The 56,099-nt window shown below is 64.4% G+C and carries 49 protein-coding genes (2 of these 49 only partly in view); 18 read left to right on the top strand and 31 right to left on the bottom strand.

Translation table 11 applies throughout. From position 1 onward, the window contains the following. Both ACFW0H_RS00790 and ACFW0H_RS00785 read right to left on the bottom strand, forming a co-directional pair. Positions 1–420, bottom strand: partial view of an OprD family porin gene (locus tag ACFW0H_RS00790; RefSeq protein ID WP_422912001.1) — the 5' end (the start) only. 846 nt of this gene lie to the left of the window's left edge; only the first 420 of its 1,266 coding nucleotides appear in the window; the start codon lies at positions 418–420; its stop codon lies beyond the left edge, outside the window. 96 nt (positions 421–516) lie between these two features. Beyond that, positions 517–684 carry a hypothetical protein gene (locus ACFW0H_RS00785; RefSeq protein ID WP_422912000.1) on the bottom strand — a complete coding sequence of 56 codons (168 nt, stop codon included), beginning with the start codon at positions 682–684 and terminating at the stop codon, positions 517–519. Between the two features lie 270 nt (positions 685–954). On the opposite strand from ACFW0H_RS00785, the gene ACFW0H_RS00780 reads away from it, so the two are divergent. The 3 genes from ACFW0H_RS00780 to ACFW0H_RS00770 all read left to right on the top strand — a co-directional run bounded on the left by ACFW0H_RS00780 (position 955) and on the right by ACFW0H_RS00770 (position 3,729). Continuing rightward, positions 955–1,731 carry an IclR family transcriptional regulator gene (locus ACFW0H_RS00780; protein WP_422911999.1) on the top strand — a complete coding sequence of 259 codons (777 nt, stop codon included), beginning with the start codon at positions 955–957 and terminating at the stop codon, positions 1,729–1,731. 251 nt (positions 1,732–1,982) lie between these two features. Further along, positions 1,983–2,798: a sugar phosphate isomerase/epimerase family protein gene (locus ACFW0H_RS00775; protein ID WP_422911998.1), complete on the top strand. Its 816-nt coding sequence runs from the start codon at positions 1,983–1,985 to the stop codon at positions 2,796–2,798. Positions 2,799–2,850: 52 nt separating this feature from the next. Continuing rightward, positions 2,851–3,729, top strand: coding sequence for a DMT family transporter (locus ACFW0H_RS00770; protein WP_422911997.1), 879 nt, complete (start codon positions 2,851–2,853; stop codon positions 3,727–3,729). A gap of 323 nt (positions 3,730–4,052) precedes the next feature. On the opposite strand, the gene ACFW0H_RS00765 is transcribed toward ACFW0H_RS00770, so the two are convergent. From ACFW0H_RS00765 to ACFW0H_RS00740, 6 genes are all read right to left on the bottom strand, one after another. After that, positions 4,053–5,408: a DUF1329 domain-containing protein gene (locus ACFW0H_RS00765; protein ID WP_422911996.1), complete on the bottom strand. Its 1,356-nt coding sequence runs from the start codon at positions 5,406–5,408 to the stop codon at positions 4,053–4,055. Positions 5,409–5,417: 9 nt separating this feature from the next. Next, positions 5,418–7,112 (bottom strand): DUF1302 domain-containing protein, encoded by a 1,695-nt coding sequence (locus ACFW0H_RS00760; protein ID WP_422911995.1) that lies wholly within the window; start codon positions 7,110–7,112, stop codon positions 5,418–5,420. A 255-nt stretch (positions 7,113–7,367) separates the two neighbouring features. After that, positions 7,368–8,939, bottom strand: coding sequence for a sulfatase-like hydrolase/transferase (locus tag ACFW0H_RS00755; protein ID WP_422911994.1), 1,572 nt, complete (start codon positions 8,937–8,939; stop codon positions 7,368–7,370). A 63-nt stretch (positions 8,940–9,002) separates the two neighbouring features. After that, complete coding sequence (locus tag ACFW0H_RS00750; RefSeq protein WP_422911993.1) at positions 9,003–10,958, bottom strand: sulfatase-like hydrolase/transferase; 1,956 nt, start codon at positions 10,956–10,958, stop codon at positions 9,003–9,005. A 158-nt stretch (positions 10,959–11,116) separates the two neighbouring features. Further along, positions 11,117–12,034: a formylglycine-generating enzyme family protein gene (locus ACFW0H_RS00745; RefSeq protein WP_422911992.1), complete on the bottom strand. Its 918-nt coding sequence runs from the start codon at positions 12,032–12,034 to the stop codon at positions 11,117–11,119. A gap of 509 nt (positions 12,035–12,543) precedes the next feature. Continuing rightward, complete coding sequence (locus ACFW0H_RS00740) at positions 12,544–13,881, bottom strand: MFS transporter (RefSeq protein WP_422911991.1); 1,338 nt, start codon at positions 13,879–13,881, stop codon at positions 12,544–12,546. 727 nt (positions 13,882–14,608) lie between these two features. On the opposite strand from ACFW0H_RS00740, the gene quiC reads away from it, so the two are divergent. Beyond that, the gene (quiC, locus tag ACFW0H_RS00735) at positions 14,609–16,519 is read left to right on the top strand and encodes a 3-dehydroshikimate dehydratase QuiC (protein ID WP_422911990.1); all 1,911 of its coding nucleotides are present in this window, start codon (positions 14,609–14,611) and stop codon (positions 16,517–16,519) included. A gap of 96 nt (positions 16,520–16,615) precedes the next feature. After that, positions 16,616–17,284 (top strand): TetR family transcriptional regulator, encoded by a 669-nt coding sequence (locus ACFW0H_RS00730; RefSeq protein ID WP_422911989.1) that lies wholly within the window; start codon positions 16,616–16,618, stop codon positions 17,282–17,284. On the opposite strand, the gene ACFW0H_RS00725 is transcribed toward ACFW0H_RS00730, so the two are convergent. Genes ACFW0H_RS00725 through ACFW0H_RS00710 form a run of 4 tightly spaced genes read right to left on the bottom strand, consistent with a single transcriptional unit; the run spans position 17,226 to position 21,830 of the window. Beyond that, complete coding sequence (locus ACFW0H_RS00725; RefSeq protein ID WP_422911988.1) at positions 17,226–18,956, bottom strand: FAD-dependent oxidoreductase; 1,731 nt, start codon at positions 18,954–18,956, stop codon at positions 17,226–17,228. The genes ACFW0H_RS00730 and ACFW0H_RS00725 overlap by 59 nt on opposite strands. Before the next feature lie 5 nt (positions 18,957–18,961). Continuing rightward, complete coding sequence (locus ACFW0H_RS00720) at positions 18,962–19,282, bottom strand: NIPSNAP family protein (RefSeq protein WP_422911987.1); 321 nt, start codon at positions 19,280–19,282, stop codon at positions 18,962–18,964. Between the two features lie 9 nt (positions 19,283–19,291). Continuing rightward, a complete protein-coding gene (locus tag ACFW0H_RS00715) occupies positions 19,292–21,010 on the bottom strand; it encodes an FAD-dependent oxidoreductase (RefSeq protein WP_422911986.1) in 1,719 nt (572 codons plus the stop codon). A 10-nt stretch (positions 21,011–21,020) separates the two neighbouring features. Further along, positions 21,021–21,830, bottom strand: a complete 810-nt coding sequence (locus ACFW0H_RS00710) for a shikimate dehydrogenase family protein (RefSeq protein WP_422911985.1) — start codon at positions 21,828–21,830, stop codon at positions 21,021–21,023. 175 nt (positions 21,831–22,005) lie between these two features. Here ACFW0H_RS00710 and ACFW0H_RS00705 point away from each other — a divergent pair, with 175 nt between their 5' ends. Next, positions 22,006–22,776, top strand: a complete 771-nt coding sequence (locus ACFW0H_RS00705) for an IclR family transcriptional regulator domain-containing protein (RefSeq protein WP_422911984.1) — start codon at positions 22,006–22,008, stop codon at positions 22,774–22,776. Between the two features lie 185 nt (positions 22,777–22,961). Here the strand turns inward: ACFW0H_RS00705 and ACFW0H_RS00700 are convergent, their stop codons facing one another. The 8 genes from ACFW0H_RS00700 to ACFW0H_RS00665 form a co-directional block, all read right to left on the bottom strand. Continuing rightward, entirely contained in the window at positions 22,962–23,819 is an 858-nt protein-coding gene (locus tag ACFW0H_RS00700; protein ID WP_422911983.1) for a shikimate dehydrogenase, read from the bottom strand. Positions 23,820–23,824: 5 nt separating this feature from the next. Next, on the bottom strand, positions 23,825–24,268 hold the full coding sequence (aroQ, locus tag ACFW0H_RS00695; protein WP_422911982.1) for a type II 3-dehydroquinate dehydratase: 444 nt from the start codon (positions 24,266–24,268) through the stop codon (positions 23,825–23,827). A 248-nt stretch (positions 24,269–24,516) separates the two neighbouring features. Beyond that, entirely contained in the window at positions 24,517–25,413 is an 897-nt protein-coding gene (locus ACFW0H_RS00690) for a polysaccharide deacetylase family protein (RefSeq protein ID WP_422911981.1), read from the bottom strand. A gap of 98 nt (positions 25,414–25,511) precedes the next feature. Beyond that, complete coding sequence (locus tag ACFW0H_RS00685) at positions 25,512–26,420, bottom strand: NAD-dependent epimerase/dehydratase family protein (RefSeq protein ID WP_422911980.1); 909 nt, start codon at positions 26,418–26,420, stop codon at positions 25,512–25,514. An 89-nt stretch (positions 26,421–26,509) separates the two neighbouring features. Continuing rightward, on the bottom strand, positions 26,510–27,244 hold the full coding sequence (locus ACFW0H_RS00680; protein WP_422911979.1) for an SDR family NAD(P)-dependent oxidoreductase: 735 nt from the start codon (positions 27,242–27,244) through the stop codon (positions 26,510–26,512). Positions 27,245–27,396: 152 nt separating this feature from the next. Beyond that, a complete protein-coding gene (locus tag ACFW0H_RS00675; RefSeq protein WP_422911978.1) occupies positions 27,397–28,827 on the bottom strand; it encodes an APC family permease in 1,431 nt (476 codons plus the stop codon). A gap of 735 nt (positions 28,828–29,562) precedes the next feature. Beyond that, positions 29,563–30,375, bottom strand: coding sequence for a class I SAM-dependent methyltransferase (locus ACFW0H_RS00670; protein WP_422911977.1), 813 nt, complete (start codon positions 30,373–30,375; stop codon positions 29,563–29,565). A gap of 8 nt (positions 30,376–30,383) precedes the next feature. Continuing rightward, positions 30,384–30,656 carry a DUF4242 domain-containing protein gene (locus tag ACFW0H_RS00665; RefSeq protein WP_422911976.1) on the bottom strand — a complete coding sequence of 91 codons (273 nt, stop codon included), beginning with the start codon at positions 30,654–30,656 and terminating at the stop codon, positions 30,384–30,386. On the opposite strand from ACFW0H_RS00665, the gene ACFW0H_RS00660 reads away from it, so the two are divergent. Next, positions 30,655–30,861 carry a hypothetical protein gene (locus ACFW0H_RS00660; RefSeq protein WP_422911975.1) on the top strand — a complete coding sequence of 69 codons (207 nt, stop codon included), beginning with the start codon at positions 30,655–30,657 and terminating at the stop codon, positions 30,859–30,861. The genes ACFW0H_RS00665 and ACFW0H_RS00660 overlap by 2 nt on opposite strands. Before the next feature lie 10 nt (positions 30,862–30,871). Beyond that, the gene (locus ACFW0H_RS00655; RefSeq protein ID WP_422911974.1) at positions 30,872–31,843 is read left to right on the top strand and encodes an AraC family transcriptional regulator; all 972 of its coding nucleotides are present in this window, start codon (positions 30,872–30,874) and stop codon (positions 31,841–31,843) included. Between the two features lie 15 nt (positions 31,844–31,858). Here ACFW0H_RS00655 and ACFW0H_RS00650 read toward each other — a convergent pair whose 3' ends face one another. The 5 genes from ACFW0H_RS00650 to ACFW0H_RS00630 form a co-directional block, all read right to left on the bottom strand. Further along, entirely contained in the window at positions 31,859–33,400 is a 1,542-nt protein-coding gene (locus tag ACFW0H_RS00650) for a DHA2 family efflux MFS transporter permease subunit (RefSeq protein ID WP_422911973.1), read from the bottom strand. A 5-nt stretch (positions 33,401–33,405) separates the two neighbouring features. Then, the gene (locus ACFW0H_RS00645) at positions 33,406–34,479 is read right to left on the bottom strand and encodes an efflux RND transporter periplasmic adaptor subunit (protein ID WP_422911972.1); all 1,074 of its coding nucleotides are present in this window, start codon (positions 34,477–34,479) and stop codon (positions 33,406–33,408) included. A gap of 22 nt (positions 34,480–34,501) precedes the next feature. Beyond that, positions 34,502–34,930 (bottom strand): MarR family winged helix-turn-helix transcriptional regulator, encoded by a 429-nt coding sequence (locus ACFW0H_RS00640; RefSeq protein ID WP_422911971.1) that lies wholly within the window; start codon positions 34,928–34,930, stop codon positions 34,502–34,504. 249 nt (positions 34,931–35,179) lie between these two features. Continuing rightward, the gene (locus tag ACFW0H_RS00635; protein WP_422911970.1) at positions 35,180–35,599 is read right to left on the bottom strand and encodes a group II truncated hemoglobin; all 420 of its coding nucleotides are present in this window, start codon (positions 35,597–35,599) and stop codon (positions 35,180–35,182) included. Positions 35,600–35,630: 31 nt separating this feature from the next. Continuing rightward, the gene (locus tag ACFW0H_RS00630; protein ID WP_422911969.1) at positions 35,631–37,577 is read right to left on the bottom strand and encodes an alkaline phosphatase D family protein; all 1,947 of its coding nucleotides are present in this window, start codon (positions 37,575–37,577) and stop codon (positions 35,631–35,633) included. A gap of 367 nt (positions 37,578–37,944) precedes the next feature. Between ACFW0H_RS00630 and ACFW0H_RS00625 the strand changes: the two genes are divergently transcribed. Beyond that, entirely contained in the window at positions 37,945–38,364 is a 420-nt protein-coding gene (locus ACFW0H_RS00625; protein ID WP_422911968.1) for a cupin domain-containing protein, read from the top strand. 98 nt (positions 38,365–38,462) lie between these two features. Here the strand turns inward: ACFW0H_RS00625 and ACFW0H_RS00620 are convergent, their stop codons facing one another. Continuing rightward, the gene (locus ACFW0H_RS00620) at positions 38,463–39,362 is read right to left on the bottom strand and encodes a LysR family transcriptional regulator (RefSeq protein WP_422911967.1); all 900 of its coding nucleotides are present in this window, start codon (positions 39,360–39,362) and stop codon (positions 38,463–38,465) included. A gap of 126 nt (positions 39,363–39,488) precedes the next feature. Here ACFW0H_RS00620 and ACFW0H_RS00615 point away from each other — a divergent pair, with 126 nt between their 5' ends. The 3 genes from ACFW0H_RS00615 (at position 39,489) to ACFW0H_RS00605 (ending at position 42,447) form a co-directional block, all read left to right on the top strand. Further along, positions 39,489–40,319, top strand: coding sequence for an oxidoreductase (locus ACFW0H_RS00615; protein ID WP_422911966.1), 831 nt, complete (start codon positions 39,489–39,491; stop codon positions 40,317–40,319). Positions 40,320–40,436: 117 nt separating this feature from the next. Further along, positions 40,437–41,237, top strand: a complete 801-nt coding sequence (locus ACFW0H_RS00610; protein WP_422911965.1) for a lipase family protein — start codon at positions 40,437–40,439, stop codon at positions 41,235–41,237. 316 nt (positions 41,238–41,553) lie between these two features. Further along, on the top strand, positions 41,554–42,447 hold the full coding sequence (locus ACFW0H_RS00605; protein WP_422911964.1) for a phytanoyl-CoA dioxygenase family protein: 894 nt from the start codon (positions 41,554–41,556) through the stop codon (positions 42,445–42,447). Positions 42,448–42,466: 19 nt separating this feature from the next. Here ACFW0H_RS00605 and ACFW0H_RS00600 read toward each other — a convergent pair whose 3' ends face one another. From ACFW0H_RS00600 to moaA, 3 genes are all read right to left on the bottom strand, one after another. Further along, entirely contained in the window at positions 42,467–43,372 is a 906-nt protein-coding gene (locus ACFW0H_RS00600; protein WP_422911963.1) for a LysR family transcriptional regulator, read from the bottom strand. Between the two features lie 149 nt (positions 43,373–43,521). Continuing rightward, entirely contained in the window at positions 43,522–44,421 is a 900-nt protein-coding gene (locus tag ACFW0H_RS00595) for a bestrophin family protein (RefSeq protein ID WP_422911962.1), read from the bottom strand. Positions 44,422–44,453: 32 nt separating this feature from the next. Continuing rightward, positions 44,454–45,452 (bottom strand): GTP 3',8-cyclase MoaA, encoded by a 999-nt coding sequence (moaA, locus tag ACFW0H_RS00590; protein WP_422911961.1) that lies wholly within the window; start codon positions 45,450–45,452, stop codon positions 44,454–44,456. A 491-nt stretch (positions 45,453–45,943) separates the two neighbouring features. Between moaA and ACFW0H_RS00585 the strand changes: the two genes are divergently transcribed. From ACFW0H_RS00585 to cydB, 3 genes are all read left to right on the top strand, one after another. After that, complete coding sequence (locus ACFW0H_RS00585; protein WP_422911960.1) at positions 45,944–48,268, top strand: FdhF/YdeP family oxidoreductase; 2,325 nt, start codon at positions 45,944–45,946, stop codon at positions 48,266–48,268. An 84-nt stretch (positions 48,269–48,352) separates the two neighbouring features. Continuing rightward, on the top strand, positions 48,353–49,753 hold the full coding sequence (locus ACFW0H_RS00580) for a cytochrome ubiquinol oxidase subunit I (RefSeq protein ID WP_422911959.1): 1,401 nt from the start codon (positions 48,353–48,355) through the stop codon (positions 49,751–49,753). Between the two features lie 16 nt (positions 49,754–49,769). After that, entirely contained in the window at positions 49,770–50,786 is a 1,017-nt protein-coding gene (cydB, locus tag ACFW0H_RS00575; protein WP_422911958.1) for a cytochrome d ubiquinol oxidase subunit II, read from the top strand. A 451-nt stretch (positions 50,787–51,237) separates the two neighbouring features. On the opposite strand, the gene ACFW0H_RS00570 is transcribed toward cydB, so the two are convergent. Both ACFW0H_RS00570 and ACFW0H_RS00565 read right to left on the bottom strand, forming a co-directional pair. Continuing rightward, positions 51,238–51,717, bottom strand: a complete 480-nt coding sequence (locus tag ACFW0H_RS00570; RefSeq protein WP_422911957.1) for a nuclear transport factor 2 family protein — start codon at positions 51,715–51,717, stop codon at positions 51,238–51,240. A gap of 59 nt (positions 51,718–51,776) precedes the next feature. After that, positions 51,777–52,340 (bottom strand): TetR/AcrR family transcriptional regulator, encoded by a 564-nt coding sequence (locus ACFW0H_RS00565; protein ID WP_422912259.1) that lies wholly within the window; start codon positions 52,338–52,340, stop codon positions 51,777–51,779. Between the two features lie 321 nt (positions 52,341–52,661). Here ACFW0H_RS00565 and ACFW0H_RS00560 point away from each other — a divergent pair, with 321 nt between their 5' ends. The 3 genes in view from ACFW0H_RS00560 to ACFW0H_RS00550 are tightly spaced (at most 38 nt apart) and all read left to right on the top strand, a layout consistent with a single transcriptional unit that may run on beyond the window. Continuing rightward, a complete protein-coding gene (locus tag ACFW0H_RS00560) occupies positions 52,662–54,116 on the top strand; it encodes a c-type cytochrome (protein ID WP_422911956.1) in 1,455 nt (484 codons plus the stop codon). Between the two features lie 38 nt (positions 54,117–54,154). Further along, the gene (gene ctaD, locus ACFW0H_RS00555; protein WP_422911955.1) at positions 54,155–55,930 is read left to right on the top strand and encodes a cytochrome c oxidase subunit I; all 1,776 of its coding nucleotides are present in this window, start codon (positions 54,155–54,157) and stop codon (positions 55,928–55,930) included. Next, a protein-coding gene (locus ACFW0H_RS00550; protein ID WP_422911954.1) for a cytochrome c oxidase subunit 3 crosses the window boundary here: on the top strand, positions 55,927–56,099 show its 5' end (the start). It continues 517 nt past the right edge of the window; only the first 173 of its 690 coding nucleotides appear in the window; the start codon lies at positions 55,927–55,929; its stop codon lies off the right edge, out of view. Before ctaD ends, ACFW0H_RS00550 begins: the two co-directional genes overlap by 4 nt.

The following is a 56,099-nucleotide window of genomic DNA, read 5'->3' as shown; positions in this document are numbered from 1 at the left end:
CTCGCCCACCTTCAGCTCGGTCTTCGACACTCGCATCTTGCCGGCTACCGCGAGGCGGCCGAAGTCGTCGGCGGGGCGGCCATCGTCATGCACCGGCAGCAGCTGGGTGCCCTTGGTGCCCCGGCCGCCGTCGAGCTTGACCGACAGCAGGCCGAGGGTGTCGATACCCAAGCCCACGGTGCCTTCGGTGAAGCCGGATCTGGCGTCGAGGATGAAGCTCTGGGTCCACTCCTCGGCCTTGCCCTGGGTGGCCGAGTCGCCGACGAAGTTGCGGTTCATGTAGAAGTTGCGCAGGTTCAGGGTCGCCGTGGCGTCTTCCACGAAGCCATGCTCCTCGGCGGCCCGGGCGGGCAGGGCGGCCGCGGCGATGGCAGTGGCGAGGATGCAGGGAAGGTAGGGCTGGCGGCTGGAGAGATTCATGCTCGGTCTTGCCTCTGTGATTGTTGTTTTCGGGTGCGCAGACGCCCCTTCGCGGCGGGTGCGCGAATGCGGCTCGGAACTGGGGCTAGGGGTGCGTCAGCGGGCTTTGCGGTGCGAGATCAGGCGCGCGATGCAGCGTTGCAGACGCTCGCCCATGGGCTTGCCGCCGGCCAGCTGGACCAGGGCGACGGAGGCGAAGGAAGACGCACAGTCGAAAACGGACCCGGAAACGGGCCAGGCGGGAGAAGTGCTTGGCTGGAACATCGTCGTGGACCTTTCTTGTATTTATGGAAAGTCGAGGCGCTGCTGAAATCGCAGGCTGGTTGCGACAGCGCCTCGACCATGGAGCCGATAGTGGGATGCAGCAGCCCTCTGATTCAATTCGCGGGAAACGCTTCTGTTCGATTATCGAACTGAAACTAACCGTTTCGTACATTATTCGAGAAAGCGGTTCAACCCAGGGTCGAAGTTCCAGGTTTCTCGCCAGCGGCGTTGTCTTCTAGAATCGGCGCACATTCACCAGGATCAGGTCCTATGGCTGGTAGTCAGATCGAACGCGCCTTCAATCTCTTGGAGCGCCTCACCACCGACCCGCGCGGCCTGCCGATGCAGACCCTGGCGGATGAGCTGGATATCCCCAAGAGCGCTACCCACCGCATGCTAGCGGAACTGATCCGCCTTGGTTATGTGCGGCAGAACCCGGAAAACAGCCGCTACCAGCTGTCCACCCGGCTGGTGGCCATGGCGTTCCGCTACCTCGCCAACAGCGGCGCGGACATCGTCCAGCCGATTCTCGACCGCCTGGCCCAGGAGAGCGGAGAATTGGTGCGCCTGGGGGTGATCGACGGCGACCACCTGACCTGGATCGTCAAATCCCAGGGCGCCCGTTCCGGCCTGCGCTACGACCCGGACATGGGCCGCGACGCGCCGCTGTTCTACACCGCCTCCGGCCATGCCTGGCTGGCCAGTCTGAGCGATGCCGAGGCGCTGCTGCTGGTGGAGCGCCAGGGCGTCGCCGACCCCAAGGACTTCGGCCCCAACGCCCCGCGCTCCAACATCGAGTTGCTGGAGCGCCTGCGCCTGGCCCGCGAGCGCGGTTATGCCTGGGTGGTGGAAAGCTCGTCGGTGGGCATGTCGGCCCTGGCGGCGGCGGTGCGCGATCCGCGTACCGGCAAGGCCATCGGCGTACTCAGCGTCGCCGGCCCCACCGCGCGCCTGCCGGAGGAGCGCATGCACGAACTGGCGCCGCTGCTGCTGGCGGCCACGGCCGAACTGTCGGCGGCGAGCCAGGCTTCCGAGTTCTTCGTCTGAGTCTCCTTCTCCCGGCCCTGTAGGAGCGAATTCATTCGCGAAATGGCGGCATCGCCGCGGCCCGACCTGTGCTTGGCAGGCCTGCGGCCTGCTTCGCGATTGAAATCGCTCCTACATTTGAATCCTCGCATTGCCCTTGGCTGCTGGTGAATCTTCTCGCCATCGGAAGGCCGCATTTTCTTCTTGCGATAATCTGGAACCAAGTTCTAAATATCGCAAATCCAATTGTGGAACTGGATTCCGAGAAGAATATGACCGAACGCATTTTTTCCCTCGCAGCACTCACCGTCCTCGAACTCTCGCCACCGGACATGGTGGAAGCCGCCGCACGGACCGGATACAGCCACGTCGGCCTGCGTCTGGTCCCGGCCACGCCCGAGGAACATCACTTTCCGCTGGTGGCCGATGCCGGGCTGCGCCGCCAGACCCGGGAGCGCCTGCGCGACACCGGAGTGAAGGTCCTGGATATCGAGATCCTGCGCCTGAAGGCGGAAACCCGCATCGCCGACTTCCTGCCGGTGCTGGAAGTCGGCGCCGAGTTCGGCGCCACCGAGGTGCTGGTAGCCGGCAACGATGGTGACGAGGCGCGCCTGACCGACAACTTCGCTGCCTTCTGCGACCTCGCAGCGCCCCATGGGATTCACCCCAGCCTGGAGTTCATGCCCTGGACCGACGCCCGCGACCTGACCCAGGCCGTGCGCATCGTCGAGAACGCCGGCCGCGCCAACGGCGGGGTGCTGGTGGACGCCTTCCACTTCAATCGCTCGGCTTCGCGTCTGGGGGACCTTGCCCGGGTGGCGCCGGCGCGCCTGCGCTATGCGCAGCTCTGCGACGTGGCCGGTCCGCGCCCGGACGACATGGACGAGATACTCCGCCAGGCGCGCAATGAACGGCGTTTTCCCGGCGACGGCGACAGCGATCTGGTCGGTCTGTTGCGCACGTTGCCGGCGAGCATCCCGTTGAGCCTGGAAATCCCCACCCGCCAGCTGATGGAGCAGGGCGTCAGTGGTCTGGAGCGCGCCCGGATCGCGATGGAAAAGGCGCGCACGCTGATCGACCGGATCTGAGATTTCACCCTTCACGCGGCCGGCCGGGCCGCGTTCTTTTTTCGAGAAACCCATGACCGCCAGTACCCCGCTGTCCGGAGCCAACCAACCGCTGCGGGGGATCCTGCTGGTAGTGTTGGCCACTTTCCTTTTCGCCGGGCACGACGCCCTTTCCAAACACCTCGGCAGCCTCTACCCGGTGGTGATGGTGGTCTGGGCTCGCTACCTGGTGCATACGTTGCTGATGGCGGCGATCTTCGTGCCCCAGGCGGGGCTGCGTGTGCTGCGCACCCGCCGGCCATTCCTGCAGACGCTGCGAGCCCTCAGTCTGCTCAGCACCAGCCTCCTGTTCACCGCCGGGCTGCAGTACATCCCGCTGGCGGAGGCCACCGCGGTCAACTTTCTCGCCCCGGTGCTGGTGACCGCGCTCTCGGTGCCGCTGCTGAAAGAACGGGTCAGCCTCGGCCAATGGACGGCGGTGGAGATGGGTTTCGTCGGTGTGCTGGTGATCGTCCACCCCGGCGGCGAACTCTTCACCCCGGCCATCCTGTTGCCGTTCGGCTCGGCCCTGGGCTTCTGCTTCTACCAACTGCTCACCCGCAAGCTGGCCGCCCACGACAGTCCCACCACCAGCAACTTCTTTGCCGGCCTGTGCAATACCCTGATGATGAGCGTCCTGGTGCCCTTTTTCTGGCAACTGCCGAGCCTGGGCAATGGCCTGCTGATGCTGGCCCTGGGCGGCGCGGGCATGACGGCGCATCTGCTGCTGACCCAGGCCTTTCGCCTCGCCGCCCCGGCACTGCTCGCACCCTTTGGCTACTGCCAGATCGTCTTCGCCGGGCTGTTCGGCTTGCTGATCTTCGCCCACACCCCCGACGCCACCACCCTGGTGGGCATCGCCATCATCTGCCTGAGCGGACTGGGTGCGGCCTGGATGCAGCGTCGCGGATAACGAGCGCTGTTCAGGCCCAGCAGCGGCAGATTCCTTTGAATCTGGGAATGAGTAATCGGCTCTGCCTGTTACGACTCAGGTTGTCTGGCTGGAGCGATGGAGGTGACCGGGTAGGCCAAGTGCAGGTGTCACGCCCCAGGTGAACCTGGTGAACCACGTTCTCAGAACGTGGCCATGAGTAGCCGGCCCCGCCTGTTACGGTGCAAGTGGTTTGGATAGAGCGATGCAGGTGCTGTGCGCATGCAACACGAACATCGTCACGTCTCTGTGGCGATCCTCGAATGGCGGTGCCGCTCCAGACTGAGTGGCACCGCCATCCGGTCTCAGCGCACGCCGTCCTGGCGCAGTTTCGCCGGAGTGAAGTCGCTCGGTTGCAGAGCGATATTGAAGTCGTAGGGGACTTCTTCGTTGGTCAGGGTGCCGATGGTGTAGCGGCCGGAGATCAGGTCGTAGAGACCGATACCGGCCGACCAGACCAGTGGCTGGTCGTAGTAGTTGATGCTGAAGGCTTCGCCCACCCGCCAGAGGGTGTCGCGGTTGTCGTAGTGGTCGGAAACCAGGATCTGATAGCTGTCCTCATCCAGGTAGAGATCACGCTGCTTGTAGACATGCCGGACGCCCGCCTTCAGGACCCCGCGGACATGCCAGACGCGATGCAGCTCGTAGCGCGGCAGGTCCGCATTGACGTGCCCGGGCTTGATTATGTCGCTGTATTTGTTGCTCTTGGCGGCGAAGCGATAGTTGTTGTAGGGCACGTACATCTCCTGCTTGCCCACCAGTTGCCAGTCGTAGCGATCCGGTGATCCGGAGAACATATCGCCGTTGTCATTGGTGGCCATCCCGTCCGAGGAAGGGTTGTCATAGGCATAGTTGGGCATGCGCCGCACGCGACGTTGGCCGGTGTTGTAGGACCAGGCCAGGCGTGGGTTCTTGACCTGGTTGATGGGCTCATGCACCAGGGTTTCCTGCCCCGCCTTGCGCGCGGGGGCCAGGATCGACTGGCGGTAGTAGAGCAGCACGTTTCCATTCGCCTTGCCGTAGTCGGAGACGTCCTGGTTGAACATCGCGACCTCCATCACCTTGTTCAACTGATAGTCGCCGTTGAGTTGCGGCTGCGCGCCGGCGTAGTAGCGTTTGACGCCTTCTCCGCGATAGCGCATCAGGTGGTTCCACACCAGTTCCAGGCCCGAAGAGGGAATCGGGAACGGCGTCGCGTTCCTGGTATCGGCGACGCCGTTGCCGTCTTCGATCAGCTTGGCGTTGAGCGCATTCTCCTTGACCATCGCGTATACGGCGTCCGAGTAGGAGGCCGAACGGTGCGTCGGATAGACCTCCATTTTCCGGCTGTTCGGATAGCGCTTGAGCAGTGCCAGCTGGCCCGGGCTGAGTTTGTCGCGGTACTCCTCGGCATTGGCGGCCGTGATGGTGAACAGCGGTTTGTCGGCGGCATAGGGGTCACGGTAGCCGCCCGCCGGATCCAGCGCATCGTTGCGCTGGGCGAGGCCGCCATCCCAGGCCGGAATGGTGCCCGCGGCATTGCCTGCCTTCTGTGCACCGAGCGGGGTGAGGTCCTGGCCGAGGCGCGCCGCCTGGGTGGCGTCCACCTGGGCCTGCAGCAGCGGGGAGGCCAGCATGGCGACGACCAGGAGACTGGTGTTGAAGCACTTTGAACTAAACATGATGCCTCCTCAGAAGCTGTACTTGACGTTGAAGGAAAGGAAATCGCGGTCGCCGTTGTCGCCGCCGGTGTAGTCGACATAGCGCACACCGACGGTGAACTGGTCCTGGTAGATGGCGTCGACACCCAGGGACGTGCTCCAGGCTTCTTCGTTCAGGCCGTTGGTCAAGGTGGGCGCGACGCCATTGAAGGTGCGCCCATGACTCACGCTGGGCACCAGGCTGAAGATGTTGAACACGTTGTTGTAGGTCAGCGAGAGGCCGGCGGTGGCGCCGTAGGCACTGCTGGTGACTTCGCCGTAGTCGACGTCCGACTCCAGCCCCATCACGCGGCTGGCGACTACTTCCGCCTGCAGGTTGGCCGCGTCGGCGCCCAGCACCGCGCCGATGTTGCGGATGGTGCCGAGCGAGAGCTGGTACATCTCCTTCTCGCGGAACCCGTCGAGGTGCGTGCCGGCCGGCCTGCCCGCCGGATTCGACAGGGCCGCGCGCAGCAGCGCCGAGGGCGACAGGGCGATGGCCGCATTGTGCCGATAGGTCAGCTCGCCGAACAGCGACTGTCCGCCGAAGAAACCGTCACCGCCGATCGTGGTGTTGAAGCTGGCACCGTACAATTCACGGTGCTCCAGGTACTCGGCATGGTAGGTGGCGGTGCTGGGGATCGGGACGGTCCCACGCTTCTGCGCCACGGTGGCGCCGACCTGCGGCAGCTGGGAGCTATAGCGCAGGTGATAGAAACCGAATTCGGTATCGTTCAGCGCCGGAGCGTACCAGCGCAGCGCCACGCCGAACTGCGCTGCGTCGTCGGCATCGACGTCCGACGTACGCGGCACGAACTGGAAGGGTGAGGCGCCCGGCACCGACGGATTGTCGAACGCTCCCGCGGCCACGTAGTCGCAGCCCTCGCCGATGAAGTCGTTGCTGGAGAAATAGGTGCCGCAGACGTCGACCTTGGTCGCTTCCCAGGCCCAGCCCGGCTGGTAGTAGGCTTCCACCGTAAGGCTATCGCTCAGCTCATAGGAGCCGTATCCCATGAAGGTCGGCAGAAACGCCTCTTTCAGTTCCGAACCCGGCGCCCTCAGCGCGCCGAGGTCGAGCGGGTTGGTCGCGCCGATGCCGTTCTGGTAGAAGAGGCCTTCGCCCCAGTTGATGACCTGACGTCCCAGGCGCGCGTTGAGATTGCGCTCACTGACGGTCCAGCGGCCATACACGAAGGCATCCAGCAGGTCGATGGAGGAACCGGCCTGATCCAGGCCATCGGCGGGAATCTGCCGATGACGCCGCTCGTCATCCTCCAGCTCGAAGTCGTAGAAGGCGCGGCCACGGACGAACAGGCCATAGGAATCGCGGTATTTCAGGCCCAGCTCCGAGACCATCTTGGCCACCTGGGAGAAGACTTCGCCCTTGCGAAAGTTGAGATCGCCATCGTCCTTGTTGATCTTGTCGCCATTGGCGCCGGTGCCGCCGTTGGCCCGCGCGATCAGCTTGCTGTCCTGCCCTTCCGCGCGGTAGCTCACACCATAGGAAAGCGTGGTATCCAGGGAGCCGGCCCAGTCGTCCGAATGGAACTGGAAGGCCTGCGCCACCCCGAGAGGCAGGGCCAGCATTGCCGCCCCCGCCAGCGAGACTCCCATCAACTTTCCGTTGCACCTGCGCAGGGCGAGCCGGCCGAAGTCGACCGACTTGCCATCAATCAACGCATTCATCGTCACTACCTTTATTTTTATTGTCGATTTGCAGGCCGGTGCCTGCATGGAAGTCGTGTTCAGTCAGGGGCGCCGTGGCGAGGGGAAGGCTTGCAGGCGCGGATTCCTGAAAACTATCCGACTGGATAAATATGTGAATTGCCCGCTACCTTGTCAATGCCCCCGTGGCGAAAGGGGACGTCGAAAGCTGCCGGTGCGCAGAAAGAAAATTCGCGATATGCGCACCGGCAGCGGGAGCAGTCGGCGTTGAGGTCGCTATTGCTTGAGGCTCTGCAAGACAAGGTCAAAACGCGGCGGGGCTTTGCTGATCGATTGCTCGAATGCTTCCGCATTCTTGAGCAGGCGCTGAACGATGGCCGGCTGCTTCGCGGCCTGGTCGTATTTCTCGCCTGGGTCGCTGCCCAGGTTGTACAGGGTAGGGGGATTCAGCTTCCCTTCATGTCCGCCGATACGCGCACTCGATTCATGGATGTTGAGTTTCCACTCACCCTCTCTCCAGGCCATCAGCTTGCCGCCAAGGTAATAGGGCAGGGCGGTGCGCGGGCTCTCGCGTCGGCCCTTGAGCGTTTCGGAAAGATCGACGCCATCCAGCTCGATCGCCGGAACCCTGGCCCCGGCCAGCGCCGAGAAGGTCGGCAGCAAGTCGTACGCAGCCCCTATGCCGTGTACCACTGCAGGCTTGATCACTCCGGGCTGCCAGAAGATCGCGGGAACCCTGACGCCACCCTCGTAGGTAGACTTCTTGCCCTCCCGCAAGACTCCCGCCGAGCCCACCAGCTCTTCAAACCGCAGCCAGGGTCCGTTGTCACTCACGAACACCACCAGCGTGTTCTTGTCGTTGCCACTCCGTCGCAATGAGTCGAGCACCCGTCCGACACTGTGATCGAGCTCGGCTATCGCATCGCCCAGTCGCCCACCTTTGCTGGTTCCTTCGAATTCAGGGCCGGCGAAGTGAGGGAGGTGCGGCTTCTCGTAGCCCACCCAGACGAAGAAGGGTTGCTCATGTGGTTGGCTGACGTAGTTGACTACTTGATCGGTCAGTCGCCTGTTGTAGGTCTTCTGGTCAATGGGGCGTTCGAGCACCTGGTCCTCGAATCGAACCTGGCCGTCGACCTCCACCCGGTCGCTCTTGACCAGGGGAATGTTCCACATCCCGCTCTTGGGCTCGGTAAAGCTCGCCGTCGCCTGGGCCAGGTATTCGGCATACAGCTTCTGCGGCGACTCGCCGGCCAGGGCGCGCTTGCGCAGCTCCTCGGGCGTCACGCCGCCAACGAAGTAGCCGTCGTTGGACATGGGAGTGCCCCACCAGGTGTCGAAACCTGACCGGGTCGGATAGGCCGCAGTGGAGTCGCCCAGGTGCCATTTGCCGAACAACGCCGTGCGGTAGCCGCTGTCCTTGAGGAGCTGCGCGAGCGTCACCTCCTTGTCGAGGAAAGTGTTCGGATCGTTTTCGATGACGACGTTGTTATGGACACCGTACATACCCGTTCGCGTTTCGACACGGCCGGTCAACATCGCCCCCCGACTCGGCGAACAGACCGGCGAGCTCACGTAGAAATCGGTCCAGCGCTGTCCTTCCTGGGCCATCTGGTCGAGGTTCGGGGTTTCGAGCACGGGGTTGCCATAGCTGGCCAAGTCCCCCCAGCCCATGTCGTCGGCGACCAGCAGGATCATGTTGGGGCTGCTGGTGGCGGGAGTCGCTTGCGCCTGCATCGAGCTCAGCGCACAGACACTCAACGCCGCCAGCGCGGTGATGAGTTTGCGTTTTACGTGCAGAGGTGGCAGTTGCCCCGCGAGTGGCCGGGCGAAAGAGGCAGAGTGCTTCATCCTTTGGATTCCTGTTGTTTCGACATCACTTGACGGTGGGTTCTGGCTGTATCCCCTCAAGGTTCAGCCCACCCATTTCTTCCAGAGCAATCGCCAGAACTGGTAGACGGGATAGGAGGGTTCGTAGCGCCCCTCCAGGACCGCTTCCAGATAACGACCGGCGCTGCGCAGGTACTCCTGATCGCTACCCGCCATGCGCTTGATCGTCGGCAATGCGGCCTTGGCCTGTTCGCCGATGAAGGTCAATGCATTGAGTGCCTGGAGTTGCACCTGCCAGGGCGACGATTCGCTGTCGATGATCCCCGCCAACACCTCGACCGCTTCGGGCGTCGGCATCGACAGGGCCACGGCCTCGGCGGCGACTACACGGTTCTGAACCAGTGCGTCCCCGCGCATCTGCAGCAACAGCCGCTCACGGGCCGGGAGCGATGTCTTCCCCAGCATCAGCAGCCCTTGCAGAGCCCAGTGGCGTATCAGCGGATTGGCGTCATCCAGGTGGCTCAGCAACACCTGAAGGTTGGTGTCCTCGCGCTGGGCGGCGAGCTGACCCAGCTGCATCAGGCGTGGCAGGGGATAGGCCGCGGGATCACGGCTGGGCAGATAGCCTTCGATCGTCATCCATTCGGGAATGAAGCCGTTGTCGTTGATCGCCAGCATGTGCTCGTCCAGCGCGCCACGCATTTCAAGCAGGCGCGCAGCTTGCTCGGGCAGGGCTGCCAGGTTGTGCAGTTGATCCGGGTCCTGCTGCAGGTCATAGAGCTCCTCGTACGCCCTCGGCCCCGCGAAGAATCGAGCCTGGGCCTCATTCAGGCGCCCCGCCAGGTACTCGCGCTCCAGGCTCTGATAGCCGCCGGTCAACCATTCGAATGCCCCATGCTGCCCCATCGGCCGGTGTGGGCTGTAGTTGCGCACGTAATGAAAGCGGCCGTCGGAGACCGCCCGAACGAAGTCGTAACGCTCGGCGATGCGGTTGCGTCCACCGAAGACATAGCGCCGCGCCGGCGCCAGGTGCCCGCCAAGGAAGGCGCGGCCCTGCATCTGGGGAGGCGTGGCGATTCCGGCAATCGAGAGGACGGTAGGGGAGAGGTCGACGAAACTCACCGGCGCCTGGACTTCCGTGCCCATCCTGGCCGGCGAAAGGTGCGCCCACTTGGGCGGCACATAGACCACCAGTTCACAGCGCAACCCTTCATCGGTGCAATAGCGCTTGCCGCGTGGCATGGCGCCGCCGTTGTCGGAGAAGTAGAAAACGATGGTGTCGTCGGCGACACCTTCCTCCTCCAGTTCGCGGAGCCATTCGCCGACTTCGGCATCCATCTTCGCTATCGCGTTGTAGTAGGTCGCCAGGTCCTCGCGCAGCTCCGGGGTATCGGGTAGATAGGCGGGCAATTGGACCGCCTCGGGCTTCACCGGGCCGGATATGGACCGCAACAGCTTCGACTCATGGGTCGTCATGCTGTTGAACATTGCCATGAAGGGTTGGCCGTTCGGGCGATTCTTCCAGTGCGCCCTGGACCCGACATCATCGAAGATGGCCGCCGGGTCGACAGTGCAGTTGAAGTCGGTCTTGTTCGCGTTGACGCAGTAGTAGCCGGCCTTGCGCAGGTACTGGGGCCAGGTGCCGATGATCTGCGGCAGCGAAGCCTCCGCACGCATGTGATTGGCCGGGGCGTTGCTCTCGGCATGCATGCCGGTCAGGATGGCGAAGCGTGAAGGTGCACATACCGGTGCCGAGCTGAAGGCATTGCGGTAGATAAGGCCTTTTCTGGCCAGCGCATCGATGCAGGGCGTATGCGCCAGGGGATCCCCGTAAGCCCCGTACATCGGCCGGTGGTCTTCGCTGACGAGCCAGAGAATGTTCGGCCGCGCTTGCCCGGCACGGGCGCTGTCGACAAAATGACCGGCCAGCCCCAAGGCGGCCAGACCCGTCACGCTCTGCTTGAGAAAGGTCCGACGCGAAGGACCATCGGGCCTGGTAACGGCTGGCGCGACCTCGTCTGCAATATCCTGTTTCTTCATGACTTACTCCTGGTCAACTCAGTCCATCCCGGAGCGCTCGAGCGATAACTCCTCCGGCATGCAGGGACGAATCTCCACGACCCCATCGGTCGGCCGAGGGGGCTGAATACAATGTCAACGCTCAAGGGAGGAACGAGCGGGACGACTCTGCCGTCGCCTTATGCAGGGGGGATGCGCTGGACGCAGCGAAACCCGACGTGGCTCGTCGTTGTGTCTATCGGCTGTGGAATCCGCGCGGCCGGGCGATAGCGCTGGCAATAGTTCGGTGCGCAGAGGTGGGAGCCGCCTTTCAGGACCTTGCGCCCGACCGGCATATCGGGCATCGACGGATCGTAGCTTTCCGCTTCGCTTCCCCCACGCGGATTGGAAGGCACGCAACAGCTCGCTGCCGACTGGGCCGACGACAAGCGGAACCAGTCGGCGGTCCACTCCCAGACGTTGCCGATCATGTCGAACAGACCATGGCCATTGGCGGGAAAAGAGCCCACGGGCGAGGTTCGCTCCCAGCCGTCGTGCATGAGGTTTTCCCAGGGGAAACGGCCTTGCCAGTAGTTGGCGAGCATCCTGCCTTCCGGTGCCAGGCTGTCGCCCCAGGCGAACTCGCTGAACTCCAGCCCTCCGCGTGCGGCGTATTCCCATTCGGCTTCGGTCGGCAGCGCCTTGCCCGCCCAGGCCGCGTAGGCCTCCGCGTCTTCATAGGCGACATGAACGACCGGATGATCGTCCAGCCCCGCAACCGAGCTGCCGGGGCCCAGAGGCTCCCGCCACCATGCTCCCGGCTGGAGCCGCCACCATTGGGCGACGTTCCCCATGTCGACTGCTTTTGCCGGCGGCACGAAGACCAGCGAGCCGGCGACGGCCATCTCCGGCAACATGCCTGGGTAGTCGGCGGGGTCAGGCGCCCTCTCAGCGAACGTTTGATAACCCGTCGCTGCCACGAAAGCAGCAAACCGCGCGTTGGTAACCGGGGCGACATCGATCAGGAACGAGTCGACCTTCACCTTGCGGATCGGCCGCTCCTCCGGATAGAAGCGTTCGGAGCCCATGCAGAAGATTCCGCCAGGTATGTGCACCATGGCGTCTGCGCCACCTGTGTGGGCCACCATCGCTATGACGCCTTGCCAAGAATGGCAGCCAGGCTGCCGAGTAATCTTTCCACTTCTGCCACCTTTTATTGTTGTGGGTCTGCAAGGGGGGCCGTTGTCCGCCTCAGGGTCCGCCGGCGCCGATAACCGGCGAAGGAGTCCTTCACAGAGGTGCCAGCGAGCCTTTGCGCAAAAACAATCCAGTTGGATAAATATGCAGATTGCGCGTCACGCTGTCAACGCTGACGGCTGGGTGCAGGGGGTGTGCCTCAGCAGGTCTGGAAAGAGCGAGCTAGCCGGCCAGTAGGGTGCGCCGAGCGCACCAGGGGTTGAGCGAGGCGCAGGGGGTCGATCCCGCGATCGGTGCGCATGGCGCACCCTACCGTGGGGCCATTGCAGGAGTTTCGATGGGGCAGGCTATCGGGATTGAGCAAGGCAGGCGGGGCGGGTGGTACGCAGGAGGGGATGCGGAGGCCCGGCCGGGCCTCCGCGAGGGTGGATCAGCCTTCGACCTGTTCGATCTTGCGCGGGGCCATGAAGTACAGCCAGGTCAGGGCGATGAAGTACATGGCCGGGATCATGGTGAAGAGCACGGCATAGTTGTTGTTGGTGGCGGTCAGCACACCGCCGACGATCTGGGTCATGAACATGCCGCCGATGGCTGCGCACATGCCGCCAAAGCCGAACACGGTACTCATCAGGTGCTTGGGCGTGTAGTCCATCACCAGGCTCCAGATGTTGGCGGTCCAGGCCTGGTGGGCACCCACGGCCAGGGCGATGGCCAGTACCGCGACCCACAGGCCGCTGGCGTTGGCGGCGAAGACCACGCCGACGATAGTGCAGGCGAAGATCAGCATGGAGGACAGGCGCGCGGTGATGGGTTTGACGCCGCGGCCGATCAGCCAGGAGCTGAGGATGCCGCCGCCCACGCTGCCGAAGTCGGCGGTGAGCCAGATCAGCATCAGCGGGATACCCATCTGGGTGACGCTGATGCCCAGGCTGTACTGCTGGTTGAGGAAGGGTGGCAGCCAGTAGAGGTAGAACCAGAACACCGGCGCGGTGATCGAGTAGGCCAGGGCGAAGGCCCAGGTGCCGCGCATGCGCAGGATGCGGCTGAACGGCACCTTGACCGGCTCGGGTTCGACGGCCTGGTTGATGTAGTCCAGTTCGGACTGCTTCACCCGCGGATGTTCTTCCGGGTTGAAGTAGTTGATCGACCAGAACACCACCCAGACAAGGCCCAGGCAACCCATGCCGATGAAGGCGGCCTGCCAGCCCCAGACACTGAGAATCAGCGGCAGCAGGGCGGGGGTGAGCATGGCGCCGACGTTGGTGCCGGCGTTGAAGATGCCGGTGGCCAGGGCGCGTTCGCCGGCCGGGAACCAGATACGGGTGGTCTTCACGCAGGCCGGGTAGTTGGCCGCCTCGGTCAGGCCGAGGATGAAGCGGCAGACCATGAAGCCGGCGGCCGAAGTGGCCAGGCCGTGGGCGCCGGTGGCGAAGCTCCAGAACAGCACGGCGAGGAAGAAGGCGCGCTTGACGCCGACCTTGTCGATGAAGCGGCCCTGGAGCAGGAAGCCGATGGCATAGCCGACCTGGAACCAGAAGTTGATATTGGCGTAGTCCATCGCCGTCCAGCTCATCTTCTCGGCGAGGATGGGCTGCATCACACCGAGGGCTGCGCGGTCGATGTAGTTCAGGGTAGTGGCGAAGAACACCAGGGCGAGCATGCCCCAGCGCATCTTGCCGACGGCCATCGCGCCGCGGATCTTGGCGAACATGCCACCCTGGTGAAGGGCGGGATCGGGAGCGATGCGGGTGGATTGAGACTGGATCATTGTTGTTTTGCCATCCGTTCTGTGACTGGTACGCCAGTCGGTCTTCGACTCGTTTCGGCCACCGCTTCCCGCTTCTGCGACGCCTTCTTGGCGGTGCGCGAAGGGGCGATCCGTGCCAGGGCGGGCGAATCGTCCTTGAAGGAATCCTGCGGCGGTTTGACCGGGTTGTGCCTTCAGGTCAGGCCTGAAGAGGCTGGGGCAACCGGGCTATTCGGAGTGCGGCTGGCTGCACCGCAGGGCCGACGTGGCCGCAGAGCTAGCAGAAGGAGAGCGGGAAGGGGGCGTGCAGGCTGGTAGAACGTTGAGTGCGAGCATGAGCAGGTACCCGTTTCTTGAAATTGTTATGTCGTGACGCTTCTTGGTTTGCCATCGCAGGGCCTGTCGGATGACTGGGCTGGCAGTGATGCCACCCGACGGGTTGCCTGCAACATGGGGTTCATGTTGCGCAGTGATCGAAAAAGCGTCAATTCGATAACCGGCCTTTTGTTCGTTAATCGAACACAAAACTAACTGGTTCGTACATATTGAATTGCTGGGCTGACTTTACGCGCGAATAATCGATCCGACTACGAAAACAAACGGCTTCGCCTGCTTTTGTAGGGGCGAATTCATTCGCCAAGCAGGCCGAAGGTCTGCCCCTGGGACTTGTAGGGGCCGCTTCGCGGTCCTTGGCGAATGAATTCGCCCCTACACGTATCTCCCGCGCCCACCCACAAGGAGCTGAAGCATGCAGCGTTCCATTGCCACCGTCTCCCTGAGCGGTACCCTGCCGGAAAAACTCGAGGCCATCGCCGCCGCCGGTTTCGATGGTGTCGAGATCTTCGAGAACGACCTTCTCTACTACGCCGGCAGTCCCCGCGAGATCCGCCAGATGTGCGCGGACCTCGGTATTGCCATCACCCTGTTCCAGCCCTTCCGCGATTTCGAAGGCTGCCGTCGCGACCGCCTGCAGAAGAACCTCGACCGCGCCGAGCGCAAGTTCGACCTGATGCAGGAACTGGGCACCGACCTGGTGCTGGTGTGCAGCAACGTCCAGCCGGACGCGCTGCCGGACGAGGAAGTCCTGGTGGACGACCTGCGCCTGCTGGCCGAACGCGCCGGCGCGCGGAACCTGCGCATCGGCTACGAAGCGTTGGCCTGGGGCCGCCATGTGAACAGCTGGCAGCAGGTCTGGAACCTGGTGCGTCAGGCCGACCACCCGGCCCTGGGCGTGTTGCTGGACAGCTTCCATACCTTGTCGATCAAGGGCGATCCGAGCGGCATCGCCGAGATTCCCGGTGACAAGATCTTCTTCGTGCAGATGGCCGACGCGCCGCTGCTGGCCATGGATGTGCTGGAGTGGAGCCGGCACTTCCGCTGCTTCCCCGGTCAGGGGGAGTTCGACCTGGCCGGTTTCCTCGCACCTATCATCCGCAGCGGCTACAAAGGTCCGCTGTCGCTGGAGATCTTCAACGACGGCTTCCGCGCCGCGCCGCCGCGGGCCAATGCCGCCGACGGCCTGCGCTCCTTGCTTTACCTGGAAGAGAAGACCCGCAAGTTGCTGGAGAAGGACCCTGTGCCTTCGGCCAACCTGGACGCCCTCTTCGCGCCGCCGCCGGCCAGCCGCTACGACGGCGTGGAGTTCCTCGAGTTCGCCGTGGACGAGGTCCAGGGCGCCCGGCTGGCCGGTTGGCTGGAGCGCCTGGGCTTCGCCCGCGCCGGTCAGCACCGTTCCAAGGATGTGAGCCTGCTGCGTCAGGGCGACATCAACATCGTGCTCAATGCCGAACCCTATTCCTTCGCCCATGGCTATTTCGAGGCCCACGGCCCGTCGCTGTGCGCCACCGCCCTGCGGGTCAAGGACAGCGCCAGCGCCCTGGAGCGCGCCCGCGAGTTCAAGGGGCAGCCCTATCGCGGCCTGGTGGGCCCCAACGAGCGGGAAATCCCCTCCGTGCGCGCGCCGGACGGCAGCCTGATCTACCTGGTGGAGCAGGCCCCCGCCGGCCAGACCATCTATGACAGCGACTTCGTCCTCGACCCCGCGGCCAGCCAGGGCGGCCAGTTGCAGCGCATCGACCATATGGCCCTGGCGCTGCCGGCAGACGGCCTGGACAGTTGGGTGCTGTTCTACAAAAGCGTGCTGGACTTCGAGGCCGATGATGAAGTGGTACTGCCAGATCCCTATGGCCTGGTGAAGAGCCGCGCCATCCGCAGCCGCTGCAGCAGCATCCGCCTGCCGCTGAACATCTCGGAGAACCGCAACACCGCGATTTCCCATGCGCTGTCCAGCTACCGGGGTTCCGGCGCCCACCATATCGCCTTCTCCTGCGAGGACATCTTCGCCGAGGTCAGCCGTGCCAAGGACGCCGGCGTGCCGCTGCTGGACATCCCGCTGAACTACTACGACGACCTGGCGGCGCGCTTCGATTTCGACGACGAGTTCCTCAGCGAACTGGCCTACTACAACGTGCTCTATGACCGCGATGCCCAGGGCGGCGAGCTGTTCCACGTCTACACCGAGCCGTTCGAGGGGCGCTTCTTCTTCGAAATCCTGCAGCGCAAGAACGGCTATGCCGGCTATGGCGCGGCAAACGTCGCGGTGCGCCTGGCGGCCATGGCCAAGGCGCGCAGCGGCGCCATCGCCAAGGCCAAGCTGTAGACCGCGCGGAAGCCTGGCACCGCATCTGTGCCAGGCTTCCTTACGGCCGCCGCCCAGCCCATAATCGATCCAGTTTCCGCTGGCCGTGAGCCCAAGATGACAATAACTGCCGACCTCCAAGAACTGCCCACAGAGGCTCCCCGCAAAGGGCGCAAGAACAATCCGGAGAAAACCCGCGAGAACATCCTCCAGGCGGCCATCGCCGAGTTCGTCCAGCAGGGCCTGTCCGGGGCCCGAGTGGACGCCATCGCCGAGCGCATGCACACCTCCAAGCGGATGATCTACTACTACTTCGGCAGCAAGGAACAGCTCTACGTCGAAGTGCTGGAAAAGCTCTACGGCGACATCCGCAGCACCGAAGGCAAGCTGCATCTGGCCGAACTGGAACCCCGCGAAGCGATCCGCCGCCTGGTGGAGTTCACCTTCGACCACCATGACCGCAACGTGGATTTCGTGCGCATCGTCAGCATCGAGAACATCCACTACGGCGAGTACGTCAAGCAGTCCAAGGCCATTCGCTCCATGAGCACCACGGTGCTCGATGCCCTCGGCGAGATTCTCCGCCGCGGCGAGGCCGAGGGCGTGTTCCGCCCCGGCCTCAACGCCCTGGACCTGCACCTGCTGATCAGCTCTTTCTGCTTCTATCGCGTCTCCAACCGCAATACCTTCGGCGAGATCTTCCAGATCGAGCTCACCGACGAGCAGGTCAAGGCGCGGCACAAGGAGATGATCTGCGAGTCGGTGCTGCGTTACCTGCAGGCCTGACCGCGTCCGTCGCCAAGGCAAGGCCCGCCAGGTAGCCGAAGGTCATTCCCGGTCCCAGGGTGATCCCGCCGCTGGGGTAGTGCCCACCCATCACGCTGGCCATGTCGTTGCCCACCACATAAAGGCCGGGGATGGCCTCGCCCCGGTCGTCCAGCGCCCGCGCCGAGGCATCGGTGCGCAGTCCGGCAAAGGTGCCCAGGCTGCCGGGTACCAGCTTCACGGCATAGAACGGCCCCTGGCGAAGCGCCGCCAGAGATGGATTGGGACCGTGCAGCGGTTCGCCCTGGGCCTGGTTGTAGGGCGACGCGCCGCGTTGGAAATCCGGGTCGATGCCGCGCTCGGCAGTGGCGTTGAACGCTGCCACGGTGGCTTCCAGTTGCGCCCCGTCCATGCCGCATTGGCGAGCCAGTTCGACCAGGGTGGCAGCCTTGTACAGGTAGCCGTTGCGCACATGGCGGCCGGTCGGGAAAGGGAAGGGGCGGGCCCAGCCGATGCCGTAGCGGCGCTGCGCGCGGTGGTCGCAGATCAGCCAGGCGGCCGGTTCTTCGCCGGCCGGCGTGGCACGCAACAGCGCATTCATGAAGTCGTGGTAGGAGTCGGCCTCGTTGGTGAAGCGCCGGCCATCGCGCAATACGGCGATGAAGCCCGGCTTGGCGCGCTCCATCAGGTGCGGGAAGCCGCTGAAGCTGCCGTCGGCGCGGGGGACCCGCGAAACCGGCGCCCAGGCGGCGGGGCTGGACAGGTCTTCGGCGACCCGGGCGCCCACGGCTTCGCCCAGTCGCAGGCCGTCACCGGTGTTGCTCTTTGGCGCGGCGGAATGGTGCTCGTGGCCGAACAACCGGGCGCTGCGCTGGCGGTCATGGGGAAAGCCGCCACAGGCCAAGACCACGCCGCGACGGGCCATCACCTTCACCACACGGCCATCCTGTTGCAGTTCCGCCCCCGTGATGCGTTCACCGTCCCGCAGCAGGCGCCTGGCGGCCGCGCCGGTCTCCAGGCTCACCCCCAGATCGAGGGCGCTGCGCAGCAGGCGCGCCACCAGGGCATTGCCATTGACCAGGTGCAGGCCACGGCCATGCAGCAGGCGATCACGCCAATGCCGTAGCAGGCGGCCGGCGACGTAGAGGGCCGAGCGCGGCGAGCGGCCGGCATTGAGAAAATGCGCCAGGTCCGCGCCGCCCGCGATACCCATGCCGCCGAGGCTGATCAGGTCCAGAGGCGGGCGCAGGGCCTGCAGCCAGGGGCCGAGCCGGCGGCCGTCATAGGGCAGGGCGCAGAGGGAGCGGCCGCCGCGCACGGCGCCGGGCGAGTCGTGCATGTCCGGCATGCGGCTGCCGGACTGGAACTGCACCTGGGTATTGCGCTGGAAGAAGTCCACCATCTCCGGGCCATGGCGAAGGAAGGCGCGCAGGCGTTCATCCAGCTGCTCCACGCCCAGTTCGGCGCGCAGGTAGCTTTCCACCGCTTCCTCGGCGTCCTCGAAGCCTTCGGCCCGGGCCAGGGGATTGCGCGGAATCCACAGCCAGCCACCGGACCAGGCGCTGGTGCCACCGAGGTGGCCGGTCTTTTCCGCCACCAGCACCTGCAGGCCCTGGTGCGCGGCGGTGACCGCCGCGGCCAGGCCGGACGCGCCGGAGCCGATCACCAGCACATCGCAGTGGTGTTCGACCATGGTGCTCACTGCAGCGGCGAGAAGGCGGTGGGGCGCATCAGGCGCGAATCGAGATGCACCACGGCATCCAGCTCCTTGTTCAGGCGGCCGAACTCGGCCCAGCGCGGGTCCGCCGCCATCTTCGCGCGGCGCTCGGCGCGATCGTCGAGGCTCTCGTGGGCCCAGATGTGCACCACCTGATTGGCCTCGCCGAACTCGGTGGTGAAGAAGCCCACCAGCTTGCCCAGGTGCTCGGTCTGCAGTTCCAGGCAGTGGCTGCGGTAGAGGGCCAGCCAGTCGGCCAGTCTGGTGGGCTTGATGGTGTAGGTGCGCAGTTCGTAGTACATGGGGATTCCTCAGCGTTGGGATTGCAGGTGCTTGGCGGCATGGCAGGCGGCCAGGTAGCCGAAGGTCAGGCCCGGGCCGATGGTGATACCGGGGCCGGGGTAGGTGCCGTCCATGATCGAGTTCATGTCGTTGCCGGCGGCGTAGAGACCGACGATGGGCTGACCCCGGCGGTCCAGGACATTGGCATTGGCGTCCGTGACCAGCCCGCGGGCCGAGCCCAGGTCGCCGGTATGGATGCGGATGGCGTACCAGGGCGCGCGGACCAGCGGTGCCAGGCAAGGGTTGGGCTGGTGGTGCGGGTCGCCCAGGGACTGGTTGTAGCTGGTGGCGCCCTTGCCGAAGTCGCGGTCCACGCCGGCACGGGCATCTTCGTTGTGCCGGGCGAGGGTGGTGGCGAGCCCTTGCGTGTCGACCCCGAGGACCTTGGCCAACTGCTCCGGAGTATCGGCGCGGAACAGGTAGCCGGCGTCGATCAGGGCGCTGTTGTCCACCGGGCTAGGCCGCGCCAGGCCCATGCCATAACGGCCCATGGCCTCGGCATCGCAGATCAGCCAGCAGGGCGCATTGCCGTCGCGCTGCATGGCCTGGACGAAGCTGTGGTAGGAGTTGGCCTCGTTGGTGAAGCGCCGGCCCGCGCGATTGACCGCGATGATCCCCGGCTTGGCGCGGTCGGTGACCAGGTGGGGGAAACGCTCCAGCTCCCCACCGGGCCGCCGCAGTTGCGAAACCGGCGCCCAGAAGAAGTTGGCCGCCATGCCTTGGCCGGTGGCTGCGTCGACTTCGGCACCCAGGGCCAGGGCGGCGCCATCGTTGGTCGCCGGCGACATGGTCAGGTGGTCGCTGCCAGTATCCGGACGGAACTGCGCGGCCTGCTCGCCCGCGGCGAAGCCGCCCATGGCGCAGACCACGCCGCCACGGGCATGCAGGTCGAGCAACTGGCCGTCCTTGCGGACCCGCACGCCGCAGACGCGGCCCCGGTCGAGTATCAGGGATTCGGCGCTGCAGTCCAGCCAGAGCTCGACACCTTTAGCGAAGGCGGTGGTGGCCAGGCGGGCGATCAGGGCATTGCCCACGGTCAGGCGGGTGCCGCGCTCATGGCTGAGGCGGTCGCGGCCGTAGCGGGCCAGCAGCTTCAGGCAATGCCAGAGCGACCTCGGCGAGCGACGGAAACTGAGGAAGTGCTGGATATCGACGCGGTTCACCATCATGCCGCCGAACAGCAGCATGCCCTCCGGCGGGCGGCGCAGGTCCTTGAAGCGTGGGCCCAGGCGGCGGCCGTCGTACTCCACCATCTCCAGGGCACGGCCGCGGTCGGTGGCGCCTTGTTCCAGCGGGTAGTAGTCCGGCGAGAAGGGCCGCAGGGCATAGGCCAGTTCGCTGTGCTGCTCGAGGAAGCTCAACGCTTCGCGTCCACGGCGGATGAAGGACTCCACCAACTCGGGGTTGTAGCCGGGACCGATGGTTTTCTTCAGGTAGGTGCGGATCGCCTCGGGACTGTCCTGGATGCCGGCGGCACGGGCCTGGTCGCTGTCGAAGATCCACACGGCGCCACCGGAAATGGCCGAGGTGCCGCCGAATTGGGTGGCCTTTTCCACCATCAGCACCTTGAGGCCCTTGCACGCGGCGGTGGTGGCCGCGGCGAATCCGGCGGCGCCGCTGCCCAGGACGATGAGGTCCCAGGTCCCCACGATGTTTTCCGCCCGGGGCGGCTGCACGGCTGTGTTCATGGCGCGTTCCTCAGGCTTCCAGCGGCATCACGCCCATATGGGCACCGAGATTGCCCATCTGCGCGCGGGCCATTTCCGGACCGGTCTGGATGCGGCAGCCGAGGTCTCGGGCGAGGGCGAGGAAGGGGGTGATCACCGGGCTGGTCACCACGTCGGCCACCAGCGCCTTGGGAGAAAGGCTCTCCAGCAGCACGCCCGGCAGCGGCAGTTCGCCGGTATCGCCCATGCCCACCGGAGTGGCATTGACCACCAGGTCGAAGGCACCGAGGCCATCGTAGGCATTGCCGACCGTCATGTGCGGGAAGGCGCCGCGCAACACGCCAGCCAGGCGTTCGGCACGGGGCTGGTCGAGGTCGGCGATCACCAGTACGCCCACGCCGGCCTCGCAGAGGCCGTAGGCGATGGCCGCGCCAACGCCGCCGGAACCCACCACCAGGGCGCGTTTGCCGGATGGCTCGAAACCATGGGCGCGGGTGGCCTTGAGGAAGCCTTCGCCGTCGACGTTGTCGCCCAGCAGCCGGCCATCGGCCTCACGGCGGATCACGTTCACCGATCCCAGTGCGGCGGCGCGGGCGCTGAGCTGGTCCAACTGGCCGGCCAGCACCTGCTTGTAGGGCACGGTCACCACGCAGCCGCGCAGGTTGTTCCAGCCGCGCAGGGACTGGATGAAGGCGGCGAGGTTCTGCTCGGCCATGTCCACGGCGATCATCGCCAGTTCCTGGCCATTCTCGGCGAACCAGGCGTTGAAGTTTTCCGGCGATTTCACCTGGGCGATGGGGCTGCCGATGATGGCCACCAGTTCGGTCGAACCACGGATCATGTTGATCTCCTGGGCTTGTTGTTGTGCCGGCAGTATTGCCAGCGGCCAGGGGGCAGCCAACGGATCCGAAGGCCGTTTTGCTTGATGATCGCAACAGCTCTGCGATAATCGCACTAATCGGCGAAATCAGTCCGTACGGGCGAACACGCAGCACATAGAGGGCAGGGCAGAGCGGATGAAGACACCGGTGATCCACCAGCGCGACCTGATCGCAGGACTACAGAAGGGCCTGGCGCTGTTGCAGCTGTTCAGCGACGAGCATCCGCGCCTGTCCGTGCCCCAGGCCGCCGCCATGTCGGGCCTGACCCAGAGCGCCGCGCGGCGTTTCCTGCTGACCCTGATCCATGAAGGTTTCGCCGAGACCGACGGCCGTCATTACTGGCTGACCGCCAAGGCCCTGCGCATCGGCCAGGCCTATGTGGATTCGGCACAGCTGCCGCGCATGCTGCGGCCCATCGTCGAGCAGGTAGCACGGACCACCCAGGAGCATGTGTCGGTGGGGCTGCGGGACGGGGATGACATCGTGCACATCGTCCGCAGCCGCTACAGCCATATCGCGTCGCTGTCGATCCGGCCGGGCTCGCGCATGCCCATGTACTGCACGGCCAGCGGACGCATCTGGCTGGCGTCGTTCTCGCCGGAAGAACTGGACGCCTATTTCGCGCGCGTGCCGCTGCGCCAGCTGACGCCCTATACGCGAACGGGCATCGAGGAACTGAGAGAGGAATTGCAGAAGGTGGCCACCCAGGGCTTTGCCGTGGTGGACCAGGAATACGAGGCGGGGATGTGCGTGCTGGGCGTGCCGCTGACCAACCGCAAGGGGGAGTTGAAAGCCAGCCTGACCATCACCACCCACGCATCGCGCATGAGCGGCGACGAGATGCGTCAGCGCTACCTGACACCCCTGTACGAAGCACAAGCCTTGTTGAAGCCGGTGCTGGATTGAGGGGTGTTGTGACGCCCACCTTGGAATCCATTTCGTAGGGTGGAAATCCCTGTGAGGGATTTCCACCGCGAGGGTCCGAGCCGGGGCCTTGGTGGATAGAAAAGCGCTATCCACCCTTGGGCTGGAGGCGACCATTCGGGGAATCGTAGGGTGGAAATCCGCGTGGCGGATTTCCACCGTCCGGGTCAGCCATTCATGCTGGCGAAGTGTTCCATCATGCGCTGGGCGTCGGCGCTGCGGCCGCTGAAGAGTTCGAAGGCTTTCACCGCCTGGAACACTGCCATGGTGCCGCCATCCAGGGTGCGGCAGCCGATGGCGCGGGCGTCGCGCAGCAGCTCGGTTTCCAACGGGAAGTAGATGATCTCCGCCACCCACAGCTCGGGACGCAGCAATTCGGCCGGCACCGGGGTGCCCGGCAGCTTGGCCATGCCGATGGGCGTGGTATTCACCAGGCCATCGGCCTCCAGCATGGCGCTGGCCAGGTCGGCGCCCAATTGCGCGCGGCCGGCGCCGAAGTGCTGGTTGAGGCTGTCCACCAGGGCCTGGCCACGGACAGCGTCGACTTCGAACAGCGTCAGCCGCTCGACGCCCTCGACCAGCAGGGCATGGGCCACGGCGGAGCCGGCGCCCCCGGCACCCATCTGCACCACCTGGCGCCGCTGCACATCCGGCAGGCCACGGCGGAAGCCTTCACCAAAGCCCAGGCAATCGGTGTTGTGGCCGACACGCTTGCCATCCTTGAGCACCACGGTGTTCACCGCGCCAATGCCGGCGGCCTCGGGGGAGAGTTCGTCCAGCAGCGGAATGATCGCCTGCTTGCAGGGGAAGGTGATGTTCAGGCCGGTGTAGCCCATGCGCTCGGCGGCGCTGAGCAGGTCGGGGAGGGCGGAGCTGTCCAGCTTCAGTTGATCCAGGTCGATCAATCGGTAGAGATAGCGCAGCCCCTGGGCATCGCCTTCATGCTCGTGCATGGCGGGGGTGCGGGAAGCCTGGATGCCGGCGCCAATCAGGCCGGCGAGCACTGCGTTCTGGTGGTTGGACATGGTGCTCACCCCTTGTTGAACAGTTGGCCGAAGTGCTGCAGCGCCAGGCTGTAGCCCTGGCTGCCAAGACCGCAGATCACGCCTACGGCGATGGCGGAAACGAAGGAGTGGTGGCGGAATTCCTCGCGCTTGTGCACGTTGGACAGGTGCACCTCGATCACCGGCAGCTCGCTGGCTACCAGGGCGTCGCGGATGGCGACCGAGGTGTGGGTCCAGGCGGCGGGGTTGATCAGGATACCGGCGCAGCGACCGCGCGCCTGGTGGATCCAGTCGATCAGTTCGCCTTCGTGGTTGGTCTGGCGGAAGTCCACCTCGAAACCCAACCCGGCGGCCGTGCGGCTGCACTGGGCGGAGATGTCGGCGAGGGTTTCATGGCCGTAAGTGGCGGGCTCACGGGTACCGAGCATATTGAGGTTCGGGCCGTTGAGGACCAGGACAGTGCGAGTCATTACAGCGATATCTCCATTGTTGTTCTGGCCCGGCCGGTAAGCCGGGACGGTCTGACAATGAAAATGTACTAACTAGTTAATTAGGTCAATTTGCCGCACCGTGTTCTGTGCGATTACCGGACAGAACCAGGCCCCGTGAACCGGGGCCTGGATATCGGCAAATGCAAAGGTACCTCGGCCGGGCACGCGCCTTGCGCGCGCCACTGGCCCGGCCATTGCGATTTCCCGGGAGAATGGCTCGGCGCTACTTATTCGGCTACCGCTTTCACCGGCCCCCGGTAGTAAGGCAGGTTGTCGATCCGAGGTTCATAGAGGCCAGCCGACACACTGTTTCTGACATGCGCCGCGATCTCATCCATGCGAGCGAACCAGACGCCGCCTTTCTCCATCATGTATTCGATCAGTTTCGTGACTTCATGCCAGCGCGACAGGCGACCGGAGAGGAACGGATGCCAAACCGGTATGAACAGGCCCCCGTATTCCCAGGCAGCATCGAATTCTGCCTTGAACACCTCGACAGCCCGTTGAGGCGACTGAATCGGCATCTGAAAATCCAGGTCGATGCTGTGCATGTACTGCGGCCAGTCATCCAGGGCCCAGCTGGATGGAAGCTCCACCAACTCTCCTGCCGAGCTGCGCAGCAGATAGGGAACATCATCCCCCATCAATGAAGCGTCATACGTGAAACCCCGTTCGATCAGCAGGTCAGTGGAATGCTCCGACATGTTGTACAGCGGGGCCCGCCAACCCCGAGGTGCCTGCCCGGTGAAGCGCTTGATGGTGTCGCAGCCGCGATCGAGCCAATAGGCCTCTTCTTCTCGGCTCAACTCATTCGGGTGCTCATGTATATAGCCATGGTGGGCAATTTCGTGGCCACCTTCGACAATGGCTTCAATTGCCTTGGGGTACTGCTCGATGCACCAGGCCGGGATAAAGAAGGTTTGCTTGATCTGGAAGCGCCGGTAGGTTTCGACGATCCTTGGAACAGCCACGTTTGGCCCGTAGTGCAACATTGAAATACTGGCAACGCGTGTCGCTGAATCCTTGGGGTGTGCGATGTGAAGAATGCTGTCTGCATCCATGTCAAACGTGAAGGCTACGGCACAGCGTGCGCCATTTGGCCAGGAAATGGGGTTGCTGATCATGTTTGATCGCTCCTGCATGTAATCATTTTCGACGATTACGACTTGGGACTTCAGAAGTCGAATGGGCTTTCCCGCGGCGGGCAGTATTCAGGGAACTATCAGTACTCGTGATCGACCAGCCAGTTGGAGTAATGCTCCAGGCCTTTTTCCAGGGTCCATTCCGCCCGATATCCCAACTCCCGCTCCGCGGCACCAAGATCCCATTCCCCTTGTCGATCCAGATGCCAATGACCGCCGCCGATTTCGATACTGGCGTCGGGAATCAGTTTGCGGATTACATCTACGGCCTCATGCAGCTTCCAGGGGCGATCGCCAGCGATATTGAATACGCTGCCATTGATACCTTTGGCTTGCGCTGCCAGCAGCACGGCACGCACGACGTCTTCGACGTGAATGTAATGGAAGCGATGGTCTCCGCCGCCGGGGAGGGAGAACTTCTCGCCACGATGAACGGTCTTGAGGATGTCCCTCAGGACCTGCGGCATCTTGTTCTCAGGGCCGTAGACTTCTGCGATCCGCAGCGAGATGACTTCCATTCCGTAGAGCGCGTTATAGACCCGGCCGAAATGCTCGGTGGCGAGCTTCGTGACGCCATAGGGAGTAGTGGGGTTGGCCGGGGATCGCTCATTGACCACGCCGTCGATATGCCCATATACGGTTTCGGAGGAAAAATTGACGAGTTTCTTGATCCCCGCCAGCCGCATTGCTTCGAGCAAGTGGATCGTGCCGTCGATATTCGCCGCCACAGTGGTAATGGGAAGGTCGATGGAAAGATCGGGGTGCGACATGGCGGCAGTGTGAATGACACGATCAACGCCGAATTGTTGGATTGTCTTGACAATCCTGGGGATGTCGAAAAGTTCACCCTGTACCGATGTCATGAATTCCGATCTGGCTTCCGAGTAGTCCCGGTTGTAACTGACCACCTGAACTCCCTTCTCACTCAGCCTCTTGGTGAGATACCGACCAACGTAGCCCAGACCACCAGTAATCATTACAGCGCTCATCTTGTATTCCTTTTATTGTCAATCGGATCGGAGCATTTCTTGTAATTGGGAAAAGCTGATTCACTGAAACTCAGTCGCGATGCGGCATATCAGATCGCGGTTCCACCATTAGGGCTGATCACCTGTCCCACCATGTAATTACCCGCCGGACCGGCGAGGGCTTCGACCATGGCGGCAATTTCTTCCGGCTTGCCGAACCGCTTCAATGGAACTGCTTCGCGCGTTTCATCGTTGTATTCGATGGTGTCGTTGATCAGCATGTCCGTCTCGATAGGACCCGGCGCCACCGAGTTCACCAGGATCCCTGACGGGGCAACTTCCTTGGCAACGGCCTTGGTCAGCGCGATCACCCCACCCTTGGAGGCGCAGTAGGCTGCGTAGGTCGGAAACCCGATCAATCCCAACTCGGAGCTGATATTGATGATTCGCCCTTCACCGCGCGCGAGCATGCCCGGCAGTACTGCCTGCATGCAGGCCCAGGTACCGCCGAGGTTGGTGTCGATCATCTGTTTCCACTGTGCCCAGGTCGTCTCTGCCACGCTGGCCGAAACCAGTCGCCCGGCATTGTTTACCAGGACATCGACCCGGCCGTAGCGACTCTCCGCCGCGCGGATGACCCCGGTTGCCGCCTCGGGATCGCTGATATCAGCTTGAACGGCGATTCCATCGCCACCGTTTTCCTGGGCAATGCCTATCACTGCATCCAACTGTTCCCTGGAGTCGAAGTAGTTGAGTACCAGGTGATCTCCAGCCAGGGCAAAACGCTTGGCTGTTGCCAGGCCGATGCCTCTTCCCGCACCGGTGATTACTACAACACGTTTCATGAGTTCACCTTCTGCTTGTTCAAGACAACAGTGTTTGATTCGCCCCTCGGAAATTGACGAGGGGCGTCATCTGCGCGCAATTCTGCTGGCCGTCTGAAGTTTCTGGTGGAGTCAGCGCGGCCACAGGGTTGAATGACTTTTGAGATCTGGAGTTACGGCTGGGCTTGTTCTTGTGGAATGCCAGTTCGCACGGAGGCGCGCGGCCGACACAACACAATCATTACGCCAGAGAGGATCGTCAGTGCCCCAAGGTACCAGGCGGTATATAGGTCTTCCGGCGATACAGGGTTCGCTCCCGCGGTATATCCAATGTATCCAAGTACCAGGATGGCGAGAGATGCCGGAATCGAAAGTAACAACGCAATCGCGGTACGCAGGCGCCGCCAGGTCATGACAATGAAGGCTGCGATCGCGGCCATGTAGGACATCACCAGGGTGATGGTCACTACATCGTAGTACCACACGATCTTGTCCAGCGGCTTCCACCAGAGCAGTGCGATGGCCACAGCGGAAACGATGACACTGGCCAGCCAGGGCGATTTCGAATTGTTGACCGACCGGAGTGCAACCGGAAGGTGTCCTTCCTCACTCATGCGGTAGAGCGTACGGGCAGCCGCGCTGGAGGAAATCTGCATTCCCGCGCAGGCCGATGTGATCACCACGAACAATGCGATCCAGGCCATGGCCGGCGGAAGGTAGACATTCGCGACGGCTGCGATCGGTCCACCGTTGCCATCTTCGATGATTGCAGCCAGTTCATTTACCGGCACTGCGAACTGCCAGCCGATGGCTGCGAGGCTGTAAATGACGAATGCCGAGGTCAGTACGAGCAGCATCGCGCGCTGGACAGTGCGAACCGGAACGCGTGACTCCTCGATATAGTTGATCGCCGAGTCGAAGTTGGCGAGCATCCACACGCCGAACAGCACGGCCGGACCTATTGCGGACCAGCCACCGGCGGCCTCCAGCGAGTACATGGAAGTAACCGATAGATCCTGGACCTGTGGATCGATGATCCCCATCAGACCAAGACCCGCCACGACGCTGATTTCGAAGATCAGGAAGACGCTGGCTACTTTTGCAGTCGCATTGACACCATTACAGGAAATGGCCAGGAAGGTCAGGACCATGCAAGTCCCGATCAACTTTGCATTGAGCGGTCCGGCCAGCGCCGGGATCAGCGCCTGTATGTACTCGGATCCGATTACGGCGCACATTGCCATTACGGCCGTGCATGCAACCGCATAGGCCCAGCCCAGAACTGTCCCTACATTGGAGTGTAGAAATCGTGAGGTGAAGGTGAAAACCCCACCCGCTGATGGCGCCTGTCGCGTGAGCGCGATCATGCAGAAGGCCATTACCAGCATCGGAAAGAAGTAGGCGATCAGAATGGCCAGCGGTGCCTGGTGGCCTGATATCGAGTAGAGGATCGACATCGAAGAGGCGGCGATCCAACCTGGCGCATTGAAGCCAAGTGCCGAAAAAGTTACATCCCTGGTATTGAGTGTGGCTTTGTTGAGGGCGGTATCAAGTTCGCGAACGGTTCCATTTCTGTCGTAGCCTATTATTTCGTGTAATTTCATTTTTCAGGCTCTGATTGATAGCTATAGGAAATATTGTGGCGCTGTACAACCAAGAATTGGTCGAGCTTTTTATGATCCAGCTAAGCAGAATGTGAATTCTTTAAACCTGAGCAGCTGTAGGCGCAATCATTTGCCAATGATCTGCCGATGCTTTTCTATTGGTCTGGCATGCCTCCAGATGAAATTTACAGTCAGATTGAATATTGTTGGGTATTTGCCTTGTGGGTCAAAAATGAGGTGAAATAATTTCGAAATCGTTTTCGGATGCAAGTTTCAAGTTACGCCAAGGCTGATGTGTCCGGGCTGGCCTTCTGCAACAGTCAGATCAATTGATTACGTCGGATAAATAACTTGAAAGGGCCGGGTGGGCGCGGCTTTCAAGTGCTTTCGAATACTCTGAGCGGGCTTGGGCGAGTATAGGAGCCAGTCAAAAATATCTACCATCAACAATCGCCGATACTTACATCTGAGCAGGCGAAGTAAGCGGCTTGTGGAATAGGCGGGCTGGCAGTCGCTTCGGCGCTGTGGTCCGCTACTGCTCAAAGCCGTCGTCAGCTGATACCTGCCTTCGGTGTCGCAATGGGCCTGGGCGCTTCCGGGGGGGGGGGCAATGAATTGTGGGGGCGATTTCATTCGCTGACCGGACCGAAGGGCCGGCCCGCGAAATATCAGGGGGACGCTGCGCGTCCCATTGCGAATGAATTCGCCCCCACAGGAGCCAGTACGACTTTCATCTCAACGACGAGTGATCACCACCTCCACGTACTCGCTGGGCACGATGAGCGAGTCGGGCCCTGCGCGGTTGTAGCGTTCCAGCAACTCGGTCAGGTCCCGCTCCAGGGCCGACGCGCCATCGACGGGAAGGGCGGCGAAGGCCTTGTGCACCGGCCCGTACCAGCTACGGAACACCTCGATGAAGTGTGCAGCCGATTGGTAGCGGAAGTTGAACAGGCGACGGGCCACCGAGATTTCCCGGGCGCTGTCGTCGAACAGTTCGCGCAGATGGCTTTCGACGCCCCAGAGGGACGGCGGCTGCACCCCGGGAGGCGGCGGCAGGTGGCGGCCAAGGGTCTTGAACAGCTGGCCGATGAAGCCTTCCGGTGTCCAGTTGGCCAGACCGATGCGCCCGCCGGGGCGGCAGACCCGTGTCAGTTCGGCGGCAGCCTGGGCCTGATCGGGCGTGAACATCACCCCGAAGGTGGATAGCACCACGTCGAAGCTGGCGTCATGGAACGGCAGGGCTTCGGCGTCGGCAGGCTGGAAAGTCACCTCCAGGCGCTCGGCCTGGGCGCGTTCCCTGCCACGCTCCAGCAGTTCCGGCACATAGTCGGTGGAGGTCACCCGGGCGCCTCGGCGTGCGGCGGCCAGGGTCGCATTGCCGTTGCCGGCGGCGACGTCCAGCACGGTTTCGCCATGGCGCAGGTCGCAGGCCTCGGCCAGCAGTTCGCCGACCAGTTGCAGGGTGGTGCCGATCACGGCGTAGTCGCCGCTGGCCCAGGAGGCCATCTGCCGGCTTTTCAGTGCGTTGAGATCAGTAGCGATGGTCATTTCGGGGCTCATTCGGCGGTGGTCGGGTCGATGATCGAGCTGATGCGGGAGATGCGATTGGCCGGGAAACCGCCCTGACGGGCATGTTCCCTGACCACCTCCTCGCTGGCGGCGATGTACACGCAGTACAGCTTGTCGTCGGTGACGTAGCTCTGGACCCACTGCACCTCTGGTCCGATGTCTCGGAGCACCCGGCAGGACTTCTGCGAGATGGCCTTGAGGTCTCGTTCCGTGAGTTTTCCAGCGTCCGGTATCTCTCTTTCAATGAGGAACTTGGGCATGGTGACCTCGTTTTTGTTGGCTAGCGGGCACGCCTTGGGTGGATTGGGCAGCAAGGGGCGTGCAGGGAAACTATCCGCCTACGGCAAAGCGACGTCCTGTCCGAGCGTCGGCAAGGCTTGTCCGATCGTCCGTGTTAACGGCCATTTATCCGGCCAGCCGCTGCAAAAAAGCCCGAGCGCCCAGAATTTCAGGAATGCCGCCTGAGGTGAGGGTGATGGACGCTCTCTCGGAAACCCTGCGCGTCGTCCGTCTGGTCGGCGCCATCTTCATCAATGCCCGGTTCAGTGCGCCCTGGTGCTACCAGTCGCCCCGCGCCGATTCAGTAGCCTCCTTGCTCGAGCCCGGGGCCGAGCGCGTGGTGATCTTCCACCTGATCACCCAGGGGGAATGCTTCGTCGAACTCGGTCGCGAGCGACCGATGCACCTGGTCGCGGGTGACGTGGTGCTGTTTCCCCAGGGCGACGCCCATCGCATGACATCCCAACCCGGCCTGGCGCCCGCCAGCGGCGCGCGGCTGGACCAGGTCCTGTCGCGCCGACCACGGCAATTGGCCTACGGCGGCGGCGGTCCGATCACTCGCCTGGTCTGCGGCTACATGGCCTGCGATGCACGGCTGGCGGAGATTCTCCTGGCCGGCCTGCCATCCCTGGTGCGGGTCAACGTGCGCGACTCCAGTGCCGGACCCTGGCTGGAGGCGTCGGTGCGCTATGCCCTGAGCGAAGCCAAGTCGCCCAGGCCAGGCGGAGAGGGGGTGCTGGCCAAACTCGCCGAGGTGCTGTTCATCGAGGTGTTGCGGCTCTACATGAACGAACAGGCCGAAGGGCGTACGGGCTGGCTGGCGGGGCTTGGGGACCGGATCGTTGGCGCGGCCCTGAATGCCTTGCACCGGTGTCCGGCGCAGGCCTGGACCCTGGAGGAGCTTGCGCGTACCGCCGGCACCTCGCGCTCGGTACTGGCTGAGCGCTTCCAGCAACTGGTGGGTAGCTCGCCCATGCAGTACCTCACCCAGTGGCGGATGCTGCTGGCGGCCAATCTCCTGTGTCGCAGCAATGCGCCCCTGGCGCGCATCGCCGAAGATGTCGGCTACCAGACCGATGCTGCTTTCAGCCGTGCCTTTCGCCGGGAGTTCGGCGCGCCACCCGCCGCCTGGCGGCGCAACCAGCTACGGCGTCAGCCGGCGGGCTAGCTCAGTCCATCTGGTTCAGTCCATTGCGGCGTGGGATTCCGGCTTCACGGCACTCTTGGGCGGCTTGCGCAGGAGCAGCAGCAGGGGCAGGGCGGCGAGGGTGACGAACATCATCAGGCGGAAATCCTGCAGGTAGGCCAGGGTCGCGGCCTGGCGGGTCACCTCGGCGTTCAGCGCCGCCAACCCGGCGGGGCTGGAAAGGTCGATGGCGCCGCTTTCCGTGGCCTGGGTCAGCGCCTGGTTGAAGGGGGTCATGAAGTCGCTGAAGACGGCGTGGTTGCTCTGGGTGCGCTGGGCCAGGTAGCTGATCACCACCGAGATGCCGATGCCGCTGCCGACATTGCGCATCAGGCTGAACAGCGCGGTACCGTCATTGCGGTAGCGCGGCGCCAGGGTGGAGAAGGTCAGGGTGGACAGCGGCACGAAGACCAACCCCAGGCCGAAGCCCTGGACCACCCCGGTGCGGATGATGTCGTAGGCGCTCACCTCGGCGGTGAAGTAGGTCATCTCCCACAGGGACTGGGCGGTGAGCAGTAGGCCCACGCCGATCATCCAGCGCGGGTCGATGCGGGTGATCAGCCGGCCCACCAGCATCATCCCCAGCATGGTGCCCACGCCCCGCGGGGCGAGCAGGTTGCCCACGTCCAGCACCGGGTAGCCCATCAGGTTCTGCATGAAAGGCGGCAGCAGCGTCATGCTGGAGTACAGCATGATGCCGATCATGAAAATAAACAGCAGGCCGATGCTGAGGTTGCGGTCCCTGAACATGGCCGGTTCGATGAAGGGCTGGCGGTGGGTCAGCACATGGACGATGAACAGGTAGAGGGCGAGGCCGGCGAGCATGGCTTCGATGAGGATTTCTCGGCTGTGGAACCAGTCCTGGGACTCGCCGCGATCGAGCATCAACTGGAAGGCGCCAATGGCCAGGGCGAGCAGGGTGAAGCCGGGCAGGTCGAAGCGGCGTTCCCGCTCGATCGGGGTTTCCTTGAGGAAGGCCGCCAGGCCGAACCAGGCCAGCAGGCCGAAGGGCAGGTTGATGTAGAACACCCAGCGCCAGTTGTAGTACTCGGTGAGCCAGCCGCCGAGGCTGGGGCCGAGGATGGGGCCGACCATCACCCCCACGCCCCAGATGGCCATGGCCGAGCCGTGCTGTTCGGTGGGATAGGTGTCCAGCAGCACCGCCTGGGACAGCGGCACCAGGGCGGCGCCGAAAACACCCTGGAGCAGGCGGAAGAGCACGATTTGCTCCAGGCTCTGGGCCGCGCCACAGAGCATGGAAGTGATAGTGAAGCCGACGATGGACCACATGAACAGCCGCTTGCGGCCGAAGCGCGCGGCGACGAAACCGGTCAGCGGAATGCAGATCGCAGCGGCGACTATGTAGGAAGTCAGCACCCAGCCGATCTGGTCCTGGGTGGTGCCCATGCTGCCCTGCATGTGGGGCAAGGCGACGTTGGCGATGGTGGTGTCCAGCGCCTGCATGATGGTGGCCAGCATCACCGAGACGGTGATCAGCCAGCGGCGCGAGCCGGCATCACCGGCGTTGGTCGCGTTCATCCTGGTCAAGGCAGCAGGCTGGCGAGGCTGCGATGGTGGCCGGTGTCGATCTCCACCACGGCACTGAGGCCGGCGCGCAGGGGCGGTTGGTCGGCGCCGGGTCGCAGGTGGATGCGCACCGGCACGCGCTGGGCCACCTTCACCCAGTTGCCGGTGGCGTTCTGCGCGGGCAGCAGCGAGAACTCCGAACCGGTGGCGGGGCTCAGGCTTTCCACCTCACCCTGCCAGGCGCGGTCGGGATAGATGTCGAAGCGCACGCCCACCTCCTGGCCGGGGCGCACATAGGTCAGGTCCTTCTCCGGGAAGTTGGCCTCCACCCAGAGGTTACCGTCCGCCACCAGGGTCATGGCGGTGTTGCCGGCGCTGATGTACTGGCCGGGCTGCGGCACCTTGCTGACGCTGCCGGGCAGGGATGCGTGAACGGCGGTGCGCTGCAGGTCCAGCCTGGCCTGCTCCAGCTCCGCCTGGGCGCTGAGGTAGCTCGGGTGTCGTTCGATGGGTTGCGCGAGGCTACCGCCGAGGCTTTCGGCAATGCGCTTCAGGTCGTGCTCGCGGGCGTCGATTTCCTGGGCGGCGACCTGGGCGGCCTGGCTGGACTCGTCGAGCCGGGCGGGGGAGAGGTAGCCCTTCTGCGCCAGGTTGGCCTGGCGCTGCAGGTCTTTCTCGGCGAAATCGTGACGGGTGCGGGCCAGGGCCAGTTCGGCGGATTTCTCCTGGTAGCTGGCTTTCAGCGCCGCGAGATCGGTGCGTACCTGCGCCAGCCGCGCCTCGGCCTTGGCGACGGCGATGCGGAAGCTGGCGGGGTCGATGCGGAACAGAATCTGGCCGGCGGCAACCTGCTCGTTGTCCTTGACCAGCACCTCGGTGATGGTGCCGGACACATCCGCGCTCACCGGCACCTTATCCGCCTTGACGTAGGCATTGTCGGTCTCCACGTAGCGGCCGCCGTGAAGGTAGGCGGCCAGGCCCAGGCCGACCACCAGCAGGGGCGCCACCCCCATCAGCAGCAAACGCTTGGCGCCCGCTCGGGAGGTGGTCGGCGCTTCCTGTTCCGGAACGATGACTGTGTGGGTGTTCATGGCGTTGCCGTTCCTTGTGGAATCAACGGGAGGACAGGTTTTCGCGCAATTTGCGCAGCGCACTGGCCAGGACCATCGCTTCGGTCTCGCTGATGCCCTGCAGCGCCGTGACATGGATGGCGGCGCCAGCGGTGCGGATATCGGCCAGCGCCTTGTCGGCCTGCTCCCGGAGGTACAGGCGGTAGGCCCGGCGGTCGTCCGGGTCCGGGCGGCGCTCCACCAGTTCGGCCTGCTCCAACTGGTCCAGGAGGCGGGCGAGGGTGATGGGCTTGATCTCCAGTCGCTCGGCCAGCTCCACCTGGCGGCAGCCTTCATTGCGCGCGACATGGGCCAAGGCGCGGGCCTGGCTGAGGGTCAGCGAGCTGCCGGTCAGGTTCTGTTCGAAGGACCGGCGCATCAGGCGGGAGACGTCGGCGATGAGGAAGCCGAGGCTCTCTTCAAGGGCGGCCATGCTAAGGGCTCCATATAATAAGCGTTGCTTACTATATGGCCGTGACCGGCAAGTCGTCAAAGGACCATTGAGTGGCGACAGTACGGCCGTGAACGGGCGGCCGCCAAATTTGGATGCTGTTTCCTGTGGGGGCGATTTCAATCGCTAAGGGCTGCGCAGCAGACCCAATGGAGGTCCGTAGGGCAGCCCTTCGGGCTGCACAGCGATGAATTCGCCCCCACATGAAGAGGGGCCACCCAGTGACGCGGCTCAGCCGTGCCGCGCGCGGCTGGCCTGAACTACTCGATGGGCCGGCACGCGCAATTGCGCCAGCAGGTACTCGGCGAACTCCGGCGAGAAGGGTTGCAGGGCGATGGCGCGTTCCATGCAGCCCAGCCAGGCGCCGCTGAGGGCTTCGTCGATGGGCCATTGGGCGTGGAAGGAGGGAATGGCGATGGAGCCGTACTTCTCGCTGAACAGCTTGGGCCCGCCCAGCCAGCCGCTGAGGAAGCAGGCGAGCTTGTCCCGGGACAGTTCCAGGCTTTCCGGGTGCAGGCGGCGCAGGTCGGCGGCTTCCGGCAGCTCGTCCATCAGGCGGTAGAAGTCATCCACCAGGCGGCGCAGGCCGTCGATGCCGCCGGCGGCCTGGTAGGAAGCGTCGCCGGTGCCGAAGGGGGGCGTGGTGCTCATGGAAGGGACCGTGCGGATTTCGAGGCGGGCATCATACCCGCCGCGTCACCGGTTGTCCGGCCGGCTCGTCGTCGCGTTCCTCGCGGAATTCGGTGGGCTCGGCGCCGTTGGCATTGAGCTGGAAAATGCGTGACGGGCGGCCCTGGGCATCGAAGAACACCTGGCCGAGCCCGGCGGAGTTCCACAGTCGCTCGCCGACCTTGCTGTGCTCCGGTGTACGCGGCACCACCTTCATCGGGCGGCGCTTGGTGAACCAGTTCAGCGGCGAGCGCGGCGAGTAGAGCCAGCGGTTGAGACGGTCGAACACATCCAGCAGGCGCCGGGGAAACTCGTTCTTGATGCCGCTGCTGGTGATCTGCCAGATCTTCGGGCCCTGCTGGCGGTGGCGGATCAGCACCTCGTAGACGAAGGAGTAATGCACGTCGCCGGAGAGAATCACGTAGGAGCCCGGTGTACGCGAGTGGCGGAAGATGTTGAGGATCACCTGGGCCGAGCCACGGTGGGCCATCCAGTTCTCCGCGTCCACCAGCAGCGGATGGCCGAAGGCGCTGAACACCCGCTGCACCGTCTCGATCAGCTTGACCCCGAATACCGGGGCCGGGGAGACGATGATGGCCGAAGGGTGGTCCAGCAATTCCTGCTGCAGTTCGCTCAGTGCTTCCCAATCCAGCAGGCCGGAGGGGCGCTTGAGATTGATCTCGCTTCGCCAACGGCGGGTGCGGGTGTCCAGCACCAGCAGCGCCGGCGTGGTAGGCAACACATACTGCCAGCGGTTGAAGCTGAGCAGGCTGCCGATCAGCCCGTCGAGGGACTGGCTGTCCAGGTGGTTGTCAGCAGCCGCGGTGGCGGCCAGGGCCTCGGCCTGGTCCAGGACTTCGGCGAAGGCATCGGGGTTGTTGCCCCAGCCCTGGCAGAGCATGTAGGCGAGCAGGGCGTTGCCGATGATGCGCCTGGAGAAGGGATGACCGTAGGCGGTCAGTTCCCACTGGGCGGAGAGGTTCCAGTCGTCGGTGACGTCATGGTCGTCGAAGATCATCAGCGTCGGCAGGTGGGCGAATACCCGCGCGACGCCGGGCAGCCCGGCACGGAATCCCTCCAGCCGCGCTTCCTCCAGGCGGTAGCGCTCGGTTTCCTTCGGCCCCAGGGCCGGCATCCGCGTTTCGATCAACGTCCAGGGCACGGGCGACCAGACCAGCAGGTACATGGCCAGCATCTCGGCCAGGGTCACCAGGTGATTCTCGGCGTTGCTGCTGGTGAAGATGGGTTTGCGGGCGCCGCCGAAGAAGCGTTCGCGCAGGGTTTCATTGCTTTCCAGCGCCGGCAGCAGGTCGGCTCGGTGGTAGTAGTTGGCGGGATGGCTGTAGAGCGCCGCGCTGTCGCTGACCACGGCGCCCTCCAGCCGTTCGCCGAGGAGGCCCAGGCGTTCGATCAACTGGTGGATGGCCCGCAGCATGGGACCGGCCACATCATCGGCGTAGACCTGGTCGCCGCTCTGCATCAGCAGGGCGGGGCGCTGCTCGGGGGCAGGACTGGCGGCCAGCAGGCGGTCGGCGCAGAGCAGGCCGTCGTGCGCCGGGTAGTGGGGCTTGCGGCAGGAACCGTGGAGCAGTTGGTCGATGCGTGAACGCAGCACGAAGCTGGGCTGCTGCGTCTCGCCGTAGACCAGGTGCGGCCCCCAGTCGGCGATGCCCTGGTCATCGATCAGCAGGTCGTAGTCGATCTGCTGGTCCTGCGGCAGCGGACTATCCAGGCGCAGGTCGATCAGGTGCAGGAAGGCATGCCGGCCGAAGGGAATCACCCGGCAAGCCTCGCCTTCCAGCCGATGGTCGGCGCTGTCGCCGTTCACCCTCAGCCGCAGTACGGGCGCGAGCCGGCGCGTACCCACCAGCCAGAGCACCAGGCGCCGGGTTTCGAGCCGGCGCAGCATGGGGCCGGCAAGGACGGAGGGGAGGTTTTCCTGGGGGAAGGCTGCGGACATCGGAACAACGGGCCATATGCGAACGAGCGCAACAGGATAACGCGAGTGGCGGCGGCACTTAGAAAGGGCTCGAAAAAAACTCGCCCGGGTAGGGCGTGCAAATCCATAAGGCGTGAAGGTCCGCTGCGCCGACCAACTGCCCAGTCATCGTCGGTCGGCCGGGTACCTGGGCATTTCGCGAATGAATTCGCTCCTGCAAGGGCGGAGAGGGTCGGGGGGAGGGACAGGGGTCTGCAAGCGTATCTGCCTGTATCCGTCCCGGCTTCAGACAAGGCGCCATGCAAAAGGCCCCCGTTCCGACACATCGGCCACACGGCCGCCACCTAGGTTGAAGCCTCCGCAGCAATCCAGCCAAAGGAGAAAGACCATGCGCTACATCCACATTCTCACAACCGTTACGGCATTCGCCGCGCTCTCGGGCCTGGCCCAGGCCGGAGAATCCGCACAGGCGAATGCCAGCTGGAAGAACGGCATCCACCGTACCGACCTGGCCAAGCAGGACATTCATGTCCATGGGCAGGAAGTCATCCAGGCCCGTGTCGATATCGATCCGGGCGTCGCATCACCCCGGCATTCCCATCCGGGGGAAGAAGTGGCCTATGTGATCAGCGGAACCTTCGAGTACCGGCTGGAAGGCCGCGAACCGGTGATCCTCAAGGCCGGTGATTCGCTGTTTATTCCTGACGGGGTTCCCCATGTGGCGAAGAACGTCGGCGGGGAGAAAGCGTCCGAGTTGGCGACCTACGTCGTGCGCAAGGGTGAGCCGTTGCTGAAGCTGGAGGAATGACAGGTCCGCAGGATGGACTGGGCGGCGCGCCGATACCCATCAATGCAGTTGCCCGGGGCGTGCCGTGCGCTCCGGGCAATCCGCGCCGGGGCGAACGCTCACGTCGCCTGCCGCGCCGCGCGGGCGAACTCGATGAAGGCCTTGAGCGCCGCCGGCACCTGGCGGCGGCTGGGGTAGTAGAGGTGCAGGCCCGGGTAATAGGGGCACCAGTCTTCCAGTACCTGCAGCAGCCGGCCGGCTGCAATGTGCTCGTCCACCATCTGCTCGAACACATAGGCCAGGCCGGTGCCCTGCAGCGCCGGGCCGACCATCATGCCGACATCGCCCAGGGTCAGCGGGCCGTCCACTTCGATCTCCAGTTGCAGGCCGCCGCGCTCGAACTCCCAGCGGTACAGGTTGCCGCTGGGAAATCGATGGCGGATGCACGGCAGGCCGTGGAGGTCCTGGGGTTTCTGCGGCACGGGATGGTTCTCGAAGAAGGCGGGCGAACCCACCACCACCGAACGCATGTAGGGGCCGATGGGCAGGGACACCATGTCCGCCTCCAGGCGCTCGCCGAAACGCACGCCGGCGTCGAATCCGGCGGACACCACATCCACCAGGGCGTCGTCGGCGGAGATTTCCAGGCTCACATCCGGATAGGCCTCGAGAAAGCGGCTGGCCAGGGGCAACAGCACCAGTTCCGCGGCGGCGCGGCCGGCACTGATACGCAGGGTGCCGGAGGGCGTGTCGCGAAACTGGTTGAGGTCCTCCAGGGCGTCGTCGATATCGCGGAAGGCCGGTCTGATACGCGCATACAGGCGCTCGCCCGCTTCGGTCAGGGCCACGCTGCGGGTGGTGCGGTTGAACAGGCGTACCCCGAGGCGATCTTCCAGGGCGCGCTGCGCATGGCTCAGGGCTGAAGGGGAAAGGCCCAGCTCCACGGCGGCCCGGCTGAAGCTGAGGTGGGCGGCGATGCTGAGGAAGACGCTGAGGTCGGCGGCGGAGACGGGTTTCATTGATGAATCCTGTTCAAAAGCCCATGCCATTTTCCTGGGATTATCACAGGAGTAATTGAACTCTAGAGTGACGTCAACTCACCAGATAACCCGCGCGGTGCGGGTTCCCACAGAGGAGGAGTTGAAATGCGTACCTGGTTCATTACTGGAGCTTCCCGTGGTTTCGGCGCCCTGATCGCAGCGAAGGCCCTGGAGGCCGGGGATGCGGTGATCGCCACCGCCCGCAAGCCGGAAGACGTCATCGCCCGCCTGGGCGAGCATCCCAACCTGCTGGCCGCGCGCCTGGACGTGACCCGCGAAAGCGAGGCCCATGAGGCGGTCGCCGAGGGCATCAAGCGCTTCGGTCGCATCGACGTGCTGCTGAACAACGCCGGCTACGGCATCCTCGGCGCGGTGGAGGAAACCAGCGCGCAAGAAGTGGAGCGCATCTACGCCACCAACGTCTTCGGCCTGCTCAATGTCACCCGCGCCGTACTGCCGCACATGCGCCGCCAGCGCTCCGGCCACGTGATTAACATCTCCTCCCTGGGCGGCTACCAGTCCTACTACGGCTGGGGCGTATACGGCTCCACCAAGTTCGCCGTGGAAGGCATCAGCGAGGCGCTGCACCAGGAACTGGCGCCGCTGGGCATCCAGGTCACCGTGGTCGAGCCAGGCTTCTTCCGCACCGATTTCCTCGATGACCAGTCGCTGGTGAAGACTGCCCTGGAACTGCCGGACTACGACGAAACCGTGGGTGCCATGCGCCGCTTCGCCGAAGGCGCCAACCATGCCCAGCCGGGCGACCCGAGCAAGCTGGCCGGCGCCATCCTGGCCCTGGTCGACGCGCCCAACCCGCCGCAACGCCTGCCGCTGGGCAGCGACGCGGTGCAGCGCATCGCCGACAAGCACCGCCAGGTGGAAGGCGAGGTCGCACAGTGGCAGGCCCTGTCGATGTCCACCGACTTCGACGCCTGAGCCGGTCCGATGACCGGCCGCCGGGCCACGCCCCGGCGGCCGGTTGACGAACTACGCTGTAGGACGCATGGACATGATCTAGAGTGTGTTCCCATCCCAATCGGCAAGGAGGCCACCATGCCCAGTCTTCCCATGTATTTCCCCACGGGTTTCTCCCTGTCCCAGGCGCTGCAATGCGCCAACCTGGTGGAAGCCGCCTACGACCAGTACGACCAGTGGCTGCAGCAGGACAAGCCGCGCAAACCCCAGGACTTCAACTGGCAGCAGCCGAGCATGACCGGCTGGAGTTTCTCGGCGCCGGTGTGGAGCATCCTCAGCGAGCTGCATTACATCAACGAATCCGAGCCCTTCGGTTTCGCCGCCAGCGATCCGAACGGCGAGGTCTACCTGGTGTTCCGCGGCACCGAGTCGGCCCAGGACTGGGTCGACGACCTGCAGGTCAAGCAGACCACCTACCCCTGGAAGACCGACGTCGGGCTGGTCCACGACGGCTTCCTCAAGCTCTACACCTCGCTGCGCGACCTGGCCCTGCAGGCGGTCGACGGCCTGCAACCCTCCGGCAATCTCTGGGTCTGCGGCCACAGCCTGGGTTGCGCGCTGTCCAGCCTGGCGGTGCTCGACCTGCAGGCGGCGTATCCGGACCAGCCGCTGCAGCACTACAACTTCGCCAGCCCACGGGTGGTCGCGCCGGATTTCGCCGACTACTACAACAGCCTGGGTGTGGCCACCTACCGGGTGGTCAACGACAGCGACCTGGTGCCGGAGGTGCCGCCGGGGGTCACCGACAAATGGGTCTACCAGCACCTGGGACTGGCCATCCCCTTCACCGCCAGCTACACCAGCGTGGAAGGCGACCACAGCCTGGCGGATTGCTACCTCTACGCGCTGAACAACCCGAACGCGCCGATGAACGGGTAGTCTGCGGATTTCCTCAGCAACCGCCCCTCAGGTGGTCTGGGGCGAGTGACAGGTAGGGTGCGCCGTGCGCTCCAGCGGTCGACGGTCGCGCGGTGGCCGATCCCGCAACGGGTGCGCACGGCGCACCCTACGAGAAACCCAGTGCCGGCCTGATGGCACGGTTCGCCCGTACAGGTTCCCTGCCGCCTCCGCGATCAACGCGAAGATATCCGTCGGACGCGAAAACTGCTCCGCCTTTTGCGCCAGCTTCTGCCGCTGTTTCCGCGCCTGGCCTGCCTCTAGAGTCGAGACTTCGCCTCCCCAGGATTGAGCCGCCATGTACAGCACGCTCGCCACGCCTTTCGACCCTCGAGGATTCCAGTCGCGGATCTATGCCGGCGATATCCTCCGGTTCGGCCAGTCGCCTGCCATGGCCGCGCTGGTGACCGTCACCCGCGAGCTGCTGGAAGCGCATCTGCACCCCTTCAGGCCGGAAGAGATTCACCGGCACCTTTCCCATGGCGAGCAGACCCGCTGCTTCGCCCAGTGTCAGCGGGAGTTCGCCGCCGCACCCGAGGTACGCCTGCTCTGGCGTGAACTGCTGGAGGGACTGGGGTTGGACGCGGAGGGTGTTGCCTGCGACCGCCTGCACCTGCGTTTCCAGCCCCATCAGGAGCCCGGCCAATCGGCGCCCCGCGCGCGGACCACCGCCACCATCGCGTTCCACCGGGATACCTGGGGCTCGAATCTCTACGGCCAGGTCAACTGGTGGGCGCCCATCTACCCGATCACGGAGCAACGTACCTTCGCGATCTACCCGGAGCTGTGGCGAAAATCCGTGCCCAACACCAGCGCGGGCTTCGACATGCAGGCGATCCTGCAGCGCTCCCACCGCGACGGGCGCAACGCGGTGGATGCCGACGAAGCCATTCCCCATCGGCTCGACGAGACGACGGAGGAGGGCGTGCCGGTGTTGCTCGAACCGGGCGAGCTGATCGCCTTTTCCGGCGCCCATGCCCACGCCGGCGTGGGCAATGGCAGTGGTTTCACGCGCATCTCCTTCGAGACCCGCACCTTGCTGATCCAGGACCTCAAGGACGGGCGTGGCGCGCCCAATGTCGATGGCTACGCGCCCTGGATGACACCGGGGCTGTTCCGTCGGCTGAGCGACGGCAGACGGCTGGACGAGCTGCTGGGCTGCCGGTTCATCGAGCCCTACGTGGCGTCCTGAGCGTGCATCGGTCGGAAGTTCAGGCGTCGGTGTTTTTCACCGACCCGCCGAATATCGACCTGGCCTCGGCGAAGCATTGCTCGGCAAGTGCCGAGCGCGGCTCGGTACGGCGCAGCACCAGGCCGAGCGGTGCGTGGACGGCAGCCTCGGCGATGGGCAGCACCCGCAGGTGTTCGCTCAGGTCTTCCAGGCCGTTGGCCAGGGGCATGATGGCGCAGCAGATGCCCGCGCTGACCGCCTGGACGAGCTGGAAGGTGGATTCGCTTTCCAGCAGCGGATGTGGGTCCAGGCCCCGGCTGCGGAAGCAGAGGTCGATGGACTGGCGGAAGTGCATGCCCGTGGTCAGCAGCCCGAGTGGCAAGCGGCCCAGGGTTTCCCAGTTCAGTTCCCGCTCCTGGAAGGTGAAAAAGCGGGTGTCATGCAGCAGGCCCATGCGGGTCGAGGCCAGTTCGATCACTTCGAAGTAGCTGGTGTTGACCTGGTCCAGGTAGCACAGCCCCAGGTCAAGCTGATTGCGGCTGAGGCCATCGATGATCTGTTCCGAACTCAGTGACGACAACTGGAAGCGCAGCTCGGGATAGCGCTGCGTCAGGGGCTTGATCAGGTGCGTGGGGTTGAAGCTGGCCAGCGGCACCATGCCCAGGCGCAGGCAGCCCACCAGTTGGCCGCGGCAGCTGGCGGCTTCGGCCTGCAGGCCATCGTGGGCCGCCAGCAGCGTGCGGGCCCAGGCGAGGATGCGTTCCCCGGCCTCGGTGAAACCTTCGAAACGCTGGCCGCGTTTCACCAGCACCAGGTTCAGTTCGTCCTCCAGGTTGCGCAGGCGCATCGACAGCGTGGGCTGGGTGATGTGGCAGAGCGCGGCGGCCCGGCCGAAGTGGCGGGTCTGGTCGAGGGCGATGAGAAACTTGAGCTGCTTGATGTCCATGGCGCTACCTGGCGAGCGGAAGGGGGGTGAAGAGGCATGTTTTCCGGCGCCCCGGGTCAATCCAGTCGGTCGGGCCGATCGCGCGTGAGGCGCGACAACGTGCGATGGCGATACCCGGCACGGTTGGGCTTCGCGGGCTCAGCGCCAACCTACGACAACACATAGTCCACCGGCTCCAGCACCGGTGGCAGTTCCCGATGGCCGAGTGCGCCAAGGATTTCCCGCTCGATGGTGCGCACCATGGCGTCGGTGGGCAGGTCGTTCTCGTCCCGGCCGAAGGGGTTTTCCAGTTCGTCGCCGATGGCGTCCAGGCCGAAGAAGGTGTAGCTGACGATGGTGGTGAAGATCGGCGTGACCCAGCCCAGCGGAACGGCCATGGCGAACGGCAGCAGGATGCAGAAGATGTAGATGGTGCGGTGCAGCAGCAGGGTGTAGGGAAAAGGCAGCGGCGTGGACTTGATTCGCTCGCAGGTCGCCTGGGCCTCGGTCAGGCCATTGAGATGCTGCTCCAGGGCGATGGCGCGCCATTCGCTGACCTCGCCTTGCCGGGCCAGTCCGATGCACTGCTGGCCGATCCGGCGCAGGATGCCGTCGCTGATGTTGAGACCCTGACCACCCTCCACGCCGGCCACCCACTGGCTCGCGGCGGCGGCCTCGTCCTCGTCGCGCAACCTGGCGTTGAGCGCATGGGCGTATCCGCAAATCTCGCGTAACAGGGATTCGCGCAGGCGGTCGTTGCCGATGGCCAGGCTCTGACGGGTGAAGCCGCGGATCTCGAGAATCACCCGGCCCCAGGCCTTGCGGCCTTCCCACCAGCGGTCGTAGCAGGCGTTGTTGCGAAAGCTCATGAAGATCGACAGCGACAGGCCGAGGAGGGTGAAGGGTGTCGCCTCGACCCGTACGAACCAGTCGGGGTGGAGTGTGCCCACCAGGACGATGAGGGACGCCAACAGGGTGATCAGCAGGCTGCGCACGGCGATGCGCCGGGCGATGGAGCCCTTCAGGGAAATCAGGACGTTCAGCAGGTTGGGTTTGGGACGAACGATCATGGTTGTCGCGCCAGTCTGTCGTGGAGGGGGGGTCAGCCGCCGGTCATGTTCATGAAGCGCAGCACCTGGACTTCGTCGTTGACCTGGAACTGATGGCGCCAGGGCTTGATCCGCATGGCGTCGACGATGGCCTGCTCCAGCCGCTGCGGGTCGCCCGGGTGAGCGCGCAGCACGGCTTTCAGATCCACCGCGTGCTCGTTGCCCAGGCACAGCAGCAGGCGACCTTCGACGGTCAGGCGCACGCGGTTGCAGCTGCCGCAGAAGTTGTGGCTGTGGGGCGAAATGAAGCCCAGGCGGATGTCCGGGGCCTCTGCCAGGCGCCAGTAGCGCGAGGGGCCCTGGGTGGATTCGGCCGACTCGATCAGGGTGTAGCGCTCGGCGATGCGCGCGCGCACCTCGTCGCTGGAGCAGAACGACTCGCCCCGGCGGTGCTCGCTGATGGCGCCCAGGGGCATTTCCTCGATGAAGGAGATATCCAGCTGGCGGTCGATGGCAAAGCGCACCAGGTCGTTGGTCTCGCCGTCGTTGCGGCCCTTGAGCACCACGCAGTTGAGCTTGATATGGCGGAAGCCGGCGTTGCGCGCGGCATCGATTCCGGCGATGACGCTGGCCAGCTCACCGGTGCGGGTCAGCTCGCGAAAACGCTGCGGGTCCAGGCTGTCGAGGCTGATATTGAGCCGCGACAGACCGGCGTCAAACAGCGGGGCGGCCAGGCGGGTGAGCTGCGAGCCGTTGGTGGTCATGCACAGCTCGCGCAGACCGGCCAGATTGGCGATGCGCCGGCACAGCTCGACGATGCCGCTGCGCACCAGGGGTTCGCCGCCGGTGAGGCGGATCTTGCGGGTGCCCAGGGCGACGAAGCGTTCGGCCAGCAGGTAGAGCTCGTCCAGGCTGAGGATGCGTTGACGGGGCAGGAACTGCATGTCCTCGGCCATGCAGTAGACGCAGCGGAAGTCGCAGCGGTCGGTCACCGACATGCGCAGGTAATCGACCTTGCGGCCGAAGCCATCCACCAGGTGCTTGTGCGACATGATTGCCTCGTCGGGTGCGTGGAACAGGGCGGCCTGCCGGTGGCCATGGAACCTGTCATTGAGGCGGGAAATTAAGCGGTGGCGGGCGCGACGTCCAATCGCTATTTGCGACTGCTTGATCGATGGCATCTATCACGCATGAAAGCCTCTAAGTCGGTACTTTTGAGCTTTGCAAGATGGTCATAGAGGATCTCGATGAGATCGTCATTAATTGCGATTGGACGGCCTGCCGCGAACGGCCATAGCCTGAATACGAACCCAGGTTTCCAAGGCTGATTCGACACTCCCGCGAACGCGCTGGACGGCGCGTCGGACATTCCGCCCCCAGGGCGGACCCTTCACGGTCATTTTCCATAGGTGCTGTCGCGACTCGGTTCGCGACTCAGCGCCACGGGCTTGCTCGGCCCGGAAAAAGCCGCGAAGCCGGAGGTGGGAGCAGGGCCAGCCGGGATTGCCTGTACGACCTGCGTGCTGCGACTAGGAGAACCCCCATGAGCCTCGAAGATCACATCAAGCCCTATGATGGCCCGGCCGCCGGCTGGGGTGCGCTGAAGGCCGTCACCCGCACCTGGCTGGGCAGCGAGAACGCGCTGAAGAACATCCGCGTGATGCTCAAGACCAACCAGAACGGCGGCTTCGACTGCCCCGGCTGCGCCTGGGGCGAATCGCCCGAGAACGGCATGGTCAAGTTCTGCGAGAACGGCGCCAAGGCGGTGAACTGGGAGGCCACCGGGCGCAGTGTCGCCCCGGCGTTCTTCGCCCGCTACAGCGTCAGCCAGCTGCGCGAGCAGAGCGACTACTGGCTGGAGTACCAGGGCCGCCTGACCCATCCGATGCGCTATGACGCGGCCACCGATCACTATGTGGAAACCAGCTGGGACGAGGCCTTCGCCCTCATCGCCAAACACCTGAAGGCGCTGGATTCCCCCGACCAGGCCGAGTTCTACACCTCGGGCCGGGCCAGCAACGAAGCGGCTTACCTGTACCAGCTGTTCGTCCGTGCCTTCGGCACCAACAACTTTCCCGACTGCTCGAACATGTGCCACGAGGCCAGCGGTGTGGCCATGGGCGAAAGCCTGGGGGTGGGCAAGGGCACGGTGGTGTTCGACGACCTCGGCCAGGCCGACGCCATTTTCGTCATCGGCCAGAACCCCGGCACCAACCACCCGCGCATGCTCGAACCCCTGCGTGAGGCGGTGGAGCGGGGCGCCCAGGTGGTCTGCATCAACCCGCTGAAGGAACGCGGGCTGGAGCGCTTCCAGCACCCGCAGCATCCCATCGAGATGCTTTCCAACGGCTCCGAGCCTACCAGCACCGCGTACTTCCGCCCGGCGCTTGGAGGCGACATGGCAATGTTCCGCGGTATGGCAAAGTTCCTTCTGCAGTGGGATCGGGAGGCCCGGGCCAAGGGCGAGCCACCGGTGTTCGACCAGGTTTTCATCGCCGAGCACACCAGTGGTCTGGACCAATACCTGGCCGAAGTGGATGCCACCAACTGGGAGCAGATCGTCGGGCAGTCGGGGCTCAGCCAGGGCGAGATCGAGCTGGCCGCGCGCATGTACCGCAAGGCCGAGCGGGTGATCATGTGCTGGGCCATGGGCCTGACCCAGCACCGCCACTCGGTGCCGACCATCCAGGAAGTCATCAACCTGCAGCTGTTGCGCGGCAACGTCGGCCGCCCGGGTGCCGGGCTGTCCCCGGTGCGTGGCCACAGCAATGTGCAGGGCGACCGCACCATGGGCATCGACGAGCAGCCGCCGGCGCGCTTGCTGGATGCCCTGGAGCGCCGCTTCCGGTTCAAGGCGCCGCGGGAACACGGCCACAACGCCGTGCTGGCGATCAAGGCGATGGAGGAGGGCCGTGCCAAGGTGTTCATCGCCCTGGGCGGCAACTTCGCCCAGGCCACCCCGGATACCCCGCGCACCCACGCCGCGCTGCAGAACTGCGAACTGACGGTGCAGATCAGCACCAAGCTCAACCGCAGCCATCTGACCGTGGGACGCGAGGCGTTGATCCTGCCGTGCCTGGGCCGCACCGAGATCGACCTGCAGGCCGAAGGGCCGCAAGGCGTCACCGTGGAAGACACCTTCAGCATGGTGCATATCTCCCACGGCCAGCTGCGGCCGCGTTCGCCGCTCCTGCGGTCGGAACCGGCGATCATCGCCGGCATGGCCGAGGCCACCCTGGGCAAGCACCCCATCGACTGGTCCTGGGCCATCGCCGACTACGGGCGCATCCGCGACCTGATCGCCGACACCATTCCCGGCTTCGCCGACTTCAACCGGCGCCTGGCGCATCCGGGCGGCTTCCACCTGGGCAACAGCGCGGCGGAGCGTGTCTGGAACACCGCCAGCGGCAAGGCGCAGTTCACCCCTTGCGAGCTGCCTCGGCAACTGGTCAACGAGACCGTGCTGGAACGTGGCGACAGGCCGGACCTGATCCTGCAGACCATGCGTTCCCACGACCAGTACAACACCACGCTCTATGGCCTGGACGACCGTTATCGGGGCGTGTTCGGCATGCGCCATGTGGTGTTCGTCAGCGCCGAGGACATCCAGCGCCTGGGCTTCCAGCCCGGGGACAAGGTGGACCTGGTGTCCCTCTGGGACGATGGCCGCGAACGCCGGGCGCCGGGCTTCACCCTGGTGGCCTACGACATTCCCAAGGGCCAGGCGGCCGCCTACTACCCGGAAACCAACCCGCTGGTGCCGCTCGACAGCTATGGCGACCGCACCTTCACGCCCACCTCGAAGTTCATCGCCATTCGTGTCGAGAAGCCCAGCGCCGACGGCCTGATCACCTCGTCGGTCGCCTGACCCCTTGGCGGGGCCGGCAACGCCTCGCCAGTGACGACACCTCATCATTGCAGGGCGCTCACGGGCGCCCATGAGGAAATTTCCATGCTCAATCCCGAAGCGCTTGACCTGGCGCGGATCCAATTCGCCTTCACGGTCTCGTTCCACATCATCTTTCCCGCCATCACCATCGGCCTGGCCAGCTTCCTGGCGGTACTCGAAGGGCTCTGGCTGAAGACCGACCACCCGGTCTACCGAGACCTGTACAGGTTCTGGTCGAAGATCTTCGCCGTGAACTTCGGCATGGGCGTGGTTTCCGGCCTGGTCATGGCCTACGAGTTCGGCACCAACTGGGCGCGCTTCTCCGACTTCGCCGGCAGCATTACCGGTCCGCTGCTGACCTACGAGGTGCTCACCGCCTTCTTCCTCGAAGCGGGTTTTCTCGGCGTGATGCTGTTCGGCTGGGACCGGGTAGGGCGCGGCCTGCACTTCTTCTCCACGGTGATGGTGGCCATCGGCACCCTGATCTCCACCTTCTGGATCCTTGCTTCCAACAGTTGGATGCAGACGCCCCAGGGCTTCGAGATAGTCGATGGCCGGGTGCTGCCGGTGGACTGGTTCGCCGTGGTGTTCAACCCGTCCTTCCCCTATCGCCTGGCGCACATGGCCATCGCCGCCTTCCTTTCCACCGCTTTCTTCGTCGGCGCCTCGGCGGCCTGGCACCTGCTGCGCGGGCGCGACACACCGGCTGTGCGCAAGATGCTGTCCATGGCCATGTGGATGGCGTTGATCGTGGCGCCGATCCAGGCGGTGGTGGGCGACGCCCACGGCCTGAATACCCTTGAGCACCAGCCGGCGAAGATCGCCGCCATCGAGGGGCACTGGGAGAACCACCCCGGCGAGGCGACCCCACTGATCCTTTTCGGCCTGCCGGACATGGAGGCGGAAAAGACCCACTACAGCCTGGAGATTCCCTACCTCGGCAGCCTGATCCTGACCCATAGCCTGGACCGGCAGATCCCGGCGCTGAAAAGTTTCCCCAAGGAGGACCGGCCCAATTCCACCGTAGTGTTCTGGAGCTTCAGGATCATGGCCGGGCTGGGCATGCTGATGATCCTCACCGGCCTGCTGGCCCTGCTGCTGCGCCGCAAGGACGCGCTGTACCGGCACAAGGGCTTCCTGCGCCTGGTGCTGCTGATGGGGCCGTCGGGGCTGATCGCGCTGCTGGCCGGCTGGTTCACCACGGAAGTCGGCCGGCAGCCCTGGGTGGTCTACGGCCTGTTGCGCACCGTCCATGCCGCGTCGGAGCACGGCGTCGCTCAGCTCAGCCTGACCCTGGCGATCTTCGTGGCGGTGTACTTCTCGCTGTTCGGCGCCGGCATCGGCTACATGATGCGCCTCGTGCGCAAAGGTCCCCAGGGCGACCACGCCCCGCTGGACGTCACGCCGCGCCGGCCGCTCTCGGCCACGGGCCAGGACCTCGAACACGGCCTGCAGGCCGGCTGATCTGGAGTAGCGAATCATGGCAATTCAAGGTATCGACCTGCCCTTCATCTGGAGCGTGATCATCGCCTTCGGCCTGATGATGTACGTGATCATGGACGGCTTCGACCTGGGGCTGGGCATCCTTTTCCCTTTCATTTCCGACGCGGACGAACGCGATGTGATGATGAACACCGTGGCGCCGGTCTGGGATGGCAACGAGACCTGGCTGGTGCTGGGCGGCGCGGCGCTCTACGGCGCCTTCCCGCTGGCCTACTCGGTGGTGCTGGAGGCGCTCTACCTGCCGCTGGTGCTGATGCTGGCGGGGCTGATCTTCCGTGGCGTGGCCTTCGAGTTCCGCTTCAAGGCCCATCCGCGCAAGCGGCACATCTGGGACAAGTCCTTCATCGGCGGCTCCCTGGTGGCGACCTTCTTCCAGGGCGTGGTGATCGGCACCTACATCGCCGGCATCCCGGTGGTGGACCGCCAGTTCGCCGGTGGACCGCTGGACTGGCTGGCGCCGTTCCCGCTGTTCTGCGGCCTGGCGCTGATCGTCGCCTACGCCTTGCTCGGCAGCACCTGGTTGCTGGTCAAGACCGAGGACATGCTGGAATCGCGTATGCGCCACTTCAGCCGCCCGCTGGCCTACCTGCTGTTGCTGGCCATCGTGGTGATCTGCGTGTGGACGCCGAGCCAGCACCGGGAAATTGCCGCCCTCTGGTTCGGCGGCGACCATCGCGTGCTGTTCGGCCTCATAGCCCTGGGCGCGGTGGCTGCAATGGCGGGGCTGCAGCGGAGCCTGCGCCGCCGTCATTCCCACCTGCCATTCATCTGGACCCTGGGGCTGATCTTCCTCGGCTTCCTGGCCCTGGCCGTCAGCGTGTGGCCGAAGATCGTGCCGCCCTACATCGATATCTGGCAGGCGTCCTCGCCGCCCACCAGCCAGCTGTTCGCCTTGATCGGCACCCTGTTCATCCTGCCGATCGTCCTGACCTACACGGTGTGGAGCTACTACGTCTTCCGCGGCAAGGTGCGGGTGGGGGATGGGTATCACTGACCGTTGACGCAGTTGGGTTTCCTCCGGATTTCCTCCGGGCTACCGTAGGTTGGCGCCGAGCGCAGCGAGGCCCAACGAGATTGTTGGGCTTCGTTCCTCAGCACCAACCTACGGCAGGCCTTCGGCCTGCTTGGCGAATGAATTCGCCCCTACAGAAAACCCTGGAGCCCTGTAGGGTGGATAGCGCTTTTCTATCCACCCGCTTGGCGATGCAAGACACCGATGGTGGAAATCCCCATAAAGGATTTTCACCCGCGCTGCGGGTAGCCCGGATCAAATTCGGCGCAGGCTGGAATATTTCCCCCTCACCCCAGCCCTCTCCCTCAGGGAGAGGGGGATGGTTTGCGCATCGGCCCACGTGCGTCGTTGCAGGCCATGAATGGGCTTCAGGATTGCTCAAAGCATCAGGCGCGAGTCACCCCTCTCCCTTCAGGGAGAGGGAAGGGCACGATCACAGACCCAGTTCGGAGAGGCCCGGATGGTCGTCCGGACGGCGGCCCAGGGGCCAGCGGAACTTGCGCTCGGACTCCTTGATGGGCAGGTCGTTGATGGAGGCGTAGCGATTGAACATCAGGCCGTTGTCATCGAACTCCCAGTTCTCGTTGCCGTAGGAACGGAACCAGTTGCCGGAGTCGTCATGCCATTCGTAGGCGTAGCGCACGGCGATGCGGGTGTCGGAGTAGGCCCAGAGTTCCTTGATCAGGCGGTACTCGAGTTCCTTGGCCCACTTGCGGGTGAGAAAGGCCTTGGCTTCGGCGCGGTTGTTGGCGAACTCGGCACGGTTGCGCCACTTGGTATCCAGCGTATAGGCCAGGGATACCCTCTCCGGGTCGCGGCTGTTCCAGCCATCTTCGGCCAGGCGAACTTTGAGGATGGCGGAATCGCGGGTGAACGGGGGAAGTGGCGGACGAACTTCAGCGTCAGAGGACATGACCAGTCTCCAATACAAATAGAGGTTCAAAGTTTGAAGTTGCCCGCTCGATGACTTCCTTATTTCGACAGAAGACCGCGCGCTATATCCTGCGCGTTATCCGCTGAATTGAAATCGCCGAGCACATGGGCAACGGTAATGGCGCCGTCGATCAGGAGCAGAAACTGCCTGGCCAGGGCATCCGGATCATCGGCACCATATTCCTGGCAAATCCCGCGTACGAAACCGAGCAACTTCTCTTTGTGCTCTTTGGCAACCTGGCGGACGGGGTCCAGAGGATCACCCGTTTCACCCGCGGTATTGATGAAGGCGCAGCCCCGGAAACCCGGGGAGACGAACCAGTCCTTGAGCACGCTGAAGATCTGCAGCAATCGTGCCTCGGGGGTTTCAGCCTTTTCGACCTCGGTCCTGAACCAGTTCATCCAGCGCTCGTCGCGCCGTTTCAATACCTCTGCTACCAGTTCGTCCTTGGTTCCGAAGTATTTGTAGATACTCTTTCTCGCGACGCCGGAAGTCTTGACCAGAAGATCCATGCCCGTGGCATTGATACCGTTCCTGTAGATCAGGTCTTCGGCGCTTTCGAGAAGTCTTTCTCTGACATCGGAAGTTGATTTGCTGTCCATGTGAGAGATGGTAGAACGATCGTTCTCCACGAGCAAGCCTCTTTTCTGGAAAAGGTATGAACGGTCATCTCGATAAATGACGGGAATGATTCCATTGCACTCATCGATCGCTGCGAGATTCTACGCCGGCCCCGTGCGGCCAGGCCGGGCGGAGGGGAGGGCTGCCGGTTAGCAGCGTCTATACTTGCCTCGAACCTTGCCAGGGGGGTAGAGGCCGAGCTTCCGCGTGTTGTGGAGGCCGGAACAAGGGTTATCTTGCACTGCCGATGACCGTCGCACGCTTCAATAGCGCACGAGCATCAGGAACGAGGCGACGGGAACATGGCGATAGCAATTATCCTGGTCATCATCGTTGTTGCGTCCGTGCTGTTTCACTTCCTGGCGCCCTGGCACCTGACCCCGGCTGCATCCAACTGGGGCTCGATCGACACCACGCTGTTCATCACCCTGGTCATCACCGGTGTGTTCTTCATCGCCATCGTCGGTTTCATGGTGGTGGCGATCATTCGTTTCCGTCACCGCCCAGGCTCGCGCGCCGCCTACGAGCCGGAAAGCCGCAGGCTGGAATGGTGGCTGATCGTCGTCACCTCCCTCGGCATCATCGGCATGCTGGCACCGGGGCTGGTGGTCTACAGCGACTTCGTCCAGGTCCCGAAGGACGCCTACCCACTGGAGGTGGTCGCCCAGCAGTGGCAGTGGGCCTTCCGCTTTCCCGGGCAGGACGGCCAGCTCGGCCGCTCCGACGTCAAATGGGTGAATGCCGGCAATCCCCTCGGGCTCGACCCGGAGGACCCGGCCGGCCAGGACGACGTGCTGATCACGAACAACGAGGTGCGCCTTCCCCAGGACCGCCCGGTGAAGGTGCTGCTGCGTTCCAAGGACGTGCTGCACAACTTCTACATCCCGCAGATCCGCGGAAAGATGGACATGGTGCCGGGCATGGTCTCGCATTTCTGGTTCACCCCGACGGTGGCCGGCAAGTACGAAATCCTCTGCGCGGAGTTCTGCGGGGTAGGGCATTTCAATATGCGCGGCAACCTGGTGGTGGAATCGCCGGACCGGTTCGAGCAGTGGCTGGCCGCCCAGCCGACCTTCGCCCAGACCCTGGCCGCCGCCAGCAAGGCCAGCCCGGGCAGCCTGATCGAGAAAGGCCGTCAACTGGTGGAAACCCATGGCTGCCGGGCCTGCCACAGCCAGGATGGCAGCGCCAGCCTGGGGCCGGGCTGGAAGGACCTCTACGGACGCGAGGAGAAACTTGCGGACGGCAGCGGCGTCAAAGTCGACGAGGCCTACCTGAAGGAGTCCATCCAGGATCCCAAGGCTCGTCTGGTGCAAGGCTATCCGCCAGTGATGGTGCCCTATACTTTCAGCCAGGATGAGCTGACCGCCCTGGTCGCTTTCATCCGGTCGTTGAGCGCCGCCGGGCAACAGGAGCAAGGCGCCACCGGTACAGGTGGCGACATCGTGGCGCAGGGGCAGCAATTGGCCCAGTCCCTGGGTTGCCTGGCCTGCCACAGCGTGGATGGCAGCAAGGGCGTGGGGCCGAGCTGGCAGGGGCTGTTTGGTCACCGCGTGACGCTGGCCGACGGCAGCCAGGTCGAGGCGGACGAGGCCTACCTCAAGGAGTCCGTGCTGACACCGGCCGCCAAGCTGGTCCAGGGATTCCCGCCGGTGATGCCGGCCTTCACCCCCAGCGACCCGGAGCTGGACGCCCTGATCGCCTTCATCAAGTCCAGGGCGAACCCCGACGCCACCAAGCAGGAACCGGCGCCGTAGAACCTGAGGGATCTCCGACCCGTTACGGAGGGTTTCCGATGGCCCAAGTCGAGCACGCCGAAGCCGATGCGCTGCACGAGCCGACGAGCTTCTTTACCCGCTACATCTGGAGCCAGGACCACAAGGTCATTGCCATCCAGTATTCCCTGACCGCCATCTCCGTCGGCCTGGTCGCCCTGGTGCTGTCCGGCCTGATGCGCATGCAGATCGGCTTCCCCGGCAGCCTGGAGTTCATGGACGCGAGCACCTATTACCAGGCCATGACCATGCACGGGATGATCATGGTGATCTACCTGCTGACGGCGCTGTTCCTCGGCGGCTTCGGCAACTACCTGATCCCGCTGATGGTGGGCGCGCGGGACATGGTCTTCCCCTACGTCAACATGCTCAGCTACTGGTTCTACCTGCTTTCGGTGCTGGTCCTGCTGGCCAGCTTCTTCGTGCCGGGCGGACCCACGGGGGCGGGCTGGACCCTCTATCCACCCCAGGCCATCACCCAGGGCACGCCGGGTACCGAGTGGGGCATCGTGCTGATGCTGGTGTCCCTGGCGATCTTCATAGTCGCCGCGACCATGGGCGGCCTGAACTACGTGACCACCGTGCTGCAGGCACGCACCCACGGCATGACGCTGTTCCGCATGCCGCTCTCGGTGTGGGGCATCTTCATGGCCTCGATCCTGGCGCTGCTGGCCTTCCCGGCGCTGTTCGTCAGCGCGGTGATGATGCTCTTCGACCGTCTGCTGGGCACCAGCTTCTTCATGCCGGCGCTGATCTCCATGGGGCAGCCGCTGAACCACCAGGGCGGCAGCCCGATCCTCTTCCAGCACCTGTTCTGGTTCTTCGGCCATCCGGAGGTGTACATCGTCGCCTTGCCGGCCTTCGGCCTGGTGTCGGACCTGATCAGCACCCATGCGCGCAAGAACATCTTCGGCTACCGCATGATGGTCTGGGCCATCGTCGCCATCGGCGTGCTGAGCTTCGTGGTCTGGGCCCACCACATGTACGTCAGCGGGATGAACCCCTATTTCGGCTTCTTCTTCGCCGTCACCACCCTGGTGATCGCCGTGCCCACCGCGCTCAAGGTCTACAACTGGACCCTGACCCTCTGGCATGGCGACATCCACCTGACGGTGCCCATGCTCTTCGCCCTGGCCTTCATCGTCACCTTCCTGGTGGGTGGGCTAACCGGGCTCTTCCTTGGCAATGTGATCGTCGACATTCCGCTCTCGGATACCTATTTCGTCGTGGCGCACTTCCACATGGTCATGGGGGTGGCGCCGATCCTGGTCGTATTTGGCGCCATCTACCACTGGTTCCCGAAGATCACCGGACGGATGCTCAACGACACCCTCGGCAAGCTGCATTTCTGGATCACCTTCCTCGGCACCTATGCCATCTATTTCCCCATGCACTACCTGGGCTTCCTCGGCATGCCGCGGCGCTATTACGCCTACCCCGGATACGAGTTCATCCCGCAGTCGGCCCAGGACCTCAATGCCTTCATCACGGTGGCGGCACTGATCGTGGGCGTGTCCCAGTTGCTGTTCCTGGTCAACCTGGCCTGGAGCACCTTCAAGGGCCGCCCCGCCGGCAGCAACCCGTGGAAGGCCGCCAGCCTCGAATGGCAGACCCCGGACACGCCGCCGGTGCACGGCAACTGGCGGGAGAAACTGCCGGTGGTCCATCGCTGGGCCTATGACTACAGCGTGCCGGGTATCGAGCAGGACTTCGTGCCGCAGACGGTTTCCGAGGAAGAACTGCAGCGCCTGCGCGAGGCCAACGGCAAGGCCACCTCGACGGAGAAACGGCCATGAGCGCACAACTCTGGAAGCATGCTGGCGGCGCCGAACCGGGGGGCTGGAGCCCGGGCGAGTCCCATGGGCCCGAGGCGCCGATCCATGACCGACGCAGGACCGCCAAGGTCGGCCTGGGTGTTTTCCTCGGCGTGGTGACCTCGCTCTTCCTGCTGTTCCTGCTGGCCTT

The organism is Metapseudomonas cellulosilytica (genome assembly GCF_049334135.1).
Taxonomy (GTDB): Bacteria; Pseudomonadota; Gammaproteobacteria; order Pseudomonadales; family Pseudomonadaceae; genus Metapseudomonas.
This window is presented reverse-complemented; position numbering and strand designations above follow the sequence as displayed.

Bases quoted from the DNA above. Each gene is read 5' to 3' on its own strand.
- ACFW0H_RS00785 (WP_422912000.1), bottom strand. From the start codon at position 684: ATGTTCCAGCCAAGCACTTCTCCCGCCTGGCCCGTTTCCGGGTCCGTT.
- ACFW0H_RS00780 (WP_422911999.1), top strand. From the start codon at position 955: ATGGCTGGTAGTCAGATCGAACGCGCCTTCAATCTCTTGGAGCGCCTC.
- ACFW0H_RS00775 (WP_422911998.1), top strand. From the start codon at position 1,983: ATGACCGAACGCATTTTTTCCCTCGCAGCACTCACCGTCCTCGAACTC.
- ACFW0H_RS00770 (WP_422911997.1), top strand. From the start codon at position 2,851: ATGACCGCCAGTACCCCGCTGTCCGGAGCCAACCAACCGCTGCGGGGG.
- ACFW0H_RS00765 (WP_422911996.1), bottom strand. From the start codon at position 5,408: ATGTTTAGTTCAAAGTGCTTCAACACCAGTCTCCTGGTCGTCGCCATG.
- ACFW0H_RS00760 (WP_422911995.1), bottom strand. From the start codon at position 7,112: ATGAATGCGTTGATTGATGGCAAGTCGGTCGACTTCGGCCGGCTCGCC.
- ACFW0H_RS00755 (WP_422911994.1), bottom strand. From the start codon at position 8,939: ATGAAGCACTCTGCCTCTTTCGCCCGGCCACTCGCGGGGCAACTGCCA.
- ACFW0H_RS00750 (WP_422911993.1), bottom strand. From the start codon at position 10,958: ATGAAGAAACAGGATATTGCAGACGAGGTCGCGCCAGCCGTTACCAGG.
- ACFW0H_RS00745 (WP_422911992.1), bottom strand. From the start codon at position 12,034: ATGGTGCACATACCTGGCGGAATCTTCTGCATGGGCTCCGAACGCTTC.
- ACFW0H_RS00740 (WP_422911991.1), bottom strand. From the start codon at position 13,881: ATGATCCAGTCTCAATCCACCCGCATCGCTCCCGATCCCGCCCTTCAC.
- quiC (WP_422911990.1), top strand. From the start codon at position 14,609: ATGCAGCGTTCCATTGCCACCGTCTCCCTGAGCGGTACCCTGCCGGAA.
- ACFW0H_RS00730 (WP_422911989.1), top strand. From the start codon at position 16,616: ATGACAATAACTGCCGACCTCCAAGAACTGCCCACAGAGGCTCCCCGC.
- ACFW0H_RS00725 (WP_422911988.1), bottom strand. From the start codon at position 18,956: ATGGTCGAACACCACTGCGATGTGCTGGTGATCGGCTCCGGCGCGTCC.
- ACFW0H_RS00720 (WP_422911987.1), bottom strand. From the start codon at position 19,282: ATGTACTACGAACTGCGCACCTACACCATCAAGCCCACCAGACTGGCC.
- ACFW0H_RS00715 (WP_422911986.1), bottom strand. From the start codon at position 21,010: ATGAACACAGCCGTGCAGCCGCCCCGGGCGGAAAACATCGTGGGGACC.
- ACFW0H_RS00710 (WP_422911985.1), bottom strand. From the start codon at position 21,830: ATGATCCGTGGTTCGACCGAACTGGTGGCCATCATCGGCAGCCCCATC.
- ACFW0H_RS00705 (WP_422911984.1), top strand. From the start codon at position 22,006: ATGAAGACACCGGTGATCCACCAGCGCGACCTGATCGCAGGACTACAG.
- ACFW0H_RS00700 (WP_422911983.1), bottom strand. From the start codon at position 23,819: ATGTCCAACCACCAGAACGCAGTGCTCGCCGGCCTGATTGGCGCCGGC.
- aroQ (WP_422911982.1), bottom strand. From the start codon at position 24,268: ATGACTCGCACTGTCCTGGTCCTCAACGGCCCGAACCTCAATATGCTC.
- ACFW0H_RS00690 (WP_422911981.1), bottom strand. From the start codon at position 25,413: ATGATCAGCAACCCCATTTCCTGGCCAAATGGCGCACGCTGTGCCGTA.
- ACFW0H_RS00685 (WP_422911980.1), bottom strand. From the start codon at position 26,420: ATGAGCGCTGTAATGATTACTGGTGGTCTGGGCTACGTTGGTCGGTAT.
- ACFW0H_RS00680 (WP_422911979.1), bottom strand. From the start codon at position 27,244: ATGAAACGTGTTGTAGTAATCACCGGTGCGGGAAGAGGCATCGGCCTG.
- ACFW0H_RS00675 (WP_422911978.1), bottom strand. From the start codon at position 28,827: ATGAAATTACACGAAATAATAGGCTACGACAGAAATGGAACCGTTCGC.
- ACFW0H_RS00670 (WP_422911977.1), bottom strand. From the start codon at position 30,375: ATGACCATCGCTACTGATCTCAACGCACTGAAAAGCCGGCAGATGGCC.
- ACFW0H_RS00660 (WP_422911975.1), top strand. From the start codon at position 30,655: ATGGTGACCTCGTTTTTGTTGGCTAGCGGGCACGCCTTGGGTGGATTG.
- ACFW0H_RS00665 (WP_422911976.1), bottom strand. From the start codon at position 30,656: ATGCCCAAGTTCCTCATTGAAAGAGAGATACCGGACGCTGGAAAACTC.
- ACFW0H_RS00655 (WP_422911974.1), top strand. From the start codon at position 30,872: ATGGACGCTCTCTCGGAAACCCTGCGCGTCGTCCGTCTGGTCGGCGCC.
- ACFW0H_RS00650 (WP_422911973.1), bottom strand. From the start codon at position 33,400: ATGAACGCGACCAACGCCGGTGATGCCGGCTCGCGCCGCTGGCTGATC.
- ACFW0H_RS00645 (WP_422911972.1), bottom strand. From the start codon at position 34,479: ATGAACACCCACACAGTCATCGTTCCGGAACAGGAAGCGCCGACCACC.
- ACFW0H_RS00640 (WP_422911971.1), bottom strand. From the start codon at position 34,930: ATGGCCGCCCTTGAAGAGAGCCTCGGCTTCCTCATCGCCGACGTCTCC.
- ACFW0H_RS00635 (WP_422911970.1), bottom strand. From the start codon at position 35,599: ATGAGCACCACGCCCCCCTTCGGCACCGGCGACGCTTCCTACCAGGCC.
- ACFW0H_RS00630 (WP_422911969.1), bottom strand. From the start codon at position 37,577: ATGTCCGCAGCCTTCCCCCAGGAAAACCTCCCCTCCGTCCTTGCCGGC.
- ACFW0H_RS00625 (WP_422911968.1), top strand. From the start codon at position 37,945: ATGCGCTACATCCACATTCTCACAACCGTTACGGCATTCGCCGCGCTC.
- ACFW0H_RS00620 (WP_422911967.1), bottom strand. From the start codon at position 39,362: ATGAAACCCGTCTCCGCCGCCGACCTCAGCGTCTTCCTCAGCATCGCC.
- ACFW0H_RS00615 (WP_422911966.1), top strand. From the start codon at position 39,489: ATGCGTACCTGGTTCATTACTGGAGCTTCCCGTGGTTTCGGCGCCCTG.
- ACFW0H_RS00610 (WP_422911965.1), top strand. From the start codon at position 40,437: ATGCCCAGTCTTCCCATGTATTTCCCCACGGGTTTCTCCCTGTCCCAG.
- ACFW0H_RS00605 (WP_422911964.1), top strand. From the start codon at position 41,554: ATGTACAGCACGCTCGCCACGCCTTTCGACCCTCGAGGATTCCAGTCG.
- ACFW0H_RS00600 (WP_422911963.1), bottom strand. From the start codon at position 43,372: ATGGACATCAAGCAGCTCAAGTTTCTCATCGCCCTCGACCAGACCCGC.
- ACFW0H_RS00595 (WP_422911962.1), bottom strand. From the start codon at position 44,421: ATGATCGTTCGTCCCAAACCCAACCTGCTGAACGTCCTGATTTCCCTG.
- moaA (WP_422911961.1), bottom strand. From the start codon at position 45,452: ATGTCGCACAAGCACCTGGTGGATGGCTTCGGCCGCAAGGTCGATTAC.
- ACFW0H_RS00585 (WP_422911960.1), top strand. From the start codon at position 45,944: ATGAGCCTCGAAGATCACATCAAGCCCTATGATGGCCCGGCCGCCGGC.
- ACFW0H_RS00580 (WP_422911959.1), top strand. From the start codon at position 48,353: ATGCTCAATCCCGAAGCGCTTGACCTGGCGCGGATCCAATTCGCCTTC.
- cydB (WP_422911958.1), top strand. From the start codon at position 49,770: ATGGCAATTCAAGGTATCGACCTGCCCTTCATCTGGAGCGTGATCATC.
- ACFW0H_RS00570 (WP_422911957.1), bottom strand. From the start codon at position 51,717: ATGTCCTCTGACGCTGAAGTTCGTCCGCCACTTCCCCCGTTCACCCGC.
- ACFW0H_RS00565 (WP_422912259.1), bottom strand. From the start codon at position 52,340: ATGGACAGCAAATCAACTTCCGATGTCAGAGAAAGACTTCTCGAAAGC.
- ACFW0H_RS00560 (WP_422911956.1), top strand. From the start codon at position 52,662: ATGGCGATAGCAATTATCCTGGTCATCATCGTTGTTGCGTCCGTGCTG.
- ctaD (WP_422911955.1), top strand. From the start codon at position 54,155: ATGGCCCAAGTCGAGCACGCCGAAGCCGATGCGCTGCACGAGCCGACG.